58 protein-coding genes and 4 pseudogenes (2 of these 62 running past the window's edge) are annotated in these 55,553 nt (G+C 59.3%); 31 read left to right on the top strand and 31 right to left on the bottom strand.

Annotated elements, in window-relative coordinates; translation table 11 throughout:
- The 4 genes from AC06DS_RS10145 to AC06DS_RS10130 form a co-directional block, all read right to left on the bottom strand.
- On the bottom strand, positions 1–7 hold the 5' end (the start) of the coding sequence (locus AC06DS_RS10145) for a DUF6542 domain-containing protein (protein ID WP_477100670.1). 815 nt of this gene lie to the left of the window's left edge; the window shows 7 of its 822 coding nt (coding positions 1–7); it begins with the start codon at positions 5–7; the stop codon falls past the left edge of the window.
- 27 nt (positions 8–34) lie between these two features.
- Positions 35–1,927 carry an AI-2E family transporter gene (locus AC06DS_RS10140; protein WP_477100669.1) on the bottom strand — a complete coding sequence of 631 codons (1,893 nt, stop codon included), beginning with the start codon at positions 1,925–1,927 and terminating at the stop codon, positions 35–37.
- A 106-nt stretch (positions 1,928–2,033) separates the two neighbouring features.
- The gene (gene metS / locus AC06DS_RS10135; RefSeq protein WP_477100668.1) at positions 2,034–2,216 is read right to left on the bottom strand and encodes a methionine/alanine import NSS transporter subunit MetS; all 183 of its coding nucleotides are present in this window, start codon (positions 2,214–2,216) and stop codon (positions 2,034–2,036) included.
- Positions 2,216–3,859 (bottom strand): sodium-dependent transporter, encoded by a 1,644-nt coding sequence (locus AC06DS_RS10130; RefSeq protein ID WP_477100667.1) that lies wholly within the window; start codon positions 3,857–3,859, stop codon positions 2,216–2,218. The genes metS and AC06DS_RS10130 overlap by 1 nt, the downstream gene beginning before the upstream one ends.
- Before the next feature lie 285 nt (positions 3,860–4,144).
- Here AC06DS_RS10130 and ychF point away from each other — a divergent pair, with 285 nt between their 5' ends.
- Genes ychF through AC06DS_RS10115 form a run of 3 tightly spaced genes read left to right on the top strand, consistent with a single transcriptional unit; the run spans position 4,145 to position 5,846 of the window.
- A complete protein-coding gene (gene ychF, locus AC06DS_RS10125; protein ID WP_011273881.1) occupies positions 4,145–5,230 on the top strand; it encodes a redox-regulated ATPase YchF in 1,086 nt (361 codons plus the stop codon).
- Between the two features lie 39 nt (positions 5,231–5,269).
- Positions 5,270–5,551, top strand: a complete 282-nt coding sequence (locus AC06DS_RS10120; RefSeq protein ID WP_005290974.1) for a type II toxin-antitoxin system RelE/ParE family toxin — start codon at positions 5,270–5,272, stop codon at positions 5,549–5,551.
- A gap of 34 nt (positions 5,552–5,585) precedes the next feature.
- Complete coding sequence (locus tag AC06DS_RS10115) at positions 5,586–5,846, top strand: HigA family addiction module antitoxin (RefSeq protein WP_051894116.1); 261 nt, start codon at positions 5,586–5,588, stop codon at positions 5,844–5,846.
- 54 nt (positions 5,847–5,900) lie between these two features.
- On the opposite strand, the gene arfB is transcribed toward AC06DS_RS10115, so the two are convergent.
- From arfB to cmtR, 5 genes are all read right to left on the bottom strand, one after another.
- The gene (gene arfB / locus AC06DS_RS10110; RefSeq protein ID WP_043014449.1) at positions 5,901–6,344 is read right to left on the bottom strand and encodes an alternative ribosome rescue aminoacyl-tRNA hydrolase ArfB; all 444 of its coding nucleotides are present in this window, start codon (positions 6,342–6,344) and stop codon (positions 5,901–5,903) included.
- Positions 6,345–6,375: 31 nt separating this feature from the next.
- Entirely contained in the window at positions 6,376–6,885 is a 510-nt protein-coding gene (locus AC06DS_RS10105) for a putative glycolipid-binding domain-containing protein (protein ID WP_080716817.1), read from the bottom strand.
- A 238-nt stretch (positions 6,886–7,123) separates the two neighbouring features.
- Positions 7,124–7,288, bottom strand: coding sequence for a hypothetical protein (locus AC06DS_RS10100; protein ID WP_192816054.1), 165 nt, complete (start codon positions 7,286–7,288; stop codon positions 7,124–7,126).
- A 203-nt stretch (positions 7,289–7,491) separates the two neighbouring features.
- Positions 7,492–9,384 carry a heavy metal translocating P-type ATPase gene (locus AC06DS_RS10095; protein ID WP_473964147.1) on the bottom strand — a complete coding sequence of 631 codons (1,893 nt, stop codon included), beginning with the start codon at positions 9,382–9,384 and terminating at the stop codon, positions 7,492–7,494.
- The gene (gene cmtR / locus AC06DS_RS10090) at positions 9,381–9,740 is read right to left on the bottom strand and encodes a Cd(II)/Pb(II)-sensing metalloregulatory transcriptional regulator CmtR (protein WP_012359887.1); all 360 of its coding nucleotides are present in this window, start codon (positions 9,738–9,740) and stop codon (positions 9,381–9,383) included. Before cmtR ends, AC06DS_RS10095 begins: the two co-directional genes overlap by 4 nt.
- 323 nt (positions 9,741–10,063) lie before the next feature.
- On the opposite strand from cmtR, the gene AC06DS_RS10085 reads away from it, so the two are divergent.
- Positions 10,064–10,297, top strand: a complete 234-nt coding sequence (locus tag AC06DS_RS10085) for a recombinase family protein (protein WP_230580688.1) — start codon at positions 10,064–10,066, stop codon at positions 10,295–10,297.
- Positions 10,298–10,646: 349 nt separating this feature from the next.
- Positions 10,647–11,501, top strand: coding sequence for a 23S ribosomal RNA methyltransferase Erm (gene erm, locus AC06DS_RS10080; RefSeq protein ID WP_065422277.1), 855 nt, complete (start codon positions 10,647–10,649; stop codon positions 11,499–11,501).
- 102 nt (positions 11,502–11,603) lie between these two features.
- On the opposite strand, the gene AC06DS_RS10075 is transcribed toward erm, so the two are convergent.
- The 3 genes from AC06DS_RS10075 to AC06DS_RS10065 all read right to left on the bottom strand — a co-directional run bounded on the left by AC06DS_RS10075 (position 11,604) and on the right by AC06DS_RS10065 (position 14,504).
- Positions 11,604–11,924, bottom strand: coding sequence for a type IIL restriction-modification enzyme MmeI (locus AC06DS_RS10075; RefSeq protein WP_011273877.1), 321 nt, complete (start codon positions 11,922–11,924; stop codon positions 11,604–11,606).
- Positions 11,925–12,375: 451 nt separating this feature from the next.
- Positions 12,376–13,854, bottom strand: coding sequence for a multicopper oxidase family protein (locus AC06DS_RS10070; RefSeq protein ID WP_477100666.1), 1,479 nt, complete (start codon positions 13,852–13,854; stop codon positions 12,376–12,378).
- 74 nt (positions 13,855–13,928) lie between these two features.
- Complete coding sequence (locus AC06DS_RS10065) at positions 13,929–14,504, bottom strand: CueP family metal-binding protein (RefSeq protein ID WP_477100665.1); 576 nt, start codon at positions 14,502–14,504, stop codon at positions 13,929–13,931.
- A gap of 405 nt (positions 14,505–14,909) precedes the next feature.
- Here AC06DS_RS10065 and AC06DS_RS10060 point away from each other — a divergent pair, with 405 nt between their 5' ends.
- The 3 genes from AC06DS_RS10060 to AC06DS_RS10050 all read left to right on the top strand — a co-directional run bounded on the left by AC06DS_RS10060 (position 14,910) and on the right by AC06DS_RS10050 (position 17,223).
- Complete coding sequence (locus AC06DS_RS10060) at positions 14,910–15,632, top strand: response regulator transcription factor (protein ID WP_477100664.1); 723 nt, start codon at positions 14,910–14,912, stop codon at positions 15,630–15,632.
- Positions 15,629–16,756 (top strand): sensor histidine kinase, encoded by a 1,128-nt coding sequence (locus AC06DS_RS10055; protein ID WP_477100663.1) that lies wholly within the window; start codon positions 15,629–15,631, stop codon positions 16,754–16,756. The genes AC06DS_RS10060 and AC06DS_RS10055 overlap by 4 nt, the downstream gene beginning before the upstream one ends.
- A 140-nt stretch (positions 16,757–16,896) precedes the next feature.
- Positions 16,897–17,223, top strand: a complete 327-nt coding sequence (locus tag AC06DS_RS10050) for a heavy-metal-associated domain-containing protein (protein ID WP_477100662.1) — start codon at positions 16,897–16,899, stop codon at positions 17,221–17,223.
- A gap of 33 nt (positions 17,224–17,256) precedes the next feature.
- On the opposite strand, the gene AC06DS_RS10045 is transcribed toward AC06DS_RS10050, so the two are convergent.
- A complete protein-coding gene (locus AC06DS_RS10045) occupies positions 17,257–17,475 on the bottom strand; it encodes a hypothetical protein (RefSeq protein ID WP_477100661.1) in 219 nt (72 codons plus the stop codon).
- Between AC06DS_RS10045 and AC06DS_RS10040 the strand changes: the two genes are divergently transcribed.
- From AC06DS_RS10040 to AC06DS_RS10025, 4 genes and pseudogenes are all read left to right on the top strand, one after another.
- Positions 17,401–19,470 (top strand): copper-translocating P-type ATPase, encoded by a 2,070-nt coding sequence (locus AC06DS_RS10040; protein WP_477100660.1) that lies wholly within the window; start codon positions 17,401–17,403, stop codon positions 19,468–19,470. The two genes, AC06DS_RS10045 and AC06DS_RS10040, sit on opposite strands and share 75 nt — an antisense overlap.
- An 88-nt stretch (positions 19,471–19,558) precedes the next feature.
- Positions 19,559–20,244, top strand: a pseudogene (locus AC06DS_RS10035) (DUF305 domain-containing protein).
- Positions 20,245–20,753: 509 nt separating this feature from the next.
- Positions 20,754–21,034, top strand: a pseudogene (locus AC06DS_RS10030) (type II toxin-antitoxin system RelE/ParE family toxin).
- Positions 21,035–21,042: 8 nt separating this feature from the next.
- Complete coding sequence (locus AC06DS_RS10025; protein ID WP_005293187.1) at positions 21,043–21,348, top strand: HigA family addiction module antitoxin; 306 nt, start codon at positions 21,043–21,045, stop codon at positions 21,346–21,348.
- A gap of 6 nt (positions 21,349–21,354) precedes the next feature.
- Here AC06DS_RS10025 and AC06DS_RS10020 read toward each other — a convergent pair whose 3' ends face one another.
- The 3 genes and pseudogenes from AC06DS_RS10020 to AC06DS_RS10010 form a co-directional block, all read right to left on the bottom strand.
- Complete coding sequence (locus AC06DS_RS10020) at positions 21,355–21,981, bottom strand: hypothetical protein (RefSeq protein ID WP_005293185.1); 627 nt, start codon at positions 21,979–21,981, stop codon at positions 21,355–21,357.
- A 71-nt stretch (positions 21,982–22,052) separates the two neighbouring features.
- Positions 22,053–22,619 (bottom strand): TetR/AcrR family transcriptional regulator, encoded by a 567-nt coding sequence (locus AC06DS_RS10015; RefSeq protein ID WP_005293183.1) that lies wholly within the window; start codon positions 22,617–22,619, stop codon positions 22,053–22,055.
- A 112-nt stretch (positions 22,620–22,731) separates the two neighbouring features.
- A pseudogene (locus AC06DS_RS10010) lies at positions 22,732–23,250 on the bottom strand (ABC transporter ATP-binding protein); the annotation flags it as partial.
- On the opposite strand from AC06DS_RS10010, the gene AC06DS_RS10005 reads away from it, so the two are divergent.
- A complete protein-coding gene (locus AC06DS_RS10005) occupies positions 23,249–23,548 on the top strand; it encodes a recombinase family protein (RefSeq protein WP_448307318.1) in 300 nt (99 codons plus the stop codon). The pseudogene AC06DS_RS10010 and the gene AC06DS_RS10005 overlap by 2 nt on opposite strands.
- Positions 23,451–23,762 (top strand): recombinase family protein, encoded by a 312-nt coding sequence (locus tag AC06DS_RS10000; protein ID WP_337955988.1) that lies wholly within the window; start codon positions 23,451–23,453, stop codon positions 23,760–23,762. Before AC06DS_RS10005 ends, AC06DS_RS10000 begins: the two co-directional genes overlap by 98 nt.
- 205 nt (positions 23,763–23,967) lie before the next feature.
- On the opposite strand, the gene AC06DS_RS09995 is transcribed toward AC06DS_RS10000, so the two are convergent.
- The 4 genes and pseudogenes from AC06DS_RS09995 to AC06DS_RS09980 all read right to left on the bottom strand — a co-directional run bounded on the left by AC06DS_RS09995 (position 23,968) and on the right by AC06DS_RS09980 (position 27,229).
- Entirely contained in the window at positions 23,968–24,357 is a 390-nt protein-coding gene (locus AC06DS_RS09995; protein ID WP_408925406.1) for a hypothetical protein, read from the bottom strand.
- A 12-nt stretch (positions 24,358–24,369) separates the two neighbouring features.
- Positions 24,370–25,914, bottom strand: a complete 1,545-nt coding sequence (locus AC06DS_RS09990; RefSeq protein WP_477100659.1) for a hypothetical protein — start codon at positions 25,912–25,914, stop codon at positions 24,370–24,372.
- Positions 25,915–26,272: 358 nt separating this feature from the next.
- Positions 26,273–26,572, bottom strand: a complete 300-nt coding sequence (locus AC06DS_RS09985; RefSeq protein WP_434819699.1) for a hypothetical protein — start codon at positions 26,570–26,572, stop codon at positions 26,273–26,275.
- 144 nt (positions 26,573–26,716) lie between these two features.
- Positions 26,717–27,229, bottom strand: a pseudogene (locus tag AC06DS_RS09980) (hypothetical protein).
- A 173-nt stretch (positions 27,230–27,402) separates the two neighbouring features.
- Here AC06DS_RS09980 and AC06DS_RS09975 point away from each other — a divergent pair.
- Together AC06DS_RS09975 and AC06DS_RS09970 are read left to right on the top strand one after the other, a co-directional pair.
- Positions 27,403–27,642, top strand: a complete 240-nt coding sequence (locus AC06DS_RS09975) for a type II toxin-antitoxin system Phd/YefM family antitoxin (protein WP_034970922.1) — start codon at positions 27,403–27,405, stop codon at positions 27,640–27,642.
- A complete protein-coding gene (locus tag AC06DS_RS09970) occupies positions 27,639–28,058 on the top strand; it encodes a type II toxin-antitoxin system VapC family toxin (protein ID WP_293789618.1) in 420 nt (139 codons plus the stop codon). The genes AC06DS_RS09975 and AC06DS_RS09970 overlap by 4 nt, the downstream gene beginning before the upstream one ends.
- 10 nt (positions 28,059–28,068) lie before the next feature.
- Here AC06DS_RS09970 and AC06DS_RS09965 read toward each other — a convergent pair whose 3' ends face one another.
- Positions 28,069–28,746, bottom strand: a complete 678-nt coding sequence (locus AC06DS_RS09965; RefSeq protein WP_477100658.1) for a YoaK family protein — start codon at positions 28,744–28,746, stop codon at positions 28,069–28,071.
- Between the two features lie 62 nt (positions 28,747–28,808).
- Complete coding sequence (locus AC06DS_RS09960; RefSeq protein WP_477100657.1) at positions 28,809–29,585, bottom strand: MerR family transcriptional regulator; 777 nt, start codon at positions 29,583–29,585, stop codon at positions 28,809–28,811.
- A 169-nt stretch (positions 29,586–29,754) separates the two neighbouring features.
- Between AC06DS_RS09960 and AC06DS_RS09955 the strand changes: the two genes are divergently transcribed.
- The 4 genes from AC06DS_RS09955 (at position 29,755) to AC06DS_RS09940 (ending at position 33,695) form a co-directional block, all read left to right on the top strand.
- On the top strand, positions 29,755–31,098 hold the full coding sequence (locus AC06DS_RS09955) for a metallophosphoesterase family protein (protein WP_477100656.1): 1,344 nt from the start codon (positions 29,755–29,757) through the stop codon (positions 31,096–31,098).
- A 60-nt stretch (positions 31,099–31,158) separates the two neighbouring features.
- Positions 31,159–31,662: a 2'-5' RNA ligase family protein gene (locus AC06DS_RS09950; RefSeq protein WP_293789629.1), complete on the top strand. Its 504-nt coding sequence runs from the start codon at positions 31,159–31,161 to the stop codon at positions 31,660–31,662.
- 203 nt (positions 31,663–31,865) lie between these two features.
- Entirely contained in the window at positions 31,866–32,963 is a 1,098-nt protein-coding gene (locus AC06DS_RS09945) for an MFS transporter (RefSeq protein ID WP_477100655.1), read from the top strand.
- Positions 32,964–33,038: 75 nt separating this feature from the next.
- Complete coding sequence (locus tag AC06DS_RS09940) at positions 33,039–33,695, top strand: hypothetical protein (RefSeq protein WP_293789634.1); 657 nt, start codon at positions 33,039–33,041, stop codon at positions 33,693–33,695.
- Here the strand turns inward: AC06DS_RS09940 and AC06DS_RS09935 are convergent.
- From AC06DS_RS09935 to AC06DS_RS09915, 5 genes are all read right to left on the bottom strand, one after another.
- A complete protein-coding gene (locus tag AC06DS_RS09935) occupies positions 33,692–34,567 on the bottom strand; it encodes a patatin-like phospholipase family protein (RefSeq protein WP_448308187.1) in 876 nt (291 codons plus the stop codon). The genes AC06DS_RS09940 and AC06DS_RS09935 overlap by 4 nt on opposite strands.
- 51 nt (positions 34,568–34,618) lie before the next feature.
- A complete protein-coding gene (locus tag AC06DS_RS09930) occupies positions 34,619–35,593 on the bottom strand; it encodes a DUF808 domain-containing protein (RefSeq protein WP_293789640.1) in 975 nt (324 codons plus the stop codon).
- 72 nt (positions 35,594–35,665) lie between these two features.
- A complete protein-coding gene (locus AC06DS_RS09925; protein WP_293789643.1) occupies positions 35,666–36,358 on the bottom strand; it encodes an NAD(P)H-binding protein in 693 nt (230 codons plus the stop codon).
- 81 nt (positions 36,359–36,439) lie between these two features.
- Positions 36,440–38,197, bottom strand: a complete 1,758-nt coding sequence (locus AC06DS_RS09920) for a hypothetical protein (RefSeq protein ID WP_477100654.1) — start codon at positions 38,195–38,197, stop codon at positions 36,440–36,442.
- Positions 38,198–38,356: 159 nt separating this feature from the next.
- Positions 38,357–39,061, bottom strand: a complete 705-nt coding sequence (locus AC06DS_RS09915) for a DUF4232 domain-containing protein (RefSeq protein WP_293789648.1) — start codon at positions 39,059–39,061, stop codon at positions 38,357–38,359.
- A gap of 222 nt (positions 39,062–39,283) precedes the next feature.
- On the opposite strand from AC06DS_RS09915, the gene AC06DS_RS09910 reads away from it, so the two are divergent.
- Both AC06DS_RS09910 and AC06DS_RS09905 read left to right on the top strand, forming a co-directional pair.
- A complete protein-coding gene (locus tag AC06DS_RS09910) occupies positions 39,284–40,453 on the top strand; it encodes an acyl-CoA dehydrogenase family protein (RefSeq protein WP_477100653.1) in 1,170 nt (389 codons plus the stop codon).
- Between the two features lie 76 nt (positions 40,454–40,529).
- Positions 40,530–41,201, top strand: a complete 672-nt coding sequence (locus AC06DS_RS09905) for an excalibur calcium-binding domain-containing protein (RefSeq protein ID WP_448308191.1) — start codon at positions 40,530–40,532, stop codon at positions 41,199–41,201.
- A 22-nt stretch (positions 41,202–41,223) separates the two neighbouring features.
- Here AC06DS_RS09905 and AC06DS_RS09900 read toward each other — a convergent pair whose 3' ends face one another.
- Both AC06DS_RS09900 and AC06DS_RS09895 read right to left on the bottom strand, forming a co-directional pair.
- Positions 41,224–41,850: a DUF402 domain-containing protein gene (locus tag AC06DS_RS09900; protein ID WP_448308192.1), complete on the bottom strand. Its 627-nt coding sequence runs from the start codon at positions 41,848–41,850 to the stop codon at positions 41,224–41,226.
- Positions 41,851–41,994: 144 nt separating this feature from the next.
- Entirely contained in the window at positions 41,995–42,681 is a 687-nt protein-coding gene (locus AC06DS_RS09895) for an Rv1157c family protein (RefSeq protein WP_448308193.1), read from the bottom strand.
- A 314-nt stretch (positions 42,682–42,995) separates the two neighbouring features.
- Between AC06DS_RS09895 and typA the strand changes: the two genes are divergently transcribed.
- The 7 genes from typA (at position 42,996) to AC06DS_RS09860 (ending at position 50,814) form a co-directional block, all read left to right on the top strand.
- Positions 42,996–44,912: a translational GTPase TypA gene (gene typA, locus AC06DS_RS09890; RefSeq protein ID WP_293789656.1), complete on the top strand. Its 1,917-nt coding sequence runs from the start codon at positions 42,996–42,998 to the stop codon at positions 44,910–44,912.
- Between the two features lie 107 nt (positions 44,913–45,019).
- Complete coding sequence (locus AC06DS_RS09885; RefSeq protein WP_477100652.1) at positions 45,020–46,765, top strand: ABC transporter family substrate-binding protein; 1,746 nt, start codon at positions 45,020–45,022, stop codon at positions 46,763–46,765.
- A gap of 3 nt (positions 46,766–46,768) precedes the next feature.
- A complete protein-coding gene (gene mshB / locus AC06DS_RS09880) occupies positions 46,769–47,779 on the top strand; it encodes an N-acetyl-1-D-myo-inositol-2-amino-2-deoxy-alpha-D-glucopyranoside deacetylase (protein ID WP_477100651.1) in 1,011 nt (336 codons plus the stop codon).
- Positions 47,780–47,790: 11 nt separating this feature from the next.
- Positions 47,791–48,261 (top strand): hypothetical protein, encoded by a 471-nt coding sequence (locus AC06DS_RS09875; protein WP_043015055.1) that lies wholly within the window; start codon positions 47,791–47,793, stop codon positions 48,259–48,261.
- Positions 48,262–48,331: 70 nt separating this feature from the next.
- Positions 48,332–48,649, top strand: a complete 318-nt coding sequence (gene fdxA / locus AC06DS_RS09870) for a ferredoxin (protein WP_043015056.1) — start codon at positions 48,332–48,334, stop codon at positions 48,647–48,649.
- Positions 48,650–48,723: 74 nt separating this feature from the next.
- Entirely contained in the window at positions 48,724–49,845 is a 1,122-nt protein-coding gene (gene dapC, locus AC06DS_RS09865) for a succinyldiaminopimelate transaminase (protein WP_293789668.1), read from the top strand.
- Positions 49,846–49,938: 93 nt separating this feature from the next.
- Positions 49,939–50,814: a pseudouridine synthase gene (locus AC06DS_RS09860; RefSeq protein ID WP_293789670.1), complete on the top strand. Its 876-nt coding sequence runs from the start codon at positions 49,939–49,941 to the stop codon at positions 50,812–50,814.
- On the opposite strand, the gene dapD is transcribed toward AC06DS_RS09860, so the two are convergent.
- The gene (gene dapD / locus AC06DS_RS09855) at positions 50,811–51,827 is read right to left on the bottom strand and encodes a 2,3,4,5-tetrahydropyridine-2,6-dicarboxylate N-succinyltransferase (RefSeq protein ID WP_477100650.1); all 1,017 of its coding nucleotides are present in this window, start codon (positions 51,825–51,827) and stop codon (positions 50,811–50,813) included. The genes AC06DS_RS09860 and dapD overlap by 4 nt on opposite strands.
- A gap of 15 nt (positions 51,828–51,842) precedes the next feature.
- Positions 51,843–53,261, bottom strand: a complete 1,419-nt coding sequence (locus AC06DS_RS09850; RefSeq protein WP_477100649.1) for an amino acid permease — start codon at positions 53,259–53,261, stop codon at positions 51,843–51,845.
- Positions 53,262–53,429: 168 nt separating this feature from the next.
- Here AC06DS_RS09850 and dapE point away from each other — a divergent pair, with 168 nt between their 5' ends.
- Entirely contained in the window at positions 53,430–54,557 is a 1,128-nt protein-coding gene (dapE, locus tag AC06DS_RS09845; RefSeq protein ID WP_293789677.1) for a succinyl-diaminopimelate desuccinylase, read from the top strand.
- Positions 54,558–54,736: 179 nt separating this feature from the next.
- Positions 54,737–55,553 carry the 5' portion of an LOG family protein gene (locus AC06DS_RS09840; protein WP_293789679.1) on the top strand. Its footprint extends 38 nt past the window's final position, so the window shows 817 of its 855 coding nt (coding positions 1–817); it begins with the start codon at positions 54,737–54,739; the stop codon falls past the right edge of the window.

Below are 55,553 nucleotides of genomic sequence, written 5' to 3'. Positions count from 1 at the left end.
CGGTCACGGGGTAATGCTACTTCTTTGGTTTGCTCTACTTGTTATTGCCACGGAGGGAGTTCAGGATTGACTGCACCTTCCCGCGGATCTGCGACTTTGCGTCGTTAAAGGAGGACGCCCCTTCGTGTTCAGCGCCTGCCGTTTCCGTGGAAACGCCACCATCAGCCGCTGCGGAGCTCATGTCCTGGGTGGCGGTTTGGGTAGCACGGGGAGCCTGAACGGACTGACCGTTTTGGGCAGTTTCGCTGTTACGAGGCTCATTTAGCTGATTTGCTTCGGACTTCTTGGAATTGGTGAGCATCATTGCCTTACGCAGCTCCTGCCAGCGCTGAGCTGCACGTTCCGACTGTTCTCCAGTGAGTGAACCTGCGGTGGTGGCGAACTCGATATCCCTAGAGGTCTTTTCGCCTGTGGCGAGGTCTGTTAGATCACCCATGTAGCGCAGAATGACCGCAATCATGGCGGCAGTGGGTACTGCCAGGAATGCACCAATGATGCCAAACAGAGTGGAGCCCAGGGTAACGGACAGCAGAATGATGACAGGGTGGACGTTCATCGCACGGGACTGCAGCACTGGCTGCAGGATGTTGCCTTCCAGCTGCTGCACGGCGATAACGAGCAGCAGCGCCATCACAGCGGTATTGAAATCCACAGCTACTAGTGCGATGAGGACCGATAGGGCGCCGGCGACGAATGCACCCACCATCGGGATGAAGCCACCGAAGAAGGTCAGGATCGCAAGCGGACCGGCTAGTGGCACGTTGAGGAGCACCAGACCCAGGCCAATAAAGATCGCGTCGATGGCAGACACGATGGCCTGCGTGCGGATGAAGCCACCCAGAGTGTTCCAGCAACGGGTCAGAACCTCGGTGAGGTGCCAGCCGACACGGCGACCCGTCACGCGGCGCAACATCGGCAGGAAGTTCTCGCCATCCTTCAGGAAGAAGAATGTCAGAACCAGCATGACGAACATGGTCACCAGTAGGGAAGCGGTTTCAGTGCCGAAGGCCGCAAGGCTGGTGGCGATGTCGCCGGACTTGTTTTGCAGCCAGTCGGTAATCTGCTGCACGCCGTCGTTGAACTGGCTTTCCTGCAGGTTCACAGGCGGTCCCTGGAGCCAGTCCTGGATACGGCCGACACCGTCGCTAGCTTGGTTGACGATCGTTTTGCCCTGATCCACCGCGCTCGGGGCGATGGCGGCAAAAGTGCCGATGATTAGGGCGAAGAAGCCCAGAATGGCTATTAATACAGCCAGGCTGTTGGGAACTTTGGCCTTGCGCAATATACGCACGACCGGCCAGAGAACCGTACAGACAATGACCGACAGGCACACCGGAAGAATGCCCGCCCACAGCTTGCCGAAAACTTGGAAACCTAGGTAAAGCGCTGCGGCAATAATGATGAAGCGCAGGCACCAGCCCGCAAACCAACGACCCGTGGTGCCGATTACCTCGGCGCGGTCGCGCAGCTCAGGGTTGAGATCCTCGTCGATGGAAGATTTCTTGTTCTTCTTCTCGGACTTCTTCTTCACCTTGGCCGCATGTGACTGCACACCGGGGCGCTCGTCGGTCTCGGTCTCTCCGTCTGGCTCATTGTCCTCCGCGAGTGGCTTTTCATTGCCCGTGGTAGCGCGGGCGGAACTGCGTTCCTGTACGAATGCCTCGCCTTTTTCCTCAACGGTGGGAGCCGTCTCCGCGCGCTTGGCCTCAATCACTTCCGCCTCCGGGGATTCGGGACTGATTGTAGGGCGCTTTGCGGCTTCTGGTTCGTCTGCAAAAGAGCCGGAGCCTAAGCGTGCTTCATCTTTATCGTCGCCAGGGATCGGAATGTTCTCGGTATCCATCCGCTGTGAACCCGCGATAAAGTCTGCGAAGTCACGGCCGTCCTTGCCAAGAAAGGGCCTGTCGTGGGGGTTCTGGGAGTTCATTCTCCCTATTCTGCCTCACGACGGCCCGAAACGGGAGTTAGAAATGCCCTCCCGGAGCATGTTGTTGTGACTGTGCTTGATTATTGGGTTTGATTAGTGGGTTTGGTTATTGATTGACACCGGTGGCGGTGTGAGCGGCCAGAAGCGAATCATTGTCCGTGCCAGGTGCGTCGCCTAGCTCACCAGTGGAGTTGTCGTCAGTCTTGGCGAGCATCAAGATAGCGGCGATGAGTCCGCCCCAGATCACCAGAATAAACAACACCATGAGAAGTATTGCGGGGCCGGTCATTAGAGTTCATTCCCTTCGGTCGGGGTGGAGGTAGGCGTCGTCACCGAGGATGTGGCAGCGCCAGTGGACAGAGGGTTTGGTACCCCGCGCGGGCGGCCATTAGGTGGTACGCCGTAGTCGCTGCTAGGCAGTCCGTCGAGGATCTGGTTGCCGCGGAACGGGATGAAGGTCCACAGCACCGTCCCGAAGGCAATGAGGATGAGTACCAGCCAGCCGTAGGCGAAAATGGTGCTCGATTCATAGCCTTCGTATCCCTCGGAGAGTAGGGTGCGGATCTCCTCAACCAGGAAGAACAACAGCACTGCAGGGGTGATAATGAACACGCAAGCCTGCCAGACAATACCCAGTCGCAGCTCGGATACAGCGTTGAGGTGCTGTGCGATTTCGTTGCGACGCCCCTGAATCCAGCCGATAGTCAAGACGGCGGCCACGGCGCAGATAACGATGCCCAGGTTATTTGTGAACTTATCCATGATGTCCAGCGTGATGAGGCCAGAAGTCGTCGAGAACAACAGGCAGGATATAACAGCCATGATGCTTCCGACGCTGATCGATGCGACCTCGCGGGACAGGTTCAACTTGTCCTTCACTGCCGAGATCACAACTTCCATGATGGAGATCAGAGACGTGATGCCAGCTAGGAAAAGAGAACCGAAGAACAGGATTCCGAACAAAGAACCCATTGGCATCTGGTTGATGATGGTGGGGAATGCGACGAAGGCCAATCCGATACCGCCCGACACCGTCTCGTCTACTGCGGTGCCGGACTGTGCGGCCATGAAGCCCAGGGTTGCGAACACGCCGATTCCGGCCAGCACCTCGAAGGAGGAGTTAGCAAAAGCCGTAACCATGCCGGTGCCGGTAAGGTTCGTGCGGGGCTTCAGGTAGGAAGCGTAGGTAATCATGATGCCGAAGCCGATCGACAGGGAGAAGAAGATCTGGCCGTAGGCGGCGATCCAGACCGAGGTGTCCGTCAGGACGCTCCAGTCAGGTGAGAAGAAGGCGTCGAGGCCATCGGTTGCGCCCTCCAAGAAAAGGCTGCGCACTACCATCACTACGAACAGGATGATCAGTACCGGGACGAAGAACATCGTGATTCGGCCGATGCCCTCGTTAATGCCACGAGCGAGGGTGAAAATGCACACTACCCACACACCAATCATGACCAGCAAGATTGGTACAACGAAGTCACCGGTCCAGGCGGAGGAATCGTCGAGCTTAAGGAACTCTTCCTGGAAGTACGTTTCGGCGTTGTCGCCCCACGCCTTGGAAATGGAGTTCCAGGTATAGATTCCGGCCCAGGCGATAATGGCGGCGTAGTACACCGCGATGAAGAAGTTGACGCCTACCTTAAGCCAGCCAATAGGTTCAGCGAACTTGCCGGTACGGCGGAATGTAAGGGGAGTGGAACCGCGGAAGCGGTGACCCATCGCGAGGTCGAACCAGAGCAGCGGAATACCGGCGCTGAGGAGAGCGACCATGTAGGGGATGAGGAACGCGCCACCGCCGTTTTCATAGGCGGCGTAGGGAAAACGCCAGATATTTCCCAGGCCGACTGCGGAGCCGATGGCGGCCATGAGGAAGACGAGTCGGGAGTTGAATGTTTCCCGTCGCTGACGGGGGTTGGCTTGAGACGTTGTCATTGCGAGGCAACTTTCTTGCAGGCATCTCGGGGTGTGAAGGGGGAGACGAGACTTTAGGGGTGGCAAAGCCTCAAGTTTTTCTAAGGTGCATTTACTATACGACCGTGCAAGAGAGCTAATAGTGGGTTTTCACAATTTTTTCCTGAGTTTGATTACTTACGGGGTGGGGGTGTTGGGGCTGAGGAGGTTTGAAAGGACTTCAAAAACGGTTGAGGTGGCGAGCTGTGGGCGTCAATAGAAAGGGTGCGTTGTTGGCAGCAACGGCCGGGCGATAGGATGGGGCACGTGACTCTTACTCTAGGAATCGTCGGCCTGCCCAACGTAGGCAAGTCCACGCTGTTTAACGCCCTGACCCGCAACGATGTTCTGGCTGCGAACTACCCGTTCGCGACCATCGAGCCCAACGTGGGGCTGGTGGAGCTGCCGGACCCACGCCTGACGCGCCTGGCTGAGATCTTCGAATCGGAGCGCATCCTGCCCGCGACTGTGTCCTTCGTGGACATCGCCGGCATTGTGAAGGGCGCCTCCGACGGCGAGGGTATGGGTAATGCCTTCCTGGCGAACATTCGCGAGGCGGACGCGATCTGCCAGGTAGTGCGTGCATTCTCTGACGACAATGTGATCCACGTTGACGGTCGAGTGGACCCGGCCAGCGACATTTCCGTCATTGAGACGGAGCTGATCCTGGCCGACCTGCAGACAGTGGAGAAGGCTCTGCCGCGCCTGGAAAAGGAAGCGCGGAAGAACAAGGATCTGGCCGAGCAGGTTGAGGGTGCTAAGAAAGCGCAGGAGATCCTGGAGGATAGCCGTACTCTGTCGAGTGCTGCGGCGCAGGGGGAGATCGACCTGGCTACCGTGCGCGATTTGCACTTCCTGACGGCCAAGCCGTTTTTGTACGTGTTTAATTCTGACGAGTCTGTGCTGACCGATGACGCCAAGAAGGCGGAGCTGCGCGAGCTGGTGGCCCCGGCGGACTGCGTGTTCCTGGATGCCGCGACGGAGGCGGACCTGCTGGAGCTGGACGACGAGGAGGCGGCTGAACTGCTGGAATCCGTCGGGCAGACCGAACCGGGGTTGCAGACGCTGGCAAAGGCTGGCTTCGCGACGCTTGGCCTGCAGACCTACCTGACTGCTGGGCCGAAGGAGGCTCGCGCGTGGACGATCCACCAGGGTGACACTGCACCGCAGGCTGCGGGTGTGATCCACACGGACTTCGAGAAGGGCTTCATTAAGGCCGAGATCGTGGCCTTCGAGGATCTGGACGAGCTCGGTTCCATGGCGGAGGCCCGTGCCCACGGCAAGGTGCGCCAGGAAGGCAAGGACTACGTGATGGCCGACGGCGACGTGGTGGAGTTCAAGTTTAACGTCTAACGTTATTGACGCTTCGCGTTATGGGGGATAGGGTGAAGCATGATCCAGTCGTTCGCTGACAAGGACACTGAGCGTCTGTGGAACCGAGAGCGGGTTCGCTCGATCGATTCCCGCATTCACTCAGTAGCGCTGCGCAAGCTTCGCCAGCTTGGGTACGCGCAGACTCTTGATGAGTTACGGATTCCCCCGGGAAACCGGCTCGAGGCGTTGAAAGGTGATCGGCGGGGTCAGTTCAGTATTCGAATCAACGACCAGTGGCGGATCTGTTTTCGGTGGTCCGCCGCGGGGCCAGAGGAGGTTGAGATCGTTGACTACCACTGACAAGCTCCCTCCGGTTCACCCCGGTGAGATCCTCATGGAGGACTTTCTCAAGGAAATGGGGATCACCCAGCATAAGCTCGCCGTCTCCATCGGCGTTCCGCCCCGCCGGATCAACGAAATTGTTCACGGTAAGCGCGCTGTAACCGCTGACACGGCCCTTCGTCTAGCGAAGTTTTTCGAGATGAGCCCCCAGTTCTGGCTCGGGTTGCAGACCCAGTACGACCTGGATGTGGCAGAAGACAAAATCCTCTCGGAAATCGAGCGGATTCAACCGGTCCAAGCTGTCTCAGCGTAGCGGTTACCCGAACCAGGTCCGTCAGCGTGAGGATATGCACGCGGATGGTTCGAACTAGGGAATTTGGGGCCGCCGTCGCGTGGACTTGAGTTCCGAGCGCCGCTTCTTCGCTTCGAGACGGCGCCGCACCGAGCCGCGCGTCGGCTTCGTTTTCCGCCGCGGGGGAGGCGGTGGGGCGAGCGCCTCACGCAATAGGGAGGCCATGCGCTCTCGCGCCTCGGCGCGGTTACGGACCTGCGAGCGCTGCGTCGACGCGCTCACGGTGAGCACAGTGCCGTCCAGGCGGTGTTCGAGGTTGTGGAGGGCGCGGCGGCGTTGGGCGTCGGAAAGCGATGCGCACGCCGCGATGTCGATGGAGAGCTGCACCTTGCTGTCGGTGGTGTTGACGCCCTGGCCGCCGGGGCCCGACGCCTTCGCAAACCGCTCCGTCAGGTCGGCGGCGACGATGGCCAGACCCCCGGGGATCCCTGGGCCAGGCGCGATGGTCAGGTCGTTCATACCGCCCAGCTTAGTTAGAGTTGTTTCCGGATCAGACCCGCCGTGCGAGATCAGGGTAGTGTACGACCACTCCGTCACCGTCGACCTCCAACTCGACGTCGACTCCCCGTGTTCCGCTTCCGTATCGGACAGTTTCAGCATCGACGGAGCTGTAGTACTGGTCTGATGCGATCACCTGGAGGGACGGTATATCAATCCAAGCCATGATCAGCTGCGTTTTCGGAACCTGAGTCTCAAGCAGCGTCAAGCGACGAATAGGCATTGTGTTGGTGAGAGGGCACAGACCGAGATCGCAATCGAGTGCGGCTTTCAGGTCGGCTGACTGGACGATACCGGGGGAGGGCAGATCTTCAGGCTGGGCGCCCTCTTCATTGGTTTCCGCCGACCACACGCCTTGCTCGGACCTAAACAGCTCGAGGCTTCGCCCCCATCCGTCGCCTTCAACGTTCACCGACACACGTTCGGTCACCCAGTTCTCCGCGGTGCGCAGCTCCCACGTGGCCTCGTATCCATCGCCGTATTGCACTCCGGAAGCGGTCAAGCCGGCTCTTAAAAAATGAACTGCGGCCTCGTGCCGGATGAGGGGAGTCTCGACATGCTCCCACTTATACGTGCGCTCTATGGTGAGGATTTTACCACGCTTGATGGTGCGAAAAGGCAGGTAGCTTTCGACTGAAACTCGGTGGAGTTCAAGTTCAACGTGTAACGCGAGCAGCCGCCGCCGGATTCTCGGTGGCGATTCCGGCCCGAACCTCGGGGACATTGTCGCGCTTCCTCATTTACGTGAGCTCCGCGACTCCGGCCAGCTCGCCGCTACCCCCATCTTCGATAGCTTGAGCGAGCTCGACCACGACCATCTGATCTGGTGCACTGGTTTCCGTCCGGCCCTCAGTCCATTCCGCCACCTCATGCGCGGCCGCGAAACCGCGATGACGAATCTGCATCTGGTCGGTTACGGCAACTGGACCGGCGACGCCTCGGCAACACTGATGGGTGGGAGCCCTTTGCCAAACACACTGCCCAGGTAGTCGCGGACCGTGTCGATGAAGCTCGGCATCAAAAGTTTTGAGGCGACGCTTGGTCCCTGAGCAGCTCGATCCTTCCAAGATCCGCGCTGGAGAGCCAGCGCGCTGGGCGAAGGTGTGTCTCAGCGCTTCGCTCGTGCGGCCCGCAGGCCGTTCAAGATGACAATGACTTCAGCGACCTCGTGAACCAATACGACAGCGGCCAGTCCCAGCACGCCGCTGATCGCCAGTGGCATCAACACGATGATGATGGCCAGAGACAGCACGATGTTTTGGTTGATGATCCTGCTGCCTCGGCGAGCGTGCTGCAGCGCTTGCGGGATCAGTCGGAGGTCGTGGCCGGTGAAGGCGACATCAGCGGACTCGATCGCGGCGTCAGAGCCGGTTGCTCCCATCGCAATGCCCACCGTTGCGCCCGCCAGTGCCGGGGCGTCGTTGATGCCGTCGCCGATCATCGCCGTCGGCGTCTTGGAGGAGAGTTCGGCGACGATGCTTGCCTTGTCCTCCGGTCGCAGCTCGGCGCGCACGTCGTCGATTCCGGCGATTTCAGCCAGCGCCCGGGCGGTGCGAGTGTTATCGCCGGTGAGCATGCTCACTTCCACGTCGTTGTCGTGCAGGGTCTGCACGGCTTGGGGTACCTCGGGCCGCAGCTCGTCGCGGACCCCGATCGCCCCGGCGAGGGCGTCATCGACGGTGACTAGGACGCAGGTCTGGCCCTCGGACTCCATGCGCTCAACGTCTGCCTTTAGTGGCCCGGCGTCGATCCACCGGGGGCTGCCCACCAGCACCCGTCGACCTTCGACGGTGCCGCCGATGCCATGCCCGGCCTCCTCGCTGATGTCCAAGGCAGCGGGCGCTTCGGGCCCCGCTGCCGCGATCGCCGTGGCGAGGGGGTGCGTCGATTGCTGCTCAACTGCCGCCGCGAAAGCAAGCACCTGCGCCGGATCGAATCCGTCTGCCGGGACCACGTCGGTAACCTCGGGCTGGTTGCGGGTAAGGGTTCCGGTCTTGTCCACCGCCAGGTGACGGATGCCGCCGAGTCGCTCGAACGCCGCGCCGGACTTGATGACCACGCCGAACTGGCTGGCCGCGCCGATGGCGGCCACGACCGTCAGCGGCACGGAGATTGCCAGCGCACACGGGGATGCTGCGACCAGGACCACCAACGCGCGGGTGATCCACGTCTCGGGGTCGCCCAGCAGCGAGCCAATCACGCCGACCAACACCGCCAGGATCATCACCCCGGGCACTAGGGGTTGGGCAATCCGGTCGGCGATCCGGGCGCGGTCGCCCTTTTCCGCCTGCGCCTGCTCGACGAGGTCGACGAGTGTGGTCAGCGAGTTGTCCGTTCCAGCTGCGGTCGTTTCGACTTCCAGCACACCGGCGGAGTTGATCGCTCCCGCGGGCACCTCGTCGCCGGGCGCAACCTCCTCCGGAATGGATTCTCCGGTGATCGCTGAGGTGTCAAGGCTGGAGCGTCCGGACCGAATGATGCCGTCCGTGGCGATCCGCTCCCCGGGGCGTACGATCATTAGCTCGCCAACCTCAAGGTCCTTCGCAGCGACCTCGGCCGTCGTACCGTCGCGCAGCACGGTCGCGGTTTGCGGTACCAGCTTCAACAGTGCCCGCAGTCCGCCTTGGGCCCGGTCCATCGCCTTGTCTTCCAGCGCCTCGGCGATCGAGTACAGGAACGCTAGCGCCGCGGCCTCTCCGACGTAACCGAGGATTACCGCGCCGACCGCGCTGATCGTCATAAGCAAGCCAATGCCGAGCTTGCGGTTCGTGACAAGGTTCCGGATCGCTCCAGGTGCGAACGTGTAAGCGCCCAACAGCAGGCCAAGCCAATACAGTACCGTTGCGGGCGTCTCCAAGTCGGACCAGCCCAGTGCCAGTCCTATGCAGAGGGCTACGCCGGAGAAGATCGGCAGTAGCAACTCGGGGTCCTTCCACCAGGGCCGATCGAGATCTTCGATCTCCGTGGCTGGTTCGTGTTCGCATCCACATGCTGAACTCATGCGTCCGCTCCTTTTCCGTCGCAGCCGGGCACCGAGCACTCAGGGTCGATGCACGGGGCGTTTTCGTCGACAGCCAACGTCGCGTTCACTAGCGCGTTGAGCGCTGTCGCGAGGTGCGGATCGGCGATTTCGTAGCGTGTCTTGCGGCCCTCCGGCTCGGCGACGACGATGCCGCAGTCACGCAAGCAGGTCAGGTGGTTCGAGACGTTCGAGCGGGTCAGGTCCAGGTCGCGCGAAAGCACGGCCGGGTAGCTCGGGCCGTCGAGTAGGGTGATTAGGATTCTGGAGCGCGTCGGATCCGCCATGGCCCGGCCGAGCCGGTTCATGACGTCGAGGCGTGAAGCAATAGTCAGCATATGCTGAATCATACAGCAGTTACTGAACTATTCAACACGCACTGAACTGACAGTTACGCGAAGGTCCTGCGACCTGCAAGAATTAGTCGATGGGATAGCAGATGACTGATCCTTTGTGGTTCGGCTGCCACCCAACGCGGGAGCGACGTGGGCGGCGAGGTTCTCGAGAAAGTAACTTTGCAACTACATACCGTCGAGTTTAAGTTCAATGTGTAGCTAAGGGCCTTATTAATAGCGTTTGACAACACGCGCTCCTATTTACCTTCGTATCTCACGAGACGCTGACGTGGATGGCCTCACCATCGACCGGCAGCGTCAGGACTGTGAAGCCATTGCAAAGCAGCGTGGCTTGCACGTTGGACATAGGACATAACTACGTCGATCAGTCCATTTCCGCGTCAAAGAAGAATGTGGCTCGCCCCGACTACGACGCCATGGTGGCGTCCTTTGAACGCGGCGAAATCGACGCGATCATCTGCTGGGACCTCGAACTACCCGCCCCACGTCGGTGGATAGTCCGATCGGTCGGACAAAATTACTCCCGCACCACAGCGTAATCAGGGGTGCACCTTAAAAACATCCGGAGGTGGGGGTAACTCCCCCTCGTTGCCCAGAGACAAAATACGCCAGTGGCGTCTGTACGACGAGCCGAAAGTAGGACAAATTCCAATCCAGAGAGGTCTTGCACTGTTGCGGTGCGGTTGTCTTCTTTCTCACCGTATTGGACCCTGCGAAATTAATTGGATACGATAGGCCCATGTTGATTTCAGGTTCCGTTTTCATGCGGCCGCTCACCAGCCGCTAAGGCGGTTTTCTCCCTCCCGCAGGTTAGAAACCGCTCCGGTCCTTTAGCCGGGCGGCCATTTGCCATGCCCGGCTTCGTTTCAACTCCACGGAGCACACCTGATGTCTACATACGGATACGGCCGTCACGAACATGGCCAAAATTTTCTCACAGACCACAAGATCATCAACTCCATCGTCGATCTTGTAAAACAATCCTCTGGCCCCATCATTGAGATCGGGCCAGGAAGCGGTGCCCTCACTCACCCGCTATCCCGCTTGGGGAGGCCAATAACGGCAGTTGAGGTAGACGCAAAACTAGCTGCCAAACTCACAAAAAAGACCGCCTCGGCGTCGGTCGAAGTGGTCCATGATGATTTCCTTAACTTCCCGTTACCCGCCACTCCCTGCGTCATTGTGGGAAACATTCCCTTTCACCTCACTACTGCCATTCTTCGAAAGTTGTTGCATGCGCCGGCATGGACTGACGCTGTACTCCTCATGCAGTGGGAAGTCGCTCGCCGCCGGGCCGGGGTAGGCGCAAGCACAATGATGACGGCTCAGTGGTCCCCATGGTTCACATTTCACCTTGGTTCCCGAGTACCAAGGTCTGCTTTCCGGCCACAGCCAAACGTTGACGGGGGGATCTTAGTGATCCGCCGGGTGGGTGACCCGAAGATCCCGATAGAGCAGCGCAAAGCCTTTCAGGCGATGGTGCACACCGTTTTCACCGCCCGGGGACGCGGGATAGGGGAAATTCTCCGAAGGGCAGGGTTGTTTTCATCACGTTCAGAGACACAATCATGGTTGCGCTCGCGAGGAATCGACCCCGCAACCCTACCTCCCAGATTGCGCACCAGCGACTGGATCGATCTCTTCCAGGTGACTGGTTTCTCTCCACCGCGCCATCGGCCCATTTCACAATCGGGAAGTAGTCAACGCCCTCCTCAACGGAAAAAACGAGGCCGGCGGCGGTAATCCCCCCACCACCAAAACCGAAATCCACCAGTAGTAGTGAACGACCCATGCTCGTCTACCGTGAGCCGCGTTATGACAGTGACGTGTTCTCGTCGGGCACAGTCATAGTTCCCGGCGTTGCCAGCGACAGGGTTCTACACCCGGCAGCGGGCCGATCAAAATCACCCGCACGGGGAACGACCCTGCTGGTGGTTTCGATTTTGATGAAAGCGAGGAGACATAGCCCCTCGCCAACTCCCCGTAGCTGGCGAACAGTAGCTCCTGGCGGTGGCGCTCGTTGGTGAGTTTGCGTGCCGCACCGAAAGCCTTATCGACTTCCTGGTCCAAGTTGTTGTGAGCCTTGAGCAGAATTGGGTCCATCGATAACGGGTTGTAGTGCTCCGCGAGTGACCGCCGGGGGTGCCGCTCGCGTGCCCGCAGCACCAACTGTCCAGCGTCGATGATTCGCTGCTGCGCCTTCTCATCTAGTTCACACAGAGCTGGTCCGCAGTTGTAGCTCCCGATGTACTCCGAAAAACGGAAAAAATAAATAGCGGGGATACATCAACCTTCCACTTTCCATTCTTCCGGCTCAGAGTATTGAGGGGTCTGGGACCGGGTCCGTAAACCCTTTATGTTTTCCGCGCACAGCGGTTTTTAGCGACGCGCCCTATAGGTTTTCCGCAGAACCTATATGTGTTTCTGTGCACCCCATATGTTGTCTGTTTTAGCGGTATTTCGTTGTTAATTCCGCACGCGCGCATCAAATGGTTAGTTATCGCCGACACTCCGTGGAGTTCAAGTTCAACGTAACCTAAGGCGCGCTAGTGTTAGTCGTATAACAACACGTGCTGCCATTTACCTTCGCATCTCGCTCGATACCCTGCTGTGGGGGTTACTCGTAGCGAAGCGAGCTGAGCATCCCGGTTTCCATGTGATAGGCGTTATGGCAGTGAAATGCCCACTCACCGGGGTTGTCAGCGATCAGGTCGGCGATCATGGTTTCACCGTGGCGGAGAAGGACGGTGTCCTTGCGTAGTCCGCCGCTGCCGGGCAGCGCCCACGTGTGGCCGTGGATGTGCATGGGGTGGGGCATCATGGTCCTGTTGCGCATGACCATCCGCAGGCGCTGGCCCTCCTGCACGGTCGCGGAGGAGGATTGGCCGTCGGTGAGAATGCTCCATTCATACGGCATCATCTGCCCGCCCAGGTCGATGCTGACTTCTCGGTCTGGTGTGTCCTCGGGTAGGAGTGCACGGTCTGCTGGCTTCAGGGAGGACAGGAGCAGTCCGGTGGACGACAACTCGGGGAAGTCGACATCGGGGTGGGGGGCCTGGCCGCCGGCGGTGCGGATGACGGCGAAGGCGCGGTCGTCCTTACCCACCGCCAAAGCCGTGAGCGGGAAGATGCCGTCGCCGAGGATGACCTCGACGTCGACACGCTCGCCCATCGACAGGTAGATCGATTCGGTCTCCCGGGGCTGGACGGGGAAGCCGTCGGTGTGGGTGACGGTCATGCGGTGACCACCGAGGGCCACCTTGAAGATGGTGTCACCGCCGGAGTTGATAAACCGCAGGCGGGCCTTGTCGCCCGGGCGAGCCTCGAAGGTCCGGTGAGCACGGGGGATACGTCCGTTGATGAGGTAGTGCGGATACATCACATCGCCGGCATCCCCGCCCAGTACCCGGTCCGGGGTGCCGTGCATCATCTGGCCGTGACCTCCCATCCCCTTCTTCCCGTTATGGTCGCCTGAACCCATTCCGGTGAGTTTGTCGAGCTCATCGTCGGGAGTGCCCTGAATGCCATCGACCCAGTCGTCGAGCACGATGGTCCACTCGACGTCCTGGTCCTCAGCGTCTTGCGGGTCACGGACGATCAGTGGGGCGTGGAGGCCGCGATCAAGCTGCAGCCCGGAGTGGGAATGGTAAAAGTAGGTGCCACCGTGGGGGACTTCAAAAACATAGGAGAAAGACTCGCCAGGTTCAATGGGGTCCTGGGTCATGCCGGGCACACCGTCGGCTGCGTTGTGGAGTGCGATACCATGCCAGTGGATGGAGGTGCTCTCAGGCAGTTCATTGGTGATATCGACCTGGAGGACGTCGCCCGCGGTGGCCTCAATGGCCGCATCCCCGGTGTCAGAGACGTATCCCCAAGTCTTGGCTTCGATGCCGCCGATATCCAGAGAGAGGGGCCGGGCGGTTAGTGTCCGGCGCACCGTCGGCTCACCGAGCGCAGTGGGGGTGGGAGTGGGGCGAAGGGAGGGACCTGGTGCCGAGGCAGCGGGTCCAGGGTCGCTGGTGCAGGCGGCCACGGCCCCGGTGCCGGCGAGGACGAGCCCGCCGAGCAGAAACTGTCGTCGGGAAAACGCGTTCATCTTGATTTAACCTTCCTTGGTGCAAGATTTCAGTGACACGGGAGACAGGCGCAGGTGAGGACCCTGCTGAGCCATCACGTCAGGCGCAGGTCTGTGACACAGGTGGCACCGTCGTCGGCGGTGGAAAACTCCGTGGTGCCGGTACGCCCCTGGTAGCTGACCTCAATCAGGCCGGTGGCATCATCGGGAAGCCAGAAGCCAATAAACCCGTTGTCGAAGGTGGTTGTCGCCTCGTCCACCAGCACCTCACCGGTCGCCTCATCGGTGATCGTGACCTGGATATCCTCATTGTCGAGTTCCCCCAGGCAGGTCGTGAGGCTGTGGTAGAAGCAGTCGTGGGTGGAGGTGAGATAGGGTGCGATCGAGACATACGTCTGATTGTCGGGAAGATCGACCACGACTTCCTGGTCATCGCTCGAGAGCAGCAGTTCATCGGCACGCACTGAGGCGATCAGATCCGTAGGACGCTCAGTGACCTTCTGCCGGTCGAGGTGATCAATGATCTCCACCGCGTCCATGGCGGCCAGGCCATGGGTAGTCAGGAATGTATCCTGGGACACCGTCCCGTCGGCGGTGGGTTCCGGGTCGGCGGCCGAACACCCCGTGAGGGCGAGGGCAAGGGCGGCGGCTGCGATCGCTGCTCGTTTCACGTCAATCTCCTTGGATCGTGGTAAGGCCGTGAGAAGACACCGCCTCAAGGTCGATGTCATACTTTTATCTAGCACGGGTGCCTGACGGGCTAGAAATCAAAAACCCTGCTCACAGCCTTATAACAGGGCGAAAAGGGGTGGATTCGGTGGGCTGGGTCACCACCGGGACACCACCCCACTGCCGTGGGCGATGTCCCTCTACCCGCCCCGGGTATGCGGTGCAGGCAGTGAAATCCCTGGTGGCGCCTGCTGAACCGACCAGGGGGAGGCGATGCCGCCGGCCCGGGGTGGGGCACAGGGGTGACGGCGGTCGAAGGGTGATGTTTGAAGATTTGATGAAGATTTCCCCGCCGGGCACTGAGCGAGGGTGGTATTCCCCCCCTGGCCGGAGCGATACTGGGGTCTATGGCTGACCGCACACCGACCACCGCCACGCCCCCGGGGCGGGTGCTGGTCGTCGATGATGAACAACCCCTGGCTCAGATGGTGGCCTCGTACCTCATCCGGGCCGGCTTCGATACCCGCCAGGCGCACACCGGCACCCAGGCCGTGGACGAGGCCCGTCGCTTTTCCCCCGATGTTGTGGTGCTGGATCTGGGGCTGCCCGAACTCGACGGCCTGGAGGTGTGCCGACGGATCCGCACCTTCTCGGACTGCTACATCCTCATGCTCACCGCGCGTGGCAGCGAGGACGACAAGATCAGCGGTTTGACCCTGGGGGCGGATGACTACATCACCAAACCTTTTAGCATCCGGGAACTGGTGACCCGGGTGCATGCGGTGCTGCGCCGCCCGCGCACCAGCACCACCCCACCGCAGGTGACCACCCCCTTGATCGTTGGTGACCTCATCCTTGACCCCGTCGCCCATCAGGTGCGGGTGGGGGAGACGACCGTGGAGCTCACCCGCACGGAGTTCGAGCTGCTGGTTGCCCTGGCCCTGCGCCCCGGCCAGGTGCTGACCCGCCACGACCTGATCACCGAGGTCTGGGACACCACCTGGGTCGGTGATGAACGCATCGTCGATGTCCACATCGGCAACTTGCGTCGCAAGCTCGGCACCGACACCCGGGGCCGGGGGTTTATCGACACCGTGCGTGGCGTGGGCTACCGGGTGAGGCAGCCATGAATCACGGACCCGGCCTGACCTTCCGCTTCCTGGCCGCCCAGGTGTTGGTCGTGGTGATTAGCCTGCTGGTGGCCGCGGCCGTGGCCACGATGGTGGGTCCGACCCTGTTCCATGATCATATGTTGATGACCGGCCGGGAGGACCCCTCGCTGGAGCTGTTCCATGCCGAGCAGGCCTACCGGGGCGCCAACCTGATCACCCTGGCCGTCGCCCTGCCCACCGCCTTGATCAGCGCCCTGCTGGCCAGCCTGTGGTTATCGCGTCGTTTGCGCACCCCCCTGCAGGATCTCACCCGCGCCGCTATCAGCCTGACGGCCGGCAACTCCCGTATCCGCGTGCCCGTCGGAGAAGCAGGCCCCGAGGTTACCACCCTGGCGCATGCCTTCAACACCATGGCCGACCGGCTGGAACACACCGAACAGGTCCGCCGCCAGATGCTCTCTGATCTGGCCCACGAAATGGGCACCCCCTTATCGGTGCTCACGGTCTACCTCGATGGCCTCCAGGACGGGGTCGTGGACTGGAATAATGCCACCCACACGATCATGGCTGACCAACTCACCCGCCTGACCCGGTTGATGGAAGACATTGACGATGTCTCCCGGGCCCAGGAACACCGGATCGATTTGGACCTGGCGGAGGAAGGGCTCGGGGATCTGCTCCATACCGCCGCTGCTGCCGCGGGGGAAGCTTATGCTGACAAAGGCGTCGATTTACAGGTCGAGACCATTACGGACACCGCCCGGGTGCTCGTGGACCGGCAACGCTTCGGCCAGGTGATGAGCAATCTCCTCTCGAACGCGCTACGGCACACCCCGGCGGGCGGGCAGGTCCGGATCAGCGTCTATCAACAGGGGGCGTCCACCGCACTCATCCACGTCGCCGATGACGGCGAGGGCATCCCACCTGACCAGCTCGGACACATCTTCGAACGCTTCTACCGGGGGGATGCCGCCCGCAGCCGGGACGACGGCGGGGCCGGTATCGGTCTGACCATCTCCAAGGCATTGATCGAGGCCCACGGCGGCACTCTCACCGCCACCTCCCCCGGACCCGGTCGCGGAGCGGTGTTTGCCCTCCGCCTCCCGCTGTCCCCTCCCGACAGTGAGGAGGCTGCTCGGTGACCACACCCTGCCCCACGTGAGGTCCGTGCCCTCCACCCATTGAAAATATACCCCGGGAGGGTATACTGAAAATATACCCCCCGGGGGTATATGCTAGAGAGCGGCATCGCCGCACCCCACCGACTCGTAGGAGCTTTCCCATGATCACCTCCCCGCCCCGCCTATTGCCGATGGCCTCCCACGGCTGCAGCTGTTGCGGACCTGCCTCACGTGCCGACACTGCCTCCATCCCTGCCGCCAGCGACTCGTCAGCAGGAGGGTCCTCCCCCAGCTTCCAGGTCACCGGCCTGACCTGCGGGCACTGCGCGAAAAGCGTGACCCAGGCCCTTCAGGCTCTCCCTCAGGTCGACGACGTCCAGATTGATCTCGCTGCTGGTGGTGTTTCCACCGTCACGGTCACCGGTGTCGTACCTCCGGAGATGGTTCGCCGGGCCATCGAGGAGGCCGGCTACACCGTCTTATCCTGATCAGTTTTACCCATCATCTCGACCCCGACCGGGTTAAGCGAAAGGAACGTCATGAGCACTCCTCACCATTTCGGTGATCACCATGGTGATCACCCCGCTCCGGAAGCAGACCACACCCACCACCCGGATCATGTCAGCCACGAACACCACGCGGATGCCGACATCCACGGCCAGGCGATGCCCCACGATCACCCGCACTCCGCCCTGGATGATGACCACCACGTTCATGGTCACGGCGAACACGCCGGACACAGCACCGCAATGTTTCGGGACCGCTTCTGGTGGTCTCTGATTCTGTCCATTCCCGTCGTTATTTTCAGCCCCATGGTCGCCCACCTGCTCGGCTACCACCTCCCGGCATTCCCCGGATCCACCTGGATCCCCCCGGTGCTGGGCACGATCATTTTCGTCTACGGCGGAACGCCTTTCCTCAAGGGCGGATGGAAAGAACTGAAATCCCGCCAACCCGGGATGATGCTCCTGATCGCCATGGCCATCACCGTGGCGTTTGTCGCCTCCTGGGTCACCACTCTGGGGCTGGGCGGTTTTGACCTGGACTTCTGGTGGGAGCTAGCCCTGCTGGTGACCATCATGCTGCTGGGCCACTGGCTGGAGATGTCCGCTCTCGGGGCCGCGTCCTCCGCGCTTGATGCGCTGGCTGCCCTGCTGCCGGATGAGGCCGAGAAGGTCATCGACGGGACCACCCGCACCGTGGCCATCTCCGAGCTGGTCGTCGACGACGTCGTGCTGGTGAGGGCCGGTGCCCGGGTGCCGGCCGACGGAACCATCCTCGACGGAGCCGCCGAATTCGATGAGGCGATGATCACCGGCGAATCCCGTCCCGTCTTCCGCGACACCGGTGACAAGGTGGTCGCCGGTACTGTGGCCACCGACAACACCGTCCGCATCCGGGTGGAGGCTACCGGCGGGGACACCGCCCTGGCCGGGATCCAACGCATGGTTGCTGACGCCCAGGAGTCCTCCTCCCGGGCCCAGGCCCTGGCGGATCGGGCGGCGGCGTTGTTGTTCTGGTTCGCGCTGATCTCCGCTCTGATCACCGCGGTGGTGTGGACCATTATCGGTAGCCCGGACGATGCCGTGGTGCGCACGGTCACGGTGCTGGTCATCGCCTGCCCGCATGCCCTGGGCCTGGCGATTCCGCTGGTCATTGCGATCTCCAGCGAGCGGGCCGCGAAATCCGGGGTCCTCATCAAGGACCGGATGGCGCTCGAGCAGATGCGCACCATCGACGTGGTGCTCTTCGACAAAACCGGCACCCTGACCGAGGGTGCGCACGCGGTCACCGGTGTCGCGGCAGCTGTCGGCGTCACCGAGGGCGAGCTGCTAGCCCTGGCCGCCGCCGCGGAGGCCGACAGCGAGCACCCCGTGGCCCGCGCCATCGTGGCGGCCGCGGCCGCCCATCCCGAGGCCTCCCGTCGGCAAATCCGTGCAACTGGTTTCAGCGCCGCCTCCGGCCGGGGGATCCGGGCCACTGTCGATGGCGCTGAGATCCTCGTGGGCGGGCCGAACATGCTGCGCGAGTTCAACCTCACCACCCCGGCCGAGCTCAGCGACACCACCAGCGCCTGGACCGGGCGTGGGGCCGGTGTGCTCCATATTGTCCGCGACGGTCAGATTATCGGTGCGGTGGCCGTCGAGGACAAGATCCGCCCCGAATCCCGCGCCGCGGTGAAAGCCCTGCAGGATCGCGGGGTGAAGGTCGCGATGATCACTGGCGACGCCCAGCAGGTGGCCCACGCCGTCGGTCAGGACTTAGGCATTGATGAGGTCTTCGCCGAGGTCCTGCCCCAGGACAAAGACACCAAGGTCACGCAGCTGCAGGACCGGGGTTTGAGCGTGGCCATGGTCGGTGACGGTGTCAATGACGCCCCCGCTCTGACCCGCGCGGACGTCGGTATCGCCATCGGTGCCGGCACGGATGTGGCCATGGAATCTGCCGGGGTAGTCCTAGCCAGTGATGACCCGCGGGCAGTGCTGTCGATGATTGAGCTGTCCCAGGCCAGCTATCGCAAGATGATCCAGAACCTGATCTGGGCCTCTGGCTACAACATCCTCGCCGTGCCGTTGGCTGCCGGAGTGCTCGCCTCGATCGGGTTCGTGCTGTCCCCGGCCGTGGGCGCGATCTTGATGTCTGCCTCGACCATCGTGGTGGCCCTGAACGCCCAGCTGTTGCGCCGGATTGATCTGGACCCGGCCCACCTGGCTCCCACCAGTCCGAAGGAGTAACACACCACGCCTACTCCGAAATCCACCGCCGTCCACTGATCCATCACTTCTCTCCACTGACCCCATATGACCCTGAAAGGGCTCCACCATAAAGCGCACCCTTGTTCTTTCCGCTCTCGCCGTAGCCTCCACCCTGGCGCTGGCCGCCTGCGGTGAGGCCACCGACTCAGGCAACACCGACGCCACCACCTCGGCCACCAGCACTGTGACGACTACCGCTGAGACGACCGAGACCACCAGGGCGGCGACTGAGGAGGACGGGGAGATCTCCGCCGATCACAACGACGCGGACATCATGTTTGCCCAGATGATGATCCCCCATCACAAGCAGACCGTGGAAATGAGTGAGATGCTCCTGGCCAAGGAGGGCATCCCCGCCCAGGTCGTGGAGTTTGCCCAGGGGGTTATTGACGCCCAGGGACCGGAGATTGACCGGATGAACGCCATGCTCGAGGCCTGGGGCCAGCAGCCGGTCACCGACTCTGGGGCATGGGGACCATGGATGAGATAGGTGGAATGGATCACGGCGAGATGGGTGGCATGAGCGGGATGATGAGCCAGGAGGACATGACAGCCCTTGAGGAAGCCCAGGGCACCGGCGCCGCCCGCCTTTACCTGGAGCAGATGACCGCCCACCACGAAGGTGCGGTCGACATGGCCCGTGACGAGGTGGCTGACGGCCAGAATCCCCATGCAACCACCCTGGCCGAACAAATTATCAACGACCAGGAGGCCGAGATCGCCCAGATGCAGCAAATGCTCACTGACCTATGACAGGTCCCCGTCTTTTTCTGATCCCGAGGACAGGAATCTGAAAAAGAGGGATAACCGTGACGATTGCCACCTGCTGCGGGCGATGGGTCGTTGTCACCGCAGCGGGTGCACCGGGGTGGATGTTTCTACTCCCTCTGGTCGCACCACTGAGGAAAGGGGAAAGCCCCTGTGTCCAGACCCTTGGAGGACTACGCATTATTGTCCGATACTCACACGGCCGCCCTGGTCTGCCGGCAGGGCAGCATTAATGTTGGGGGTGTCCCCCGAGTAGTGGACACGGCGTTGGTGTCAGTTAGGCAACGAGGCCTACGGTAGCAGCCGTCGTCGCGGTCTCGAAGGTTGTACTGCGATCCTAGCTATCGCTTTTTACTTTTTGTATCTACTCAATCTCTAGCAGCTTCTACTGTATGTCCATAGGGTAAAGGGTATTTAGCAACGACACGTCGTGGAGTTCAAGTTTAACGTTTAGCGTTATTGACGCTTTACGTTATGGGGGGATAGGGTGAAGCATGATCCAGTCATTCGGGAACCGAGGGACGGAACTGGTGTTTTTGCGTGAGCGGGTTCCGAAACTGGATACTCGGATCCACAAGTCGGCGAACAAGAAGCTCCACCAGCTCGATGCTGCAGTACCCTGGACTCCCTTCGCGTACCTCCTGGGAATCGCCTAGAGGCTCTAAAAGGTGATAGGAAGGGGACGTTCAGTATTCGAGTGAATGACCAGTGGAGAATCACTTTTCGGTGGACGAGTGCGGGGCCCGAACAAATGACCATCGAGGATTACCACTAAGGAGTGCCATGTCGAACAAGCTTTACCCGCCGATTCATCCTGGAGAGATTCTGCTTGAGGATTTCATTGAGGGATTTGGAATCACTCAGCACAAACTGGCTGTGTCGATAGGGGTTCCGCCGCGCCGGATCAATGAAATCGTGCACGGGAAGCGCGGAATCACCGCTGACACTGCTCTGAGATTGGGCAAGTTTTTTGGTGTCGAACCGATGTTTTGGATGAACCTGCAGATGCAGTACGAGATTGAGCTTGCCGAGGACAAGGCACTAGCAGAGATCGATAATATTCGGCCATACCAGGCTGCTTCAGCGTAGCGGCCCCTAGTCGAGGATCTCCGGCTTGTAGTCCGAGTTCTCGACCGTCACCGCCGTCGGGGGAGCGGATGGGTCCGTCGCGAAGGTCATGTTATCCCGGTGCGCGATAGCGCGGATTTTGCGCCCGACCATAGAGTCCCAGTTCATTTCATTTGGCATACTGCTGCTACCAACGATGGCCCATGCAGGGGTCTGGGTACCAATGCCTGCCCCCAACTTAGCCGTCACGGGCTTCTTCGGATCGAGTTTGATCGCGTAGTAGACCACGCTATCGTCCACGATGTCCGCCACTCGTGCGAAGTCCTCCGGAGGGGTCATGTCGCTGAAACGTACCTTCATCAGCTCGCCCTCCAGGGCTGCTTCATTCGGAGCGAGCTCGACCTTATCGGGCTTCGGGTCGCTGGGCGCTGTGGGGTTGGGCCGCTTTTTGGCCTTGTCATCTGCGTTATCTGCGGCCTCATCTTCTTGCCCTTCCTCCGAAGTATCTTCCTGTCCTTCGGCTGCGGAAGCTTCTTCGGACTCCTTAGAAGACGAAGCCGTGCTCGGCTCAGGCGGAGTCTCATCATCCGAACAAGCTGCAAGCGAGAGGGCCGTCAACGCGGCAATGGAGAGTGCAACAAGGCGATTTCGCATGACCTAAAGCCTACAACGCCGCCCGGTCTTGCCCAGGCATAACAGCAGAATCAGGCAGGTAGTTCGACGAATTAGCTCGACACGATGGCGCGCGCCATGTGGTGCAGCGTCGCCGTCGCTTGTTCGAGGTCTTCGGGGGTTTTTGCTATTTCTGACGCCCTCACCACCGCCGCATTCAGCAATCCGATGTCGATGGAGGAAACACCGGGGCAGAAGCTATCCACGATTTCCTTGAAGCCGGCGTGCGATTTCTGCACCCTTTCCTCGGCGAACGCCTCCGGGAAGTGCTGGGCGGCGGCCATCAGCGGGCCGTGGGAGCCGTGAACGAAGAGGTCGAGCATCGCGTCCACGTAAGCGCAGATGCGATCTTCGGGCTCTGGCGGAGCGGCCTTGACTTTGTCTTCCAGCTGGTCGTGCCAGGTTTCGCTGTTAAGTACCAGCAGCTGAACCATCAGATCATGTTGGGAGGAGACGTAGCGGTAGACGCTGGGGCGGGCCAGGCCAACCTCGGCCGCCACCTCTGCCAGGGAGGGAACCTTGCCGCCGCCAGCAACGATCAGCCGCTCGGCGGCCTCCAGCACTGCGCGGTGCTGGACCGCGCGGTGCTCGGCTACTGTCGTCTCCGTGATCTTCGGCATAGTGCCCTAGTTTACTACCCGCTTTTCGGCCTGCGTAGCTGCCTATTTGGATGTCTAGTTACCCAGTTGCCTAGTTGTCTTATGCCTAGTTGGAGGTAGGGCTCAAGCGCCCATCGACCAGCAACACCTGTGGGGCGCCGACGAGAGCTCGGGCGATGCCCACCCGCTGACGTTCGCCACCCGACAGACTTCCTGGGCGGTGCTTAGCTCGGGGCGTCATACCAACCTTCTCCAAAAGCTCCGCACCAGAGTAACGACCGTGTTTACCCATGACGCGCGCGGCGAGCTCCAGTTGTTCCTCGGCGGTGAGGGCGCCGGGCAGGCTGCCGGAGGATTGGAAGACGAAGCCGATGTAGTCCCGGCGAATGCGGGCTAGTTCCTTGTCATCGTATTTGGTGATGTCTTCGTCGCCGACTTTGACGCTGCCAGAGGCTGGGTTGGTCAGCGCTCCAGCAACGGCCAGCAGTGTGGACTTACCGGAACCGGAAGGGCCGACGACGGCGACGAACTCTCCGGGCTCGACGGTCAGGTTCACCTTGTCCAACGCGGTGATCTGGGAATCACCGTCGGTGTACCCCAAGCGAACACTTTGTGAATGACAAGATTTCCTGTTGGCTAGGGTTGGCTCCATGACTAACGGAACAGAACCGTCACTGCCTCTAGAGATCACGGAACAGTTGGGTGTGATCTCGGGGCAAAAGGTGGGTTATGCCCGGGTGAGCTCGAAAGATCAGAATCTTGATCGCCAGATTGAGCAACTCAAGGCGGAGAAGGTCTTCACCTATTACACAGATAGGGCTAGTGGTGGTTCACGAAAGCGGCCTAGTCTTGATGAAGCGATGCGGTATGTCCGTGCGGGGGATCAGCTTGTGGTCGCCGTCGATGGATCGGTGCGCGCGGTCCTTAACGGATCTGTATGCCATTGTTGACGAGTTAGTCAGCAAAGGGGTGTCGGTGGAGTTCCTCAAGGAGGGACAGATCTACTCGAAGGACTCCACCCCGATCGCCAAGCTGATGCTCGGGCTGCTGGGTTCGGTGGCGGAATTTGAACGCTCAATCATTAGGGAGCGTCAAGCCGAGGGGATTGCTCGAGCGAGGGGTGTACAAAGGTCGTGCCCGCGCGCTTACTGCGGAGCAGGTTGATCAGGCGCATGCATGGGTGGATGCTGGTGTACCGAAAGCGGAAGTCGCACGACGTTTTGAAGGTAGGGCGAACAACGCTGTATAGCCGCTTTGGCAAGCCAACGCGAACTACGGATTTGGCTTAAGGAGACCATGGTCAGGTCGATCATATCGATAGCGGACTTGGATAATCTGACCTATTATAGCAGTAGTCAAACAGTATGGATTATCTTAATAGAGAGATCAAATAGAACCTAACGACCATGGAGAACCCTGCCAACAGGAGGACTTCGCCGACTAAAAATATGAGACCTCCGCCAATGTTAGGGCTATTGTCTGCCATGCTTTTAACAAGTACGACAGCCACCGCTCCAGCGGCAATGATCGCCCACCCTGTAGCGATTTTATTTGGGGCAATTACCGCAAGAAAAATGCCCAAAAGGGCAGAAATTGCCGAGATTATTACAAGAGATTGATTGAAGGAATCAAAAAACTGGCTCTCCGTACCGTAAGATGGGTCATAAAAAGGCATTATGATCCATCTTGATAAGCCAAACAAGGACAGAGAAATAAGAATAAGTTCAATGATCGGCAAGAAAAGAATGCGCTTTATCAAATTAATTATTCCTTAAAAATCATGAGGAGCATTCTTTACGACTTGATAGTAAACCTGGGCTACATTTCCGCACCGATACCTATCTACACTGTATTGTGAGTATACGCCTTCGCAGGTTAGCAATAGCTGCGAGTGGAACCTTTCATCACAAAATGATTGGGTCCTTTCTCCTCGAGAAACTGCCTGGTAGCACATATCATGAATAGCGCAAGGTCCTCTGAAATCTGCATTCTTTACTCCTCCAGAGTATTCATCAGGGCTAGATGTGCAGTAGTCGTTTAGATTTCCTCTATGCCAGTCATATACATAGTAGCTAGGGACTGGAATGATTGTCACTACCTCTTTTCCGCCCACTACACGAGAATCTCTAGTTTCTGCATTGGCGACAAGGTCATTTCGTGCGCCTATCTCCACATTCCCCCCACTAGCCAACTCAGGATAAAGAGCAACTAGTTTATCGTTAAGTAGCTTCTCTCCCACTCGTGTAGTGGCGGTGTTTCCTAGGTACACACTTAGATCCAGTCGACTTTTTGAGAAGTTTTGAACAACATTTCCTTTACTGTCCAAAAATTGTTCGGAAGTAGGGTATCCATAGATACCTTGCTCACGTCCGCTCGCTTCCCAGATCAACTGCTGTGCTCCCACAACGCTATGTGCTCCATATTGTGGGTGCCAGTAGATCTTCCCGCGGGTGAAGTTATGGAACCGTCCGATGCCGTCAGGGGTTTTTGTTTCATCACCTGTGGGGTAGCCAAGCGGGCCTTTTTCTGCCCCGGTTTGCACCCACTTGTCGTAGATCGCCCCGTGGATTGTGGCCAGTCCTGCCAATGAGCCGTAGATGTGGCCGTGCTCGAAGGATTGCTTACGCCCGATACTGCCAGACAGGCCAAATTCGTCAGTGGTGGGGTAACCTAGCGGTCCACGTTCCCATCCGATACGTGCCCAAGCGACAGAGAAGTGCGTGGTGATCGAATGAGCACCGGTATTAGGGTGCCAGTAGATGAATCCGTTGACGAACTCGTTGCGGCGCCCCACGCCATCGGGAACCTTCAGTTCGTCGGATTTTGGCCAGGTTAGGAAGCTTTGTGGTCCGCCGAGGGAGTCGTACTTTTCGCGGATCTTTCCGCAGACCTTGAACGGGCTGGGCCAGTACGTTCGGCACGTATCGACAACGGCAAAAGTCTGGATCCCAGAGCGTGCCTGTGTGGCCTGTTCTTTAGCTTCTTGGACCTCGGCGCGGTTGGCCTGTTCTTTGGTGAAACCACCAGGGATTTCTTCTTTATCGGAACGCATCTGTCCTGGGATGACTTTGCTTTTGGGGTTGATGGTGGGGTGCCAGTTTTTGCCCGCTTGGTTATCTACGTTGTTGTCGTCGAAGCCTGGTTCTGCCGGTTCGAGATCTTCGCGCCCGGGTGCGACGTAATCGGCGTTGTTGTCGGCTGGTGTGCTGGCGGCTGCTGGTGGTTGTGCGGGCTGAGCTTGCACGGTGGGGGTGAAGCCGATGCCGAGGGTGAGGGCGAATAGGAGAGTGGTGATAGTGCGAGATGGTCTGGCCATGTTGGGTCATCTTTCGCTGTGGTGAATGGTTAGAAATGAACTTAGCGCAAGATAGTTCCTTTGGGGATGAAAAATGGTTGAATAGTTGGGAAATCTTGTAAATATGCAGGAAGATTCCTGAAATTATTCTGCATGGCTGTTTGTCGACAGTCTATTCAGCGCTATATCTGTTCTTCTTATATATGGAATAGGCGAGCGGCCGGGAGAGGGGTGCGATGCGACGTGCCGTGAAAGAGATGCGAACTCCCCGGACTTTCCTCATATCTCGAGCCAGGCATACTCGGAGGCAATCGACGTGTGGCATTGTTCACCCCGATAGCCACGTATCCGGCAGCAGCCTCAAGTACTGCCCCCGCTTTCAAGCGGCGTCCGGTTTTCCCTTCCCTATCATCTGCACTACGTGTTCAGTGCCCAAGTCGATCAGTGCCGACAGATTATTAATCGCACTCGGGTTCGCGGAACGGAAGGCCTGCACGCGGTTCCTGACGCCTTTGCCAGGTGTAGCGGAGTCGTATTGGGCCTGGATTGAGAACACAGCATCGATAAGGGCTGTGCTGATCTCCTGGGGGTAACCACCGCGGTAGGCGGTGAAGTTTGATTCGGGGATGTGGCGGGTTGCGGCAATGACAGCGTCAAGCTGGGCCGAAGTTATGGTCATGCCTGTGAGATCTCCGTATCAGTGGTATTTGGTACGCCTACGTGGGCTGCATTGATCCCTAAAGCGAAGTAGTACTGTAGGTCACCGTGACGTCTTTAAGTTCCAGGGCCGGAACGTGCGGGGCGGGAAGATGCGAGGCGGGGCTCATCGGTTCTCTCCTAGGGCTGCAAGTGGGTTGGTGCGGGTGACGCGGACGACGGCAATCAACGCGCCGATCAGGCTAGATACGAAGAGGATCGCGCTGCCGCTGAGGACGGATCCGAGTTCGGTGGCGTAGGGCATGGCCGTGGTTTCCAGGAAGCTTTCGAGGCCGACGGCGATGAGTGCACCGACGATGACGGAGATTTCCTTGTACGCCTACGGGCTTATCTCTTCGCCCTTACATGCGCCAGCGTGGATTTCCTGCCAGACGTCGAGGGGCAGGTAGGCTGCGTCGACGTTGACGATGTAGCGGGTGAAAGCGGAGTCCGTCTGGGGGCCATCGGCGAAAGCGATGACGTCACTATCCATTGCCTTCAGGCCGGAAACACCGTCGTTAACCAATCCGGCTGTGAGGTCGGAGATGATGACGACCAGCAAGGATATGAGCGCCAAGACGACGCTCATGAGAAGGAATCGGGTGCGCGCAAAAAGCATTTCGCGCAAGGCTAGAAACATGATGAAAATCCCTGAGGTTGGGGTTGGGGAGGTGAGCGGTTGATCAGTCGCCACACAGCCTTTAGCAACAATGTGTCGTCAAGATAAAAGCAGGGCGTTTCTAACTGTGGGTATTGAAAAGTGTTGGCTGGTTAGTTAGAATGTAGGTACGTTGCTACAAAAGGAGGGTTCTCATGACTAGCGTGAGTGCGCGTGAGTTCAATCAGGATGTGAGTTACGCGAAAAGGAAGGCTAGTGAGGGACCCGTTGTTATTACTGATCGAGGTGAGCCGGCCTTCGTATTGCTTTCCATTGATGACTACAGGAAGATCTCCGGCTCGAATGAAGGCTGGGTTTCGCGGTTGCAAATGGAAGAGGACATTGACCTCGAGGATGTAAGGATGGACTTCGAGCCGCGGGTGCCCGAGCTATGAACTACCTGCTCGATACGAATGTGGTTAGCGAACTCCGGAAGCCGCCCGGGAAAGTAAATCCCAGGGTGTTTGAGTGGGTTAATGCGCAGATCTTGCACAGCCAATTTCTCTCTGCGATCACTATCTATGAGCTCAAGTTAGGTATCTCCCGAAAGAATCACACCGATCCTGTGCAGGGGCAGCGGCTGCAGAAGTGGTTCACTCAGGGTTTACTTCCGCTGTTCGAAGGCCGAGTTCTTCCTCTTGATGAGCGAGTGGCTATAGAGGCGGCCAATATGAATGTTCCGGATCCGCGGCCCCAGGCTGATCTATTTATTGCTGCTACCGCGCGTGTGCATGGGCTGACAATCGTGACTCGAAATGAAAAGGACTTTGAACCGATGGGTGTGCAATATTTGAACCCCTGGGAGCTCTAGTCCACTAGCGCTAAACCGCCAGCCCACGGTTGCGCCGCCATTGGCGGTACGCCAGCGCCGTTGCCGTTCCCGCGTACAGCATGCCCGTCACCACCAGCACCGCGTGCAGACCCACCTGGACATACATCCAGCCACCGAGCAATGCGCCGCACGCCAGCGCCAACCAGAGGGCGAAGTAGCGTATCCAGTCGATGTGAGGACCGCCGAACAAAGCGGCCACGAATCGCTGCGACATCTTCACCAGCGTGCCGGTCATATATGTCAGCGAGATGCTTACCTCGCCATCGCGTTCGAACGTAGAGTTCATCGCACCCACGGTGAACGACAGACTGTACACCGCCAGCTGCTCGTGCCCCGTTAGTACCATCACCGATGCGAGAGTGGAGGTTGCACAAATAAACAACAGGATCGCCTCACGAGTGCGCGTGCGTGGCAAGTGCCGATGTCCCAGTTGGCTGATCAGAGCCCCAATTCCCACGCCGACCAAGAACAGCACCATCACGCCGCCCGCTGTCGCAGCAACCTCCCATTTCCCCGCGTTTACTGCCGCCGTCAGGCGCGTGGTGTTACCCGACATAAACGAAAGGAAGTATCCGCCCAGGTACAAGAACCCCAGCGTATCTACGAATCCTGCGATGGAGGATAAGTAGATAGCCAGTGCGTGTTCTCCGGTGCGGTAGCCTTTCATGGCGCAATCGTAGCAACCCCCGTGTAGCTCCGGCGCCAAACAAGCTCGGTTAGGTGCCGCAGCTAGTCATCCCAGCTAGGGTTCGTGATTCCCTCTTGCTGTGCGCGGTATTCCACCAGGGACAGCAGGTATTCCTGAGCACCTTGGTAGGTATCGGCGAAACGCTCATCGCTGACATACATCCGAGCCAGAATCAGCTGGCGCGACGTAGTGACGTCATACCACTGGTTGATCGTTGCGCGGTGCTGCTCGACCAGAGCTTGTGCCTTGTCGCTTTCGGGCGCGACGCCCGCATCTCGGGCGGTAACAAGTTCAGCCACGAAGCGGTCGTGGTCGTCCTTGATTTCCTGAAAATCTTCATCGCCCAGCGAATTCAGCTTCTCTTGAGCCTGCTGGTACTCGGGAGTGTCCCCCCAACGCTCGCGTGCTTCCTCCTGATAGGCAGGCATGTCTTCGCCGAAGTACTTCTTGATCTTGTTCATTTGTTCCATGGTGTATCCCTTCACTTGCGTTGTATCTATTAGGTCACTGACCGCACGCAATTGGCTCTTCACCTGGTCGAGCTTTTGCGTCAGCGCAGCTCGGTGGGTTCGGAGTGCACGATCCAGCGCTGCCTCGGAAGGGGCATCGATTAGGTCGGGTATGTCCGCCAGTTTGAAGCCCATGTTCCGGTACAGCACGATGGTCGCACCAATGCGCAGATCGTCTTCGGTGTAGAGCCGGTAGTCGCCCAGTGTGCGCCACTGCGGGGTGAGGAGCCCGATGGAATCCCAGTGGCGCAGGGCTTTGGGCGTCACTCCCAAGAAATCTGCTGCATCGCCAATCGTGTATTCGGTCATGGGAAAGATCCTTCCGGTTGTCGCAGGGGCAAGGTCAAGCCGAGAGTGGAAAGGGGGGCGGCGACTGCGTGGTGAGATTGTTATGAATTCATCTTCAGGCAACCTCGCGCTTACCTATTGGCGATAACTTGTGGGAGTTCAATTCTCGCAGAAAAGGAGCACATCTATCGTGTCTACAAACTCGTCCAACAATTCGCCTAGCAACTCGCAGCAGCCGGAAAACCAGAAAGCGCCCAATAAAATGAGCGTAAACCGCCGTAACTTCCTGGCCGGGACGGGAGCGTTGGGCGTCACCGCGGCATTGGCGCCGGCAGCACAGGCGCAGGCGTGGAGTTCGTCGGCTGGCTCGCTGGCCGGTTCCAGCTTTGGTCCAGGCCGCGGAAACGGCAGCAACGGTAACGACGGCAGCGACAGTAGCGGTGGCGACAACAATGGCATCGGAGCAGACATGCCGCTGAAGTTCAATGGCAACGGCAAGTTCAAGATCGTGCAGTTCAACGACACCCAGGATGACCATCTAACGGACCGCCGCACCATTGAATTCATGGGCAAAGTCCTCGACCAGGAAAAACCGGACTTCGCGCTGATCAACGGTGATGTGATTTCGTCTGGGCCGAAGACCACCGAGCAGGCTTTCCAGGCCGTTAATAATGTGGTGCTGCCGATGGAGTCCCGCAAAATCCCGTGGGCCATTACTTTCGGCAATCACGACGAAGACTCCATGGAAGACGGCACCCAGGCCGACGAGATCGCACTGCTGAACTTTGTCCGCAAGTACAAGTACAACCTCAACGTTGCCGACGATCCGATTCATGGCGAATCCAACGTATCGCTGCTGGTTCAGAGCAACGCGAATCCGAACCCAGCATTTGCCATCTGGCTACTGGATTCCGGCAACTACATCGGCGAGGAGCTTGCGGGGCAGGAGACCAAGGAGATTCCGGGCTATGACTACATCCATAGTGACCAGATCCAGTGGTACCGCGATACCTCCCGTAGCTACGAAGAGCGTTTCGGCAAGAAAATCCCGGGCCTGATGTATTTCCACATTCCCACCTATGAGCACCGCGATATGTGGTTCGGCGGCCCCTACAATAACGACCCCATCAAGCACGGCCAGGCGAAGAAGCGCCATGGCATCGAAGGGGTAAAGAACGAGGATGTCTACGTCGGTGCCTTCAATCCTGGCATCTACTCCGCCGTCCGCGAGCGCGGCGACGTGCTGGGTATCTACTGCGGCCATGACCACATCAATTCATTCAACGGCAACTACTTCGGTGTAGAGCTGGGCTACTGCCCAGGCACCGGGTTCGGACCCTATGGTCTGCATGACGGCACCTGGGACATGCACACCTTGCGAGGTGCCCGTGTGTTCGAGCTGGACGAGGCCGACGAGCGCGTCTACAAGTCCACCCGCTTGGTTTTTGCCAAGGAGTTGGGCTTGGATATGAATCCGAAAAAACAGCCGCTGGACAAGCCTGCGGACCTGCCCGAGTACGTGTCCATTAATTAGCTCTTCTCGTGGGCGAAAGCGCTCTCGGTGCACTGGTCATGGCCAGATAGGATGGGGACAATGTCCGTGAATTCACCTGAAAACATCCTTCTAAATCTGCCCGATGAGCAGTGCGCCATCATCCGTGGCGTCTTCGACGAACTCGCCAATCGTGGATTCCCTCTACAACGGCAGACTCCACACATCACAGTCACGTTCTCCCCGAACATGGCCCCGCATGTTGTGGAACGTGCCCGCGAAATCCTGCCTGGCGCCGTCCCCTCCGAGCTTGAACGTAGGGGAGTGGTCGTCTTCGGCACAGGCAAGAAGCAAACCGTTGCGTGGCTATTGGAAGCCACCGATGAGCTGGAAAATGCCGCCCGCGAGCTGAGCGCGCTCAACCCTGACGGACGAGGCCCACGCTGGGTGCCGCATCTAACGGTGGGGCTACGGCTGCCGAGGGATGTTGTTCCTTCTTATATTGACGCCCTGTCTCAGATCACCCCGCGGGAGCTCAAGTCGATCAGTGCAGCTGAGGCAGCATATTGGAGACCAAGCGTGGGTGAACGGGTGCTACTTGCCTAAAACAAGGTGGGAGGCAGTCGCCCGAAGGGCTGCAGATGTTTGATAATCTGCCTTTCGTAAAAACACAGCTGAACTAATAGGAGCCATAGGGCGCAGCTAAGTTTACAAGTTAAAAGAGGGTGTTTCTCACGTCCACGTCAGCAAAAGAGCCGGTTGTAACACCGGCTTTTGTCTTTGCATGGTTGGTGAACTTTGCACAGTTCATGATCTTCTACGTTCTGGTTACGACCATGGCAGGGTATGCAGTTAAGGAATTTGCGGCCAACAACGCAAGCGCAGGCCTGGCCTCCAGTGCCTTCGTCATCGGCGCGACAGGCGCGCGTGTGTTTTCGGGATTTCTCGTCGACGCGGTGGGACGTCGACGTGTTCTGTTTACCTCCCTGGTTCTGGTGATCCTAACCTGCGCGTTCTACATTCCGGCACACTCTCTGGGGCTGCTAGTTGCGGTGCGTGTCATCCACGGCATTGGCTACGCTTTCGCCAGCACCGCTGTGATGGCCGTTGCCCAGTCCGTGATTCCGAGTGCGCGCCGGGCGGAGGGCACGGGCTACTTTGCTCTAGGCACCACCTTGGCTACTGCTATTGGCCCGGCACTGGGTCTGTGGTTGGTAGGGTCGGTTGGTTACTCCACCATGTTCAAGGTCGTAATTGGGATGTCCGTTGCGGCGTTCCTGCTGTCGCTATTGGTTCGCTCGCCAGAGCCTAAGGACGGAGCTCATCATCACCGTCCCAGCTTCAACCTGTCGGCGATCGTGCATCCCAAGGTTGCCCCCATCGGTTTCTTTATGCTGCTAGTCGGTATTTGCTACGCCGGAGTAATCACCTACCTGAACAGCTTCTCTGAACGCAACGATCTGGTCACCGGTGCCCAATACTTCTTCCTTGCCTATGCCTTGGTCACGTTGGTCATGCGTTTCATTTTGGGCAAAGTGCAGGATGAAAAGGGCGACAATATTGTCGTCTATCTGGGATTGGTGACCTTCGCGATTGCTTTGGTTGTGCTGGCATCGTCTACACAGGATTGGATGGTCATCCTGGCCGGTGCTCTCACTGGCCTGGGCTATGGTTCGCTGATGCCAGCCGCACAGGCGATTGCTGTTAAGGCGGTGGAGCCGCACCAGATGGGCGCGGGTATTTCCACGCTTTTCTTGCTCCTGGATGTAGGCGTTGGCTTTGGTCCTATCCTGTTAGGCATGATTGTTTCTTCCACCAGCTACCAGGCCATGTATGCAATGTTGGCCGGGCTGGTCGTCTTGAGCGGCGCCGTGTACTTCCTTGTTCACGGTCGCAAGGTTGGCTAAAGTTCGCTAGAGTTCCAACCTTCTCCGCACACCAATTGAGGTATCGCGGAGAGCCCTCGAAAGGATCCTTGTCGCATGCTGCACGCCGTGAGTTTCGCGTTGGCTGATTCCGTCAACGTCCTATTAATCGGCGTGCTTTTCGCTATTGCAGTCATGCATCCGCAGCCGCGGCGTTATAGCCCCATTGCTGCCGTGCTGGTGGCGGGGGACTGGTGCGGCGTACTCCTGCTGTCTTTGTTAACGCTTCTGCTCTTTAATGGCATTGAGGATGTCGTGCAGACGGCTTTGGCGTCGCCGATTTTTGGCCTGGTGCTTATTGCAATCGGTCTTCTTAGTGCCTTTTTGACGCTACGAGGCGGCGACCCGAGCCCTATGATCAACCGTCTGGCTAAGCCCCTCCGCAGGGCATCGCTAAGCACCTTTCTTTCAGGCATGGTGCTGGGACTGGTGCAGTCCGCAACGTCGGCGCCGTTTTTCGCTGGCCTAGCCTATCTAAGCACGGTGGAGATCAGCACTTTCGCGAAATATCTGACGGTGGTTCTTTACGCCACGCTCGCACTCAGCCTGCCTGCGCTCTCTGCAATCGCACTGGGCATGGTTTTAAGGAAACCGAATAGTGGTTTGGCGAAGTTTATCGACGGGCTGCGCCATCGCAAGGAGCAGATGGTGGCGCTGGCAGGCTATGTGGTGGCAGCGATGTTGATTGTGTTGGGGCTGTTGAGCTTCCTCTAGGCCTCGCCGAGGAACTCCATCCACTTATCCCACTCGCGCTTGGTCTGCTCCATCCCGTCCTGCCAAGATTTTTCTAGCCGATCCAGACGGCGCTCAGTATTGCTGACCTGCATCTTTTCTGGATAAAAAACCAAAGCCTGCCCTTTTGATTCCAGCTCTGCGATCTTGTCGGAAGCTAGATTGTACTTCGGCGGACGATCAATCATTGCCTGGGCGACGGCGGGACGCTTGCGCAAAAGCGCGCGCACCAGCTGCGGGCTGCGAAGCGCTGGGCGAACGTATCCCTTGGGCTTGGTACGCAGAACCAGGAACTTCTCAAAACCATCTTCGATGGCAGCGTCGAGGATCAGGCCACCGGACTCCCCAAGGGCACCATCGACATAATCCACGCCATCAATAGTCGGCACCGGCATAAGCCCCGGCAGCGTGGAGCTGGCTCGCACCTTGCGCATGAGGTCGGGAAGATCCTTGACGTCCTCGCGTCGCCAGTACACCGTCTCGCCGTTATCAGCACGGGTAGCTCCGATGCACATCTGGGAGGAGGAACGTTGGAAGGTTTCCCAATCGAAGGGAAGGTCGTTGCCTGGTGCTCCGGCGGTTTCGTAGATGTACTCCGCATTGAAGTAGCCACTGCCGCGCAGGAGAGACTTAAACCCTCCAGACTTCGGGTGACCGCCGAATTCAACAAAGGATTCGCGGGCACGCTTCCGATCCCCGGAAAGGAAGTTCACGGTGTGAGAGGCTCCGGCACTGATACCCCCGACCCAGCCGAACTCAATATTGTGTTCTAGCAGCTGGTCGATACAGGCCGCCGTGTAACTATTTCGCATCCCCCCGCCTTCGAGGACGAGGGCTACTTCCTTGGCGGACATGTCAGAGCCTCCTAGTATTTTTGGCTTTAAATACCTTTGTCGTGCGCCGGCCTATCGGGAACGCAGTTTCTTCACCCCAGCGACCACCGCCACGATAATTGCGCCGATGATCAGTCCGAAAATCAGGCTAAAGCCAGTCTCGGTAAACCAAGTTACTGCGCCACCGAGGTGTTCGACGCGCTCCACCACATGGTGAACCTTTTCATAGGGCCAGTGCAGGCCGAGTTCGTCTAGACCTACGAGCAAAATGTGCCCGCCGACCCACAACATAGCCAAAGTGCCAATGATGCCAATGGCGGTGAGCAGTTTCGGCATGCCCTGGACAAGCAGACGGCCGAATTTTTTCGTCCCCTCGCTTGCACCCTCCTTGCTCATCAACGCCAATCCCATGTCATCGATCTTGATGAGTAGACCGACAAGACCATAGACCGCAAAAGTGATGAGCAGGGCAACGATAATCAGAACCAGCGTGCGGTTCAGCAAGGGCTGGTCAGCAACCTCGTTGAGCGAAATCACCATAATCTCTGCGGACAGGATGAGGTCGGTGAATACCGCGCCACGGACCAACGCATCCTCTGATTGGGCTGCGTTGTCTGCGTTGTCTGCGTCTTCTGGGGTTTCTGCGTCCGCTGAGTTCTCTGTATCCGCTGTGTCTTCTTCATGCCCACCCAGACCAAGCTTATGGAGGACCTTCTCCGCGCCTTCATAGGACAGGTAGAAGCCACCGAGCATGAGGAGGGGAGTAAGGGCGCCAGGCAGCAACCAACTGAGCAAGAGGATGATCGGCAGGATGATAACCAGTTTGTTGACCAGGCTGCCCTTGGTGATCTTCCAAATGATGGGCAACTCACGCGCCGGGGTTACACCGGCAACGAACTTCGGGGTGACTGCGGCGTCATCAATAACAACCCCGGCTGCCTTCGTAGAAGTGCGTCCCGCCATAGCAGCGACGTCATCCGTCGTGGCCGCGGCCTTCTTGGCGATAAGAGCAATATCGTCTAACAGAGCCGCAAGGCCAGCTGCCATGGTGAAATCTCTTTCCTTTCAGAGCCGAGCAGTGAACGGGTGTGCTCGGCTATTTTTCGGCAAAAGCCCCGCTTAGTTCCCTGCGTGTGCGCCGAGAGCCTCATCGATGGGGGTATCGCCGTTATTAAATTCAATAAAGTGGCCGGCCAGCTCCGGGCGATCGACAACCTGTGCAATGACGGTTGCGACATCAGCACGAGAGACCTGGCTGGACTTCAGTGCATCGCCGTCGTTGGCGGTTCCATCCGCCTTAGGCGCACGAGTCTCGATTTTACCGGTCGGTTCCTCCAACGTCAGGGCAGACGGCCCGACGAGCGTCCATTGGGCTGCCGAATCACGCAGGTGATCGTCCGCTGCTGCCTTCGCCTCACAATAGGTGAACATGGAGTGATCCTCCGGCACACCGTGGTCGGCGCGGGAGTTGAAGTAGCTGACCATGATGTAGCGCTTTGAACCTGCCGCGTCGATGGAGCGGATTGCGGCGTCCCGGTCGACGCGCAGGGTGCGTGCATCGTCGCCACCGCCGACGCCCGCGGACCAGATGATGACATCCTGATCGGCGAAGAGCTTTTCGAAGCCGGCAACGTCTAGTTGCTCGATGTCCTGTACGACGGCTTTCGCGCCGGTAGCCTCCACATCTGCTACGTGATCGGGGTTGCGCACTACGGAGGTGACAGTGTGGCCGGCCTTGACGATCTGGGGCGACGCCTTCAATGCCACCTTGCCGTGGCCTCCGAGGATCATCACATTCTGAGCGTTAGACATTCTTGCAGTCCTCCTTTTGTGTTTGCTTCTTCGCTAGCCGTAAAACGGCTCCAGTTTCTCTCAACGGGATAGGACGGAGCTCTATTCCGCGCTGCGCTTTTCCGCCAGCGGGCCGATGCCTCCAGCACCAATACATACGAAGTCGTCTTCTCCGCCCCGACTGTGGCGATCCGCCACCTCTGCACGTACAAGCAGGATTCCGCCACCGCCCGAAACTCGTACCCAGCGGGGCTTGAGTTGTGTGTCCACCTGGGCTTGGGTGGCACGCTGTTCGGTTTGTTCGGCATCCTCCAGACCGTTGGGGGTGGTGATCGTCAATGTCATGTCGGAGGTTGCCGTCGCATTGAGTTGCCAGGTCCAGTCACCGAAAGGCAGGGATTTATCCAGCAAGATAGCGCGGGATTGCCCTGCGCGGATACGTACTCCGCACTCGGGTTCTTTCCCAGGATTGCTTGTTGCCGACGCCACCACTTCCGCAGCTACCAGTTTTCCGGATTCGTCGATTATCTGTGGTTCGTGGTCTAACTGGGTGACAGCCGGCTGGCCAGTCAGGGTGGAAACTCGGTCATATGGATTTACTACAGGGGTGAGAATATCCAGTGGCGCTGGTTGTTCCATGAGCTGTGGTGGCTCACCCGACCCATCCAGCTTGGTGGCAGCGCGCAGGTTGGCTAGGTAATCCGCGGTCCGATCATTGTCCCAAGTGTGAACCCAGGTGAAGGTCGAAACAAGACTGATGCTGAAAGCGACGAGGATCACGCCTACCCCTACCCAGAGGCGTCGTCTCGTCCCCGTGCTGGTGGGGCGACCGGTGGAGACATGGGAGCGTCCAAAAGAAAGGGCACAACAACCGATTGCCAGTACGGCGAAGGTAAACCAGTCAGCGAAGTAGTGCATAGAGCACAACAGCAGGCCAGAGGTTCCGGTGCTGTTGCGTGCTCGGCTGAGCAGGGCATAGATGATGGCGAGGTATGCCAGGATCGTCAGCACCCCCAAGCAGCGACGGCGAGTATCGCGACGTAGCCACAATGCGACGCTGAGGGCGATGAGTACCGCGCTGGTGATGCCCCACCACGGCGGAGCCGTGGCAAACGCGCTAGACGGGGACCAACGATCCCAGGACAATGGTCCTCCGAGTATTCCGGGCAGCACGGTGGTGAGGAGGCTATTGGGAAGCGCCGACCAGAGCGTCTGACGCGCCGGGGTTTCAGCAGGTAGTGGGGAAAGGGTTAGGAAGAGCAGCGACCAAGCGATGAAAAGTGCACCCGGGGCTGCGAAGAAGCGAAGCAGGTCGCGCCGGGGTAGGCCAGCTAGCAACGCTAGGGCGATCGCTGCAGGAACGATGGTGAGCGCTTTTTCCGTAAAGAGCAGTGCTAAAAGCAGTACGACGGTGGCAGCGAAGCTATAGGCGAAACTCCGATGGGCGGCAAACAAGCACAGGAGGAATCCAGCCATGCCGATCTGCCAGGCCAGGGCGTTGATGCCGGCGGACCACCATCCGGCGGCGTCCATGAGAAAAGGGCTGAAAAGTAGGGCGGCGTAGAGTCCTACGGTCGTGATGCTGCGACCGGTAAGACGGATACAGAACACAGCCCACAGTGCCGCAGCAAGGGCGCTAAAGAGCAACAAAAGCGAGGCCGGGAGCAGCCAGTTCAGTGGCGCTAGGTGATGGGCTAGTACTTGAATAAGTGCCGACGCGGGCATGAGGTGACCGTCGTAGTTAGTGAAGTAATCACCGAAGGATCCGCCGTCGAACGTGGCTGGGATGAGGAAGTCGTCCCAATAGAACGTGCGCTGGCTGAGTTGGAGAGCACGGACGACAAGCGAAACAACGGCCAACGCGCCTAACAGTGCAGTGAACTTGCGGTCGCGTGGCCGAGAGGACCGGGACGTGAAGGAGCGGGACGGGGGAGGGGTGGAAGGTGTGGTGTGCACAGTGTGTGGAGTGAGATGTGGGTGTGAGATGTCGGTGAGTAATGAAGCCGTTTGCTAATGCAGCTAGTTTTGATCGCCCGCTTGGTTGTCTAGGCTGACGGGCTGCACGGAGAGGTACTCTACGTCGCCGGAGCAGCCTTCCAGCCCCTTCATGGGCACATATGCTGCCTTGGTTTGCTCCGGAGGATACACGCGGAGGCCATCTGCCTTTTGTGCCTTGCAGTCCTTAGGGTCAAGGGCGCCGGTCTGTGTGATCTTTACGCCAGCAATGGCGGATGTACCGGGATCAAGCTTTACAGTCTCGCTAGGAGCGCCCTTTTCACGTTGGGCGGGCTTACCTAGCTGGGTGCCATTGTGGTTGGTGACCATTGACACGCCGGGGAAGCCACGCATCGAACAGGGTTCAGTGGAGGTGTTTTTAAACACCACATTCACGAGGGTAGAACCAGCTGCACCTTGTGAGTCTGCAGTAGTGATTTCCAGATCGTTGGTGGCGCACATGCCACCCTTGCCGACGGAGCCGTCGTCGGTCTTGCTGGCGGTGCTGCCAGTGCTGTTGGCTTTCTGATCCGCAAGGGTTTGAGCGGAGTTGTCGTTTGCGCTCTGGCTTTGAACAGAGGCGGCCTCGGAGGGGGTGGTGTCCTCGTCCTCGCAGGCTCCCAAAGTCAGTGCAGTACCGGCAAGTAGCAAGGCGGCAGCACCGGTGGTAAAAGCGGCTCGCGGGCTGCGAGTACGGAACGTGACCGGGCGACGGCGTAGGCTCTTCATATTTATCACTGTAAAGGGCTGGTGCGTATGTGGCCAATGAGGCTGCCCATTTTGTTATCGAAAGGTGAGAGGACGGTGATGTTGCAGCATTCAAAGGCCGATGCGCCGGCGTTAAAATCCATATGGAATTATCGCTTTCAAATCACTGACGCGCCGGAGCGCATTACACTCGGTGGGAAAGAACGTTCTCAACTTCACTGCTAGAGAGGCGAAGAATTAACCATGGGCTTCAACCCTGATTTCGAACCATTCCGTCTACCGGACGAGTACATTGCTCTGCGCGAGGCTATCCGTGATCTCGCTGAGCAGCAGATTGCACCGTACGCCAAGGGCGTAGACGAAGAGGAACGCTTCCCACAGGAAGCGCTGGATGCCCTGAACGCCGCTGGTTTCAACGCCATCCACGTACCGGAGGAGTACGGCGGCCAGGGTGGCGACTCCCTCGCAGCCGTTATCGTCATCGAAGAAGTAGCACGCGTTTGTGCGTCTTCCTCCCTGATCCCGGCCGTGAACAAGCTGGGAACCATGGGGCTGATCCTCCAGGGCTCTGAAGAGTTGAAGAAGGAGGTTTTGCCGGATATCGCTAACGGTGCGATGGCTTCTTACGCTCTTACGGAGCGCGAGGCTGGTTCTGACGCCGCAGCGATGAAGACCCGCGCTGTCCGCGAAGGCGACGAGTGGGTAATCAACGGCTCCAAGTGCTTTATCACCAATGGTGGTAAGTCCACGTGGTACACCGTCATGGCTGTAACTGATCCGGAGGCTGGTGCGCGCGGCATTTCTGCATTCATGGTGCACAAGGACGATCCGGGCTTCAGCGTTTCCGGTTATGAGCACAAGCTGGGCATTAAGGGGTCTCCAACGGCAGAACTACTGTTTGAGAACTGCCGCGTTCCAGCTTCCCGCATGATCGGCGAAGAGGGTACCGGCTTTAAGACTGCCCTGCAGACCTTGGATCACACCCGTCCAACGATTGGTGCGCAGGCGCTGGGTATCGCACAGGGCGCGTTCGACCAGGCAGTGGCTTATGTGAAGGAGCGTAAGCAGTTCGGCAAGGCAATCGCTGACTTCCAGAACACCCAGTTCATGCTGGCAGACATGAAGATGAAGATTGACGCTGCCCGCCTGATGATCTACACCGCCGCTTCCAACGCCGAGCGCGGTGTAGCTGAGGATGGCGCCAAGCTGGGTCTCATGGCCGCGGGCTCTAAGGCGTTTGCCTCTGACGTTGCCATGCAAGTCACTGTTGACGCCGTTCAGCTTCTCGGTGGCTACGGCTTCACTCGCGACTTCCCGTTGGAGCGCATGATGCGCGATGCGAAGATCACCCAGATCTACGAAGGCACCAACCAGATCTGCCGCATGGTGATGGGCCGCCAGATCTTGGCTTAGCGGTGGGGGTAGTAAAAAGTACCCCTTCTTAAGCCCTTGCTTAGAGCAGGGTTAGAAAGCGGTCTATTCTTACGTCATGATGAAAAAAGTAATCGTGGCTGCGCTTTCGGTCAGCCTGGTCATGGGCGGTATCTCCCCAGCTGCTGCACAGGATAATGCAGCAGGTATTCCAGTAAATTCCTCCTCTCAGGGGGCACCCAATCCCGGGGCGGAAAACCCGGATAACAGCGGGGAACCTGGCTCTGAAGATAATGAGGATCCCTCTACTGATTCGCAGGGTGCAGAGCTAAGCTCCAAGCCAGTTGGGTCCACTGACTTGAAGACGGTTATTGGTGCGATTGTCGGAAGCCTTGCGGTGGGGGCTTTGATTGCTGCGGGTGTGAACTGGGCGGTTCAGTCTCGGCTGATCCCCAATCCTCTGCCCGGCTTGATCCCTAATCCGCCTGCGCCTCCCGCTCCGGCGAAGAAGGCTCCGGCGAAACCTGCACCGGCAAAGAAGGCACCAGTGAAGAAGGCGCCTAAGCCGGCACCAGCTAAGAAGCCCGTTGCTGCCAAGCCGGCTCCAGCTAAGCGACCTGCTCCGGCTAAGCGCCCGGCTCCAGCGCGTGCGCAGAACGTCTACTACCAGAACTGTAAGGACGTTTGGAATCGTTTGGGGCGTCCGATCTACCAGAGGGATGCAGGTTTCTCTAGCCGCTTTGACCGTGACGGCGATGGCGTAGGCTGCGAGAAGCGCCCGAGGTACTAGTCTGTTTAAACTCGTGGCTGGCTTAGGCAGCGCGACGAAGGTGGATGCCTTGAGCGGCCAGCCATTTTGCCACGCTGCCGTACTTGTGCAGCCCATCCAGCAGTCGCTGGGCGGAGTCCAGAGCTCGGCGGGCCTCGTCGGCGGTGATGTAACCCGCCAGGAGTGCTTCGCCCAACTCGTCCAGGTCCAGTACCTGGACTTTCGTCTTTGAAGATGTGCCCGGGGCGTAGCTAGAGCTCGCCTGAGCCTGTTCCGGAGAAGGGGACTCGCGGAGGTGCGTCACCACATCCACGTAAATATCGCGGGTGCGCCAGGTTGGTGGGGTGGTGGCGTCATCAATCTCGATAAAGGCGATGTCTATATAGAGGTCCTGCGTGGGCTCGATCCCGTCGAAGAAGTGGAATTTGTTGAGGCGAATGTCCAGGCGGGGGACTAGCCAGGATTCGAGATAATGGAAGCGTGGGTGGCCAGGAGTGGGGCGGCGCATGTAGAGCACCGGGTTGGGGTTGGCAGTGCCAGACTGCACAGCCGCGGGCTGGTTGGGGGACAGCTCGTAGGCGTCGACGGCGCGTTCGAAGCCCTTCGGGTCGATATTGATCGCGTGGGAGAGGTCGAAGGTCTCTTGTTTTACTTTGTGCAGGTCAGCCATCGTTTCAGATTAATGTGGTGAGCGGGTGGGAGTGGAGTCCGGGGGAATACGGCGAGGTGTGGGTAAAGGCCGAAGGTATGAAAAAGGCCGCGCAGGAAGGCGCGGCCGAGGGGGCTTGCAGCCCGGAGGTCTAGGTCGAAGCTCTTAGACGTGCAGCAGCGCTGCGGTCGGCAGGAAGCTGCAGTTGGAGTTGCCGGACTCCTTCTCGTGGGTGGTCACGCCACCTTCCAGCAGAGCGATGACGGTGCCGCGACCGGTCTTGGCAACACCGTTGACGGTGGCTGGTCCCTTCGGGTTGATACCGGTGTAGCGCAGTGGGGTGCGGCCCATCTTGCCAGTGTTGATGTTGATCCAGTGGACGTTCATAGCAGCAGTCTGCTTCTTTGCCACGGTCCCGGTGCCCATAGCGGTGAAGACGAAGTTGACTTCACCGGCGCCGATGCCCGGGAGTGGAAGCTTGGCGGGGCCGGGGACGCCCATGGCGGTGCCGACGGCCTTGTTCTTACCGCCGATGCACTTGCCCGAAACGGTCGGCCAGCCGAACTGGGTAAACGCAGGAGCGTTCTTAGGAACGTCAACGCCCGGCTTGCCGTCACCGCGGAAGAAGCCGACCAGCTTCTTGAGGGAAGCCTTCACTTTCGGTGGCAGCTGTGGGTTGTTGGCGAAAGCCTCGATTTGATTCAGGACGTGGGGCGCGGGGCGACCCAAGTGATCGATGGAGCCCTGTACCTGGGCGCCAGCGGTTGCGGGAGCCACCACGGTCGGGACTGCCAGTGCGCAGGCAGTGGTCAGTGCAGCAGCGGCACGGGTCAAGCGTCGAGAGAAAGCCACGGTGAACCTTTCGGGGTCTAAAACTGTTGTGTCTAGTGCGGTTTAGACAGGGATGCCAACAACAATAGTCACACGAGTAACATTTGTCACGTGAGTAACATGGGTAACTAATGGTGGGATCCAGTAGAAACCTTTTGTAAACAATAGCACCGCCAAAGGGGCATTTCTCGCGGTTTTGGGAAAAACTTCTTTGCGTCCTATGCGTTATTCTAGGAAGCCAAAGGAGTAGGCTGTGAAGGGTTACTCTGGCCCCTGTCTCAGGAGCGCCTACTTCGCACATCAAACCTGACCCCAAAAAAGGAAAGTTCGGATCTGTGTCTTTGACTGAATTCCGTAATGTCGCCATCGTCGCGCACGTCGATCACGGCAAAACCACACTCGTGGACGCAATGCTGCACCAGTCCGGTGCCTTCTCTTCGCACGGCGAAGTGGAAGAGCGCGTGATGGACTCTGGCGACCTGGAAAAGGAAAAGGGCATTACGATCCTGGCGAAGAACACCGCCATTCACCGCAAGGGTCTAGGTAAAGACGGCAGCGACCTGATCATTAACGTGATCGACACCCCCGGCCACGCCGATTTCGGCGGTGAAGTCGAGCGCGCCCTGTCCATGGTCGACGGTGTGGTTTTGCTTGTTGACGCCTCTGAGGGTCCGCTTCCGCAGACCCGTTTCGTGCTGGGCAAGGCTCTGGCCGCAAAAATGCCAGTGATTATCTGTGTGAACAAGACCGACCGCCCGGATGCTCGTATTGATGAGGTCGTTGAGGAATCCCAGGATCTGCTCCTGGAACTGGCGTCTACTCTGGAGGACGAGGAAGCGGCAGAAGCTGCGGAACAGCTATTGGACCTGCCGGTTCTATACACCTCCGGTCGCGAGGGCAAGGCCTCTACCGAAAACCCTGGCAACGGCAACGTTCCGGACTCCGAGGATCTGCAGCCCCTATTCGACGTTCTCTACGACGTTTTGCCAGAGCCGTCCGCTGACGTTGACGGCCCACTGCAGGCACACGTTACTAACCTGGACTCCTCTTCCTTCCTAGGACGCATTGGCCTGGTTCGTATTCACTCCGGCCGCTTGCGCAAGGGGCAGCAGGTTGCCTGGATCCACTACGACGAGGATGGCAATGAGCACGTCAAGACTGCCAAGGTTGCAGAGCTGCTACGCACGGAGGGCGTGACGCGCGTACCGGCTGAAGAGATGATCGCCGGCGACATTGCCGCTATCTCCGGTATCGAGGACATCATGATCGGCGATACGCTCGCCGACCCGGAGAACCCAGTCGCCCTGCCGCGCATCACCGTTGACGAGCCCGCGATCTCCATGACGATCGGTGTGAACACTTCCCCGATGGCAGGCCGTGGCGGTGGCGACAAGCTAACCGCCCGTATGGTCAAGGCTCGCCTGGATCAGGAGCTGATCGGTAACGTTTCCCTGCGCGTCCTGCCCACGGAGCGTCCGGATGCCTGGGAGGTACAGGGACGTGGCGAGATGGCCTTGTCCGTGCTCGTGGAGACCATGCGTCGCGAAGGTTTCGAGCTGACCGTCGGTAAGCCGCAGGTGGTTACCCGCACCATCGACGGCACCGTTCACGAGCCTTTCGAGAATCTGGTCATCGACGTTCCCGAAGAGCACCTGGGTGCTGTCACCCAGCTGTTGGCCGCCCGTAAGGGTCGCATGGAGTCGATGGACAACACCGGCACCGGCTGGGTTCGCATGAAGTTCGTTGTTCCAGCCCGCGGCCTGATTGGTTTCCGTACCGTATTCATGACCGAAACTCGCGGCACCGGTATCGCCAACAGCTACTCCGCTGGTTACGAGCCATGGGCAGGCGAAATCAAGGGACGCGCCTCCGGCTCCTTGGTTGCCGACCGCTCCGGCCAGATCACCGCCTACGCGCTGATCCAGCTGGCCGACCGCGGTACCTTCTTCGTCGAACCGGGCGCGGAAGCCTACGAGGGCATGGTCGTCGGCGCGAATAACCGCGACGAGGACATGGACATCAACATCACCAAGGAAAAGAAGCTGACGAACATGCGTTCGGCGACAGCTGACGCAACGGTGACCTTGGCAAAGGCTCGTACTCTGACTCTGGAAGAGGCCATGGAGTTCTGTGGTTTCGACGAGTGCGTCGAGGTCACCCCGGAGGTCGTTCGCGTGCGTAAGGTAATCCTCAACGCGACCGAGCGCGCCCGCGCCCGTTCCCGCGAAAAGCAGCGCAACAACAACTCCTAATCAGGCTCTTGTACTCGCTCTTTTCCTCTTTCTCTTCGTCCTCCTCCTCGTCTTTTACATCGAGGGGGAGTCGTCGCGCTGCGTCGCGTCGACGAGGTATGTGGGGTGTGACGCCCACTGTTGCAACCACGCTAACTTCCGCGACCCTCGCACTGTCACTGGTAGCCTGCCAAGCTAATCCCGGCGAGGCGCCGACGGTTGATGATCCGTCGTCGTCGACCAAGACTCAGCAGCCCCAGCCGGTGGATGAAAGCCTGCGCGAGATTGCGGTTGGAGTGGACCGCTTCACTAGCAACCTCAACCCGCATCTGGTTGGGAACCGGAACCCGGTGGTTGCCGCAGTGGCGGATCTAACCCTGCCTAGCGTGTACACCTTTGGATCGCTGGGGGAGAATCTCAACAATGATTTGATTCGCGAGATTACTCCGAACGATGAATCGCACCCCACAGAGGTCACCTACACCCTCCAGCCAGAGGCACAGTGGTCAGATGGCACGCCAATCACGGTTTCTGACTTCCAATACCTCCACGAGGCGATCATGAATGAACCTCTTGCAGAGGCGAAGGGCTTATACCAGCACGTCACTTCCATCGAGCCGGGGAAAAAAGAAAAGAGCTTCAAGGTCACTTTCGATCAACCTTTGACCGCCTGGAAGCGACTCTTTACCTATCTTCTCCCGAGCCATATCTACCGCGCGGAGGGGCGCAGTTTCGCCACAATGATGGACGGAGGCTCCGTCGCGTCGGCGGGGCAGTACTCCGTGAAATCCGTGGATGAAGGACGCGGCCTGCTGGAGCTGCAACGGAATGACCGCTACTGGGGCGCGAAGGCGGCGAAGACTGACATCATTCGTTTCACTGCCGTTCCGGACGAATCAACGGGTGTGCAGATGATGCGCACCCAGCAGTTGCAGTTGTACATGGCGCACAAGTCGGCGACGACTGAACTTGCCTTGGACCAGCTTCCCTTCACGCGAGTTCGTAATACGTCCCGTGGAGTGCAGCTAAACCTGCAGCTCAATCAAACCAGTCCGATCTTTTCCGACCGAGAAACCCGACGTCGAGTGTTGGGGGCTATAAAGCCAGAGAAGATCGCTCAGATCATTTCAGGCGATCCGAAGATTGAGGCTCCGCCGTGGAATGTCGCCCCAAAGACTTCAGATAAACAACCGCCGAACGTGGTTTCTGATGAGCGTCCCAACGGCATCGTTATCGGTGCGGTTACCGACGACCAGGTGGCGGTGGATGCCGCCCGTTCGGTGGTGGATCAACTGCTGCATTTGGGGATCCCCGCCACCGTGCGCACTGCAAAGGCAGCAGAAACACTGGGATCCGAGGTGGAGAACGGAATAGTTGATGGTGTGGTGACATGGCAGCGCAGCCCCCAGGCCGTATCCGACTATCTGGTGCAATACGGTTGTATTAAGCCACTAGACCAGGATGATTCCAGCACACCGCCCAGCGACACCGGCGCGTCAGACCCAGCTGAACGTGAAGAGGGTAGCAGCGAGGGGGCGTCGTCTCCACACAGAGCCACAGGCGGCAACCTGAGTGGTACCTGCGATCGTGACCTGCAAGAACGCCTTGTAAAGCTGGGCGAGGGGCGAGGTGAACTGTCGCAGGAGCGCACTCAGCTGGACGATCGGATTGCCGAGATGTCGACTGTGCTCCCGATTATGTCTGACCGCTATACGGTAGTGGCTTCCGATCGGCTCGAAGGCCCGACAGCAGGGCTAGAGGATTGGCCTTTAGACGACAGCAGCTCACTGCTAATCTCGGCTCCGCAATGGACCTTAAAGCCCATCGAGGAAGTCAATCGCAACGCCGCCGAAAATGCCCTTGAGGAGAATTAGCTCGTGACTCGTACTCCCGCATCCACGCAGAAAATCACCGTGATGGCGGTACACGCACACCCCGACGACGAAACTCTGTGGACGGGGCTGGCGCTGGCGAAGGCACGGCGGCTTGGACATGATGTGGCCGTCGTGACCTGTACCCTCGGCGAAGAAGGCGAGGTGATTGGGGAGAAGTACCAAGCCCTCGTCGACGCCCAGCAGAATGAAAACGGAACGGGAATGCTCGGAGGCTACCGCATCGCTGAGCTGCAGCGTGCCTTGACCGCGTTGGGGATTGAGCATGGCCCGAACCTTCTGGGTGGATGCGGAGCATGGCGAGATTCCGGAATGGAAGGCAGCGAGTCGATCCGCCGCCCGCGGGCGTTCGCACGTGTGCCGGAGGGCGCAAGCTCACCTTCCGATGCTGCCTTCGAAGCCCAGGTGGAACAGCTGATCGAGCAGATTCAGCACATTCGCCCCGACATGATTTTGACCTACGCCGCCGATGGCGGATACGGCCACCCCGACCACAAGCGAGCACACCAGATTGTGCACGCAGCGGTACAACGGATGAGCCAAAACTCGAGCGACTGTGTTCCGAACCAGGTTCTCTGGTGTGTCACAGAAGAAGAGAAGTTCGCGGAGGGAATGCAGGGCCTAGAGGGTGACCCGGCGATGGTACCGGAGGGATGGCGTCTCCCCACAGCGGGGGAGATCGCCTCCGTTCCCTCTTCAAAGGTCGATCTGGTGGTACACGGCACTCCAGCAGACGTCGCCAGCAAGCAGGCCGCCATGCGCGCACACGCCACCCAGATTTGGGTAGCTGATGGCACGTCCTCAGATGTTAATGACCAGACGCGGACCTCGAACCCACCGGCCGCTACAGCCGCCACTCTGTTCTGCCTGTCCAACCTTATTGCGCAGCCACTGCTCGATAGCGAGAGCTATCGCGTGGGCTGGACGCGCCCCGGCACGCCAACGGATTTCTTCGCACAAGCACTAGGCGAAGAGGTCACTGCGGATGGGCAGTAGGATAGATCGACGTGAACGCTAAGAAAAGCACGACCTCAAGCCTGAAAGACGAGCCGAACTGGGGCCACCCCACTAAAGCCCAAGCACGTCAGGATACAACGCGTGCCGAGCGTATCTCCGGAATAGTATGGCTCTCCATTGGCGCCCTGTTTGGGCTGTTCATCAGCGTTCTCTACATCGGTTCGCGCATTACGGTGGGGGACATGCTGGTGCCGTTGCCGTGGACGATCTTGTTTGCGTTGTTCTTCAACCGTGCGGTGACGAAGACCGCCCTTTTGTGGACGGATAACAAACTGATCGCCGGGATTCCCGCGCTTGTCTGGCTAGCCGGTTACCTGCTGGCGGTCATGTGGCCGGAGCTGCCTTTCGGCGAGGCGACGTTAATGCCACAGACCGTGTGGTCTATGCTGCTGCTTGTAGTCGGTATGGCAGCGGCTGCATGGCCGCTTCGCCCTCAGTTTTCTCTGGAACCGCTGAAGTGACAGAATAGAAGCCTAAAAGAGCTCTTGTGAGAGTATGACGAACTTTCCAGAAAGGGTAGGTAATTAGACGATGACCTACACGATCGCGCAGCCCTGTGTAGACGTGATGGATCGCGCTTGCGTAGAAGAGTGCCCCGTTGACTGCATCTACGAGGGCAAGCGTTCCCTGTACATTCACCCCGACGAGTGCGTCGACTGTGGCGCCTGCGAGCCGGTGTGCCCGGTTGAAGCCATCTTCTACGAAGACGATGTGCCAGACGAGTGGGAAGAGTACAACGATGCGAACGCCGCGTTCTTCGACGATCTGGGTTCCCCAGGCGGTGCCGCCAAGCTGGGGCCGCAGGACTTCGACGCGGAGCTGATCGCCGCTTTGCCGCCGCAGGCTTAGGCTTTTTCTTTGTGACGCCCACATTTCCACCGGGTAGCGCCGGGCGTAAGAGACATGCGGTATAGAGTACAAGCATGACCTTCAAGCGCACCCCAGTTGCCGACCGACTGCCCGACTTCCCCTGGGACTCACTTGCTGAGGCTAAGGCCAAGGCTTCGAGTCATCCCGATGGGATCGTGGATTTGTCGGTCGGCACTCCTGTCGATCCGGTTTCTCCGGCTATCCAGCTGGCGCTGACCGAATCCGCGGCGGAACCTGGTTATCCGCAAACAAAGGGCACATCCGCCCTGCGCGCTGCCATCGTGGGGGCGATGGAGCGCCGCTTCCACGTTGCTGGCTTGGACGCCGACGCCAATGTGCTACCCGTCATCGGGACCAAGGAGGCCATCGCCTGGATGCCGACCCTTCTGGGCATTGGCGCAGGTCACACGGTAGTGATCCCAGAGTTGGCTTACCCGACCTACGAGGTATCCGCCCGCCTGGCTGGGGCGGAGGTGCTGCGCAGTGACTCTCTGTTGAAGCTGGGGCCGCAGACTCCAGCGTTGATCTATCTGAACTCTCCGGCCAATCCGCACGGTCAAGTGCTGGGCGCGGATCACCTGCGCAAGTTTGTAGAATTCGCCCGCCAGCGCGGCACCGTCATCGTTTCCGATGAGTGCTACTTGGGGCTGGGGTGGGGCGAGGAGCGGCCTTTGTCGATTCTGGATCCGGAGGTTTGTGGCGGTGACTTTACCAATCTCATCGCTGTGCATTCGCTGTCCAAGACCTCTAACTTGGCTTCCTATCGGGCGGGTTGGTTGGCTGGCGATGGCGAGCTTATCCAGGAGTTGCTGGGAATCCGCCGCCACGCAGGATTGATGAACCCCGGACCGATCCAGTCCGCCATGGTTGCTGCTTTGGAAGAGGATGGCCACGAGCTGCTGCAAAAGGAGCTTTACAAAAACCGCCGGGAGCTTCTGCGCGCAGCCCTGATCGAGGCTGGGTACGACATTGAGTACTCGGACGGTGGCCTGTACCTGTGGGCAACCCAGGGGCGCGATGGCCGGGAGACTGTCGCGGCGCTGGCGAACAAGGGCATTTTGGTGGCTCCCGGCGATTTCTACGGACCGAAGGGCAAGAACTTCGTCCGTGTAGGCCTGACCGCCACTGATGAAAGGATTGAGGCCGCCGCTCGTCGCTTAACCAGCGACGCGTAAATGCCAAGCTAGTTTGTAAGGGGGCTGTCTGCCATTCCCGTCCTGCAACGCTGGCGCCTGCCGCCACGCCATGGCGTACCCGCAGTAAAGAAGATGCTGCGAGGCCATGTGCCCGACGATGGACGCACATACTTCGCCGCCGCAGCCGGAGATTCGCCTTTTGCGCCGGGTACCCTCTTGGCCCCGGGGCTGGGGCTCCCCGTTGCGACGCCCGCATGGGTGTATCCCGACTTCCCAGAAGAGCCTGCCGAGCTTTTGGCTGCGGAGATACCAATTCTGTATTCCGGGCCGGATGCTGTGGTGGTAGACAAACCCCATGGGCTGCCGTCTACGCCTAATGGTCGCCTGTTGCGCGCTACCGTGCAGTCTCTTTTGCGCGTGCGTATGGACGAGCCCGAGTTGGTGGCTGCTCACCGCTTGGATCGTGATACGCGCGGCCTGCTGGTGCTGTCTCGGAACCCGGCCACTCGCGGGGTCTTGCAGTCCCAGTTCCAGCGCCGGGAGGTATCAAAGACTTATCAGGCGTTGGCCGCGGATACTCCCTACGTCGATGCCCGGTGGCGTGAGCTGCGTCTGCCGATGCTCAAAATCAAAGACGATCCGCAGGTTCGCGTTGTGGACGCTGCCGGAGCACGGGCCACAGTGACTCGCATTCGGAAGTTGGCTACCCGCGCAGCAGGTGTGGCCGTCTATGAGTTGCAGCCGCTCACCGGCCATACTCATCAGCTGCGGGTGGTGATGAATCACCTCGGCGTGCCAATTCATGGTGATGACACTTACCCGCATTATTGCCCCGGGGCGGGTTCGTTGCACTTGCGCGCGGTCGCCATAGAACTGGCGCTGGTGGCGTCGACATACAACGGTACGAACGGCACGGCCAACTCGGGGCATTGCGAAACAAAAAGCAGGCAGCGCATCGAAATTGAGCGCTGCCTGCAGGATCCTTGGTCGCAGTGGGAGAGTTGCTAGTTGGCGTGGAGTGCCTCGTTGAGTTCCACGGTCGAGGCGTTAGCAACGGCCTCCACCGCACCGGAAACGGAATTGCGGCGGAAGAGGATACCGCTGGCGCCGGAAAGTTCGGCTGCCTTTACGGTTTCGCCTTCCTGCTTGCCCAGCTGGGACGCAACTTCGCCGGTCAGAGTGACCTTGGTGCCAAAGGTGACATAAAGCCCAGCCTCAACGGTGACGTCGTCTCCCAGTGAGATACCCACACCGGAGTTAGCGCCCAGCAGGCAACGCTGACCGATGGAGATAACCTGCTTGCCGCCACCGGAAAGGGTGCCCATGATAGAGGCTCCACCGCCGATATCGGAACCGTCACCGACTACTACGCCACCGGAGATACGGCCCTCGACCATGGAGGAGCCCAGAGTGCCGGCGTTGAAGTTGACGAAGCCTTCGTGCATGACGGTCGTTCCCTCCGCCAGGTGAGCGCCTAGGCGTACCCGGTCGGCATCGCCGATACGCACACCGGTGGGAACCACGTAGTCGACCATGCGCGGGAACTTATCCACGCTGTAGACCGTCACCGGGCCACGCTCAGCCTGCAGACGGGCGCGAACGGACTCGAAACCGGGGACAGCGCAGGAGCCGTGGTTAGTCCACACAACATTGCTGAGTAGTCCAAACAGGCCATCTAGGTTGCAGCCATGCGGCTGGATCTTGCGGCCGGAGATGAGGTGTAGGCGCAGGTACGCGTCGTGCGCATCAACGGCTGGGGCGTCCAGATCGGTAATGGTGGTGGTCACCGCTACACGGCGGGTTCCGCGGATCTCGTCCGTGCCGGCCAACTGGGCCAGGGGACGGAAAACCTCGGGGGCGGAGCTGGTGGCGTCATCAAGATCGAGCAATTGCGTGCCAGCCGTGGCCGCAGCTTCGGCCTCAGCGTTTGCATTGCCCAGGTCGAACTCGAAGAACCAGGTGTCTAGCACATCGCCAGAATCGGTCAGAGTGGCAAATCCATATCCATAAGCAGCAGTCATGGTTGTCGATCCTACCTAAGCCTGTGCACCGCTGTTTGGGGTGTGTGGTGCTGTTCGTACTTGAGTCTTCTGTAGCACAAAACCAATCACGCTGAGCACTGCGAAGGCGATGGTGACGGTGAGAACCTGCAGGCGAGCGCTGTCATCGAAGAGCATCAGGATGGTCAAAGCAATGAGCGCGACGAACGTCAACCAGGGAAGAATAGGGTATCCCCACATCCGTACGCTCAGGCTGCCGTCGCGCTCGAACACCGGACGCAACTTGATCTGAGCCAACACAATAACCATCCAAATGACTAGCAGCGTTCCGCCGACGGCATTAAACAGGATGTTAATGAGATCCTTGGGACCCCAGACCTGCAGCGCGACGGAAACGAAGGCGAAAAAGAGCGAGCACCAGACGGCGCGGTAAGGCACCTTCTGGTCATTCGTCTTGCCGAACCAACGCGGGACATTGCGCTGCTGGGAGAAGCTGTACATCAGGCGACTGGTGGCGTAGATCTGCGCATTGAAGGCGGACAGCAGAGCCAAGACAATGACGCCCTCCATGATCTCCACAATGCCGGGGATCTGTGCCAGAGCCAGGATGCGGGTGAACGGCGACTCTTCGGCGGACTCCGCTTCGCCAAGGGTGTCGAAGGGCAACAGAGCTGAGATGAGAAATACGCTGCCCAGGTAGAAGATGGAGATACGCCAGATGACTGCCCGCACGGCGGCGGCGATGGAGTTTGCTGGATCCTTGGACTCGGCAGCGGCGATAGTGACGATCTCGATGCCTCCGAAGGCGAAAGCCACTGCCAGTAGGCCGACGGCCATACCCGAGATGCCGTTGGGGGCGAAGTCTGAGAAGTTGCTCAACCCGGGGGATTCGTAGTCGGGGAAAAAGCCCAGCAGCAGGCTGGTTCCGATGATAAGGAAGAGGATGATAACGGCGACCTTGATAAACGCGAACCAGTACTCAAACTCGCCGAAGCCTCGCACACCAGCCAGGTTCACGATCGTAAAGAGGACCACACATATGAGTCCGGGGATCCAGCCCTCTACACCAAACCAGGAGCCCATGATTGCGCCGGCACCGGTAATCTCGGCGCCCATCACCATGATGAGCATGAACCAGTACAACCAGCCGAGTGCGAAGCCATTCCAGCGGCCAAATGCCATCTGACCATAAGTAGCGAATGTACCGGAGGCCGGGCGGGCGGCGGCGAGTTCGCCAAGCATCTGCATGACAGCGATGACCACAACGCCGGCGACGATGTAGGACAGCAGCACGGACGGACCCGCCGCCTGAATGCCCACACCGGTGCCGAGGAACAGGCCTGCACCGATGGCGGAGCCAAGACCCATCATCGTGAGGTGGCGGGTTTCTAGGCTGTGGCCAAGCTGGTTTGAAGCGCCTTGATCGGCACCTGAATCGGATTCTCGAGACTTCATACCGAAATTAGAACACACCGGTCTGTAGCACAGGCCAGCATGGGCATATTTAACCCCGTTCACCTCCAATTAGCCCATGGGGAAGTACAGGTGATTGCGCTGGTTTTGCCCTGGGGTCAACAAGCAGCCGGCACGGGTTTTTCGAGGGGTAGTCTAGGATCGCAACCAATGAATACTGCAGAAACTTCCATAGACCTGTCCGCCGGCGCGGTGGCTCTCACACGCCAACTCGTCGATATCTACAGCGAGTCGCACCATGAACGGGAGATCGCCGACGCGGTCGAACCCGCACTCCGTGCCATCGAAAACGTGGAGGTTACGCGCCGAGGTAATACCCTCGTCGCGCGTACCCACCGCGACCTGCCGTTCCGCGTGGTACTCGCAGGTCACCTGGACACGGTTCCCCCGGCGGATAACTTGCCTTCGCGGCTTGGACCAGACCCGGAAACGGGCGAGGAAACCATCTTTGGCCTTGGCTCTGTAGATATGAAGTCCGGTGCAGCTTGTTATGCTCATGCCTTTGCGACTCTGGCGAACTCCGCAGAACTCGCCTGTGACCTGACCCTGGTGTTGTACGAAGGTGAAGAAGTGGCCACCAAATACAACGGTCTCAACCATCTTGTACAGTCCGACCCCGATCTACTGGCGGGCGATCTAGCCCTGCTCGGCGAGCCCTCCGGCGGAATCATCGAGGCAGGCTGTCAGGGAACCTTGCGTGTGAAGGTCACCGCCTTGGGAGCCCGCGCACACTCCGCACGCAGCTGGCTTGGCCATAACGCGCTGCATGAGTTGGCGCGGGTGCTCGTGCGTGTGGCGGACTACGAACCGCAGGATGTGGAGATCGATGGCCTGGTCTATAAAGAAGGGCTCAACGCTGTCATCGCCGAGTCCGGCGTGGCCACCAACACCATTCCCGACGAGGCCTGGGCTTTTATCAACTTCCGTTATGCCCCGCACCGCAGTGTTGACGAGGCGTTGGAGCATCTATACGAGGTGCTCCAGGTAGGCACGCCCGATGCACCGGTCGAGGATTTTTCTGTGGAATTGGATGACGCCGCAGCCGCGGCTGCTCCGGGCCTCCATCAACCTTTCGCGGCGAAATTGGTGGAGGCAACCGGAGGACGTGTGCGCCCAAAGTACGGATGGACCGACGTGGCCAGGTTCACGGAGTTGGGGATTCCAGCCGTGAATTTCGGGCCCGGCGACCCGGGGTTGTGCCACACGAAGGATGAGCGCTGCCCAGTGGCTCAGATCGAGGACGTGAGCCGGGAACTTATACAGTTCCTTTCCAACTAAATCCGTCGCGCCCACTCCCTTCTGGTTAGGGCACTGGGGGGGAGACTGAGCTGGGTGGATGCGGGGTGGCGTCATTTAGAACGAGCGCGAGGGGGCACCAAGCAGTAGCGTGAAAAGCGCACAGAGAAAAAGAACAAAAAGACCGACAACTCAACAACACACCGAAAGCAATCCCACGCATGAACTCGAGCGACAATAACGGCGATTTCCGGCTTCGCGGCCCCGTCCTGCTGCGCGGAAAGCGGCACAACGAGAAGCAGAAATCAACGACGGACCAACGACTGCTGGCGCAACAGACCAATATCGATTGGCTGCATACGGATCCGTGGCGAGTGATGCGAATCCAATCCGAGTTCGTTGATGGTTTCGGTGCGCTGGCAAAGATCCCCAAGGCGATCACGGTGTTCGGGTCGGCACGCGTAAAGCCTGGCCACGCGTACTACGAAAAGGGTCGCGAACTCGGGCGACTGATCCATGAGGCCGGCTATGCGACGATCACTGGTGGAGGCCCCGGCCTGATGGAGGCCCCCAACCGCGGAGCACAGGAGTCCGGCGGATTGTCCATTGGACTTGGCATTGAGCTTCCCATGGAGCAGAGCCTGAACCGGTGGGTGGATCTGGGGCTGAACTTCCGCTACTTCTTCGTACGCAAGACCATGTTCCTTAAGTATTCACAGGCATTTGTGTGTCTACCGGGCGGTTACGGCACCTTGGATGAGCTCTTTGAAGCACTGGTCATGGTGCAGACCGAAAAGATCCGGAAGTTCCCGATTATTCTGATCGGCAAGGAATTCTGGGGTGGGCTCGTCGAATGGATCACCACCCGTCTGGTGGACGAGGGCATGATCTCGCCGGAGGACGTGGATCTGTTCCACGTCACTGATGATCCTGCCGAGGCCGTGCAGATTTGCGTCGATGCTCACGCCGACGCTGTAGAGAAGCTGAAGCGCCGCCAGGAGGAGCTGGCTGCGGAGCAGGATCGTATCTCCGAGCAGC

The sequence above is a fragment of the Corynebacterium sp. TUM25015 genome, assembly GCF_056393505.1.
The sequence above is the reverse complement of the archived record's forward strand: the minus strand, read 5'-3'. Positions and strand labels throughout refer to the sequence as shown.

Coding starts and splice junctions, on each gene's coding strand:
- AC06DS_RS10140 (WP_477100669.1), bottom strand. CDS start 1,927: ATGAACTCCCAGAACCCCCACGACAGGCCCTTTCTTGGCAAGGACGGC.
- metS (WP_477100668.1), bottom strand. CDS start 2,216: ATGACCGGCCCCGCAATACTTCTCATGGTGTTGTTTATTCTGGTGATC.
- AC06DS_RS10130 (WP_477100667.1), bottom strand. CDS start 3,859: ATGACAACGTCTCAAGCCAACCCCCGTCAGCGACGGGAAACATTCAAC.
- AC06DS_RS10120 (WP_005290974.1), top strand. CDS start 5,270: ATGATCCAGTCGTTCGCTGACAAGGACACTGAGCGTCTGTGGAACCGA.
- AC06DS_RS10115 (WP_051894116.1), top strand. CDS start 5,586: ATGGAGGACTTTCTCAAGGAAATGGGGATCACCCAGCATAAGCTCGCC.
- arfB (WP_043014449.1), bottom strand. CDS start 6,344: ATGAACGACCTGACCATCGCGCCTGGCCCAGGGATCCCCGGGGGTCTG.
- AC06DS_RS10100 (WP_192816054.1), bottom strand. CDS start 7,288: ATGCAGATTCGTCATCGCGGTTTCGCGGCCGCGCATGAGGTGGCGGAA.
- AC06DS_RS10095 (WP_473964147.1), bottom strand. CDS start 9,384: ATGAGTTCAGCATGTGGATGCGAACACGAACCAGCCACGGAGATCGAA.
- cmtR (WP_012359887.1), bottom strand. CDS start 9,740: ATGCTGACTATTGCTTCACGCCTCGACGTCATGAACCGGCTCGGCCGG.
- erm (WP_065422277.1), top strand. CDS start 10,647: ATGTCTACATACGGATACGGCCGTCACGAACATGGCCAAAATTTTCTC.
- AC06DS_RS10070 (WP_477100666.1), bottom strand. CDS start 13,854: ATGAACGCGTTTTCCCGACGACAGTTTCTGCTCGGCGGGCTCGTCCTC.
- AC06DS_RS10060 (WP_477100664.1), top strand. CDS start 14,910: ATGGCTGACCGCACACCGACCACCGCCACGCCCCCGGGGCGGGTGCTG.
- AC06DS_RS10055 (WP_477100663.1), top strand. CDS start 15,629: ATGAATCACGGACCCGGCCTGACCTTCCGCTTCCTGGCCGCCCAGGTG.
- AC06DS_RS10050 (WP_477100662.1), top strand. CDS start 16,897: ATGATCACCTCCCCGCCCCGCCTATTGCCGATGGCCTCCCACGGCTGC.
- AC06DS_RS10040 (WP_477100660.1), top strand. CDS start 17,401: ATGCCCCACGATCACCCGCACTCCGCCCTGGATGATGACCACCACGTT.
- AC06DS_RS10025 (WP_005293187.1), top strand. CDS start 21,043: ATGTCGAACAAGCTTTACCCGCCGATTCATCCTGGAGAGATTCTGCTT.
- AC06DS_RS10020 (WP_005293185.1), bottom strand. CDS start 21,981: ATGCGAAATCGCCTTGTTGCACTCTCCATTGCCGCGTTGACGGCCCTC.
- AC06DS_RS10015 (WP_005293183.1), bottom strand. CDS start 22,619: ATGCCGAAGATCACGGAGACGACAGTAGCCGAGCACCGCGCGGTCCAG.
- AC06DS_RS10005 (WP_448307318.1), top strand. CDS start 23,249: ATGACTAACGGAACAGAACCGTCACTGCCTCTAGAGATCACGGAACAG.
- AC06DS_RS10000 (WP_337955988.1), top strand. CDS start 23,451: ATGAAGCGATGCGGTATGTCCGTGCGGGGGATCAGCTTGTGGTCGCCG.
- AC06DS_RS09990 (WP_477100659.1), bottom strand. CDS start 25,914: ATGGCCAGACCATCTCGCACTATCACCACTCTCCTATTCGCCCTCACC.
- AC06DS_RS09985 (WP_434819699.1), bottom strand. CDS start 26,572: ATGACCATAACTTCGGCCCAGCTTGACGCTGTCATTGCCGCAACCCGC.
- AC06DS_RS09975 (WP_034970922.1), top strand. CDS start 27,403: ATGACTAGCGTGAGTGCGCGTGAGTTCAATCAGGATGTGAGTTACGCG.
- AC06DS_RS09970 (WP_293789618.1), top strand. CDS start 27,639: ATGAACTACCTGCTCGATACGAATGTGGTTAGCGAACTCCGGAAGCCG.
- AC06DS_RS09965 (WP_477100658.1), bottom strand. CDS start 28,746: ATGAAAGGCTACCGCACCGGAGAACACGCACTGGCTATCTACTTATCC.
- AC06DS_RS09960 (WP_477100657.1), bottom strand. CDS start 29,585: ATGACCGAATACACGATTGGCGATGCAGCAGATTTCTTGGGAGTGACG.
- AC06DS_RS09950 (WP_293789629.1), top strand. CDS start 31,159: ATGTCCGTGAATTCACCTGAAAACATCCTTCTAAATCTGCCCGATGAG.
- AC06DS_RS09945 (WP_477100655.1), top strand. CDS start 31,866: ATGATCTTCTACGTTCTGGTTACGACCATGGCAGGGTATGCAGTTAAG.
- AC06DS_RS09940 (WP_293789634.1), top strand. CDS start 33,039: ATGCTGCACGCCGTGAGTTTCGCGTTGGCTGATTCCGTCAACGTCCTA.
- AC06DS_RS09935 (WP_448308187.1), bottom strand. CDS start 34,567: ATGTCCGCCAAGGAAGTAGCCCTCGTCCTCGAAGGCGGGGGGATGCGA.
- AC06DS_RS09930 (WP_293789640.1), bottom strand. CDS start 35,593: ATGGCAGCTGGCCTTGCGGCTCTGTTAGACGATATTGCTCTTATCGCC.
- AC06DS_RS09925 (WP_293789643.1), bottom strand. CDS start 36,358: ATGTCTAACGCTCAGAATGTGATGATCCTCGGAGGCCACGGCAAGGTG.
- AC06DS_RS09915 (WP_293789648.1), bottom strand. CDS start 39,061: ATGAAGAGCCTACGCCGTCGCCCGGTCACGTTCCGTACTCGCAGCCCG.
- AC06DS_RS09910 (WP_477100653.1), top strand. CDS start 39,284: ATGGGCTTCAACCCTGATTTCGAACCATTCCGTCTACCGGACGAGTAC.
- AC06DS_RS09905 (WP_448308191.1), top strand. CDS start 40,530: ATGATGAAAAAAGTAATCGTGGCTGCGCTTTCGGTCAGCCTGGTCATG.
- AC06DS_RS09900 (WP_448308192.1), bottom strand. CDS start 41,850: ATGGCTGACCTGCACAAAGTAAAACAAGAGACCTTCGACCTCTCCCAC.
- fdxA (WP_043015056.1), top strand. CDS start 48,332: ATGACCTACACGATCGCGCAGCCCTGTGTAGACGTGATGGATCGCGCT.
- dapC (WP_293789668.1), top strand. CDS start 48,724: ATGACCTTCAAGCGCACCCCAGTTGCCGACCGACTGCCCGACTTCCCC.
- AC06DS_RS09860 (WP_293789670.1), top strand. CDS start 49,939: ATGCTGCGAGGCCATGTGCCCGACGATGGACGCACATACTTCGCCGCC.
- dapD (WP_477100650.1), bottom strand. CDS start 51,827: ATGACTGCTGCTTATGGATATGGATTTGCCACTCTGACCGATTCTGGC.
- AC06DS_RS09850 (WP_477100649.1), bottom strand. CDS start 53,261: ATGAAGTCTCGAGAATCCGATTCAGGTGCCGATCAAGGCGCTTCAAAC.
- dapE (WP_293789677.1), top strand. CDS start 53,430: ATGAATACTGCAGAAACTTCCATAGACCTGTCCGCCGGCGCGGTGGCT.